The organism is Rhizobium sp. 862_C5_N1_2, from assembly GCF_051811205.1.
GTDB lineage: Bacteria > Pseudomonadota > Alphaproteobacteria > Rhizobiales > Rhizobiaceae > Rhizobium > Rhizobium leguminosarum.
In genome coordinates, this window is record NZ_JBPWPT010000004.1 from 171,113 (window position 1) to 227,037 (window position 55,925).

Annotated in this window: 58 protein-coding genes and 1 pseudogene (2 of these 59 running past the window's edge); 34 read left to right on the forward strand and 25 right to left on the reverse strand. The window is 61.3% G+C overall.

What is annotated here, in order from left to right; genetic code table 11:
* From ACD590_RS33570 to ACD590_RS33590, 5 genes are all read left to right on the forward strand, one after another.
* Window positions 1–949, forward strand: the 3' portion of a protein-coding gene (locus tag ACD590_RS33570) for an ABC transporter substrate-binding protein (RefSeq protein ID WP_026231084.1). It extends 125 nt beyond the left edge of the window; 949 of the gene's 1,074 nt are visible here — the last part of the coding sequence; the start codon falls outside the window, past its left edge; the stop codon is at window positions 947–949.
* Window positions 950–1,016: 67 nt separating this feature from the next.
* The gene (locus tag ACD590_RS33575) at window positions 1,017–1,838 is read left to right on the forward strand and encodes an ATP-binding cassette domain-containing protein (protein WP_026188811.1); all 822 of its coding nucleotides are present in this window, start codon (window positions 1,017–1,019) and stop codon (window positions 1,836–1,838) included.
* Window positions 1,835–3,094 carry a sugar ABC transporter permease gene (locus ACD590_RS33580; RefSeq protein WP_047620556.1) on the forward strand — a complete coding sequence of 420 codons (1,260 nt, stop codon included), beginning with the start codon at window positions 1,835–1,837 and terminating at the stop codon, window positions 3,092–3,094. Before ACD590_RS33575 ends, ACD590_RS33580 begins: the two co-directional genes overlap by 4 nt.
* 126 nt (window positions 3,095–3,220) lie before the next feature.
* The gene (locus ACD590_RS33585) at window positions 3,221–3,949 is read left to right on the forward strand and encodes an SDR family oxidoreductase (protein ID WP_168279109.1); all 729 of its coding nucleotides are present in this window, start codon (window positions 3,221–3,223) and stop codon (window positions 3,947–3,949) included.
* 43 nt (window positions 3,950–3,992) lie between these two features.
* Window positions 3,993–4,757, forward strand: coding sequence for an SDR family NAD(P)-dependent oxidoreductase (locus tag ACD590_RS33590; protein ID WP_131647205.1), 765 nt, complete (start codon window positions 3,993–3,995; stop codon window positions 4,755–4,757).
* 177 nt (window positions 4,758–4,934) lie between these two features.
* On the opposite strand, the gene ACD590_RS33595 is transcribed toward ACD590_RS33590, so the two are convergent.
* On the reverse strand, window positions 4,935–5,330 hold the full coding sequence (locus ACD590_RS33595; protein ID WP_113543016.1) for a VOC family protein: 396 nt from the start codon (window positions 5,328–5,330) through the stop codon (window positions 4,935–4,937).
* 92 nt (window positions 5,331–5,422) lie between these two features.
* Entirely contained in the window at window positions 5,423–5,851 is a 429-nt protein-coding gene (locus ACD590_RS33600; protein WP_047620554.1) for a hypothetical protein, read from the reverse strand.
* Between the two features lie 119 nt (window positions 5,852–5,970).
* Here ACD590_RS33600 and ACD590_RS33605 point away from each other — a divergent pair, with 119 nt between their 5' ends.
* Window positions 5,971–6,570 (forward strand): TetR/AcrR family transcriptional regulator, encoded by a 600-nt coding sequence (locus ACD590_RS33605; RefSeq protein WP_018449034.1) that lies wholly within the window; start codon window positions 5,971–5,973, stop codon window positions 6,568–6,570.
* 73 nt (window positions 6,571–6,643) lie between these two features.
* On the opposite strand, the gene ACD590_RS33610 is transcribed toward ACD590_RS33605, so the two are convergent.
* From ACD590_RS33610 to rapA2, 6 genes are all read right to left on the reverse strand, one after another.
* Window positions 6,644–7,672: a sensor histidine kinase gene (locus ACD590_RS33610; RefSeq protein ID WP_168279111.1), complete on the reverse strand. Its 1,029-nt coding sequence runs from the start codon at window positions 7,670–7,672 to the stop codon at window positions 6,644–6,646.
* Window positions 7,672–8,376 (reverse strand): response regulator, encoded by a 705-nt coding sequence (locus ACD590_RS33615; RefSeq protein ID WP_439004287.1) that lies wholly within the window; start codon window positions 8,374–8,376, stop codon window positions 7,672–7,674. The genes ACD590_RS33610 and ACD590_RS33615 overlap by 1 nt, the downstream gene beginning before the upstream one ends.
* 47 nt (window positions 8,377–8,423) lie before the next feature.
* The gene (locus tag ACD590_RS33620) at window positions 8,424–9,920 is read right to left on the reverse strand and encodes a DUF4153 domain-containing protein (RefSeq protein ID WP_439004288.1); all 1,497 of its coding nucleotides are present in this window, start codon (window positions 9,918–9,920) and stop codon (window positions 8,424–8,426) included.
* Window positions 9,921–10,217: 297 nt separating this feature from the next.
* Window positions 10,218–11,495 carry a helix-turn-helix transcriptional regulator gene (locus ACD590_RS33625; RefSeq protein ID WP_439004400.1) on the reverse strand — a complete coding sequence of 426 codons (1,278 nt, stop codon included), beginning with the start codon at window positions 11,493–11,495 and terminating at the stop codon, window positions 10,218–10,220.
* Between the two features lie 144 nt (window positions 11,496–11,639).
* A complete protein-coding gene (locus ACD590_RS33630) occupies window positions 11,640–11,828 on the reverse strand; it encodes a hypothetical protein (protein WP_018246909.1) in 189 nt (62 codons plus the stop codon).
* Between the two features lie 198 nt (window positions 11,829–12,026).
* Window positions 12,027–12,740: a calcium-binding lectin RapA2 gene (gene rapA2 / locus ACD590_RS33635; protein ID WP_018246908.1), complete on the reverse strand. Its 714-nt coding sequence runs from the start codon at window positions 12,738–12,740 to the stop codon at window positions 12,027–12,029.
* A gap of 453 nt (window positions 12,741–13,193) precedes the next feature.
* Here rapA2 and ACD590_RS33640 point away from each other — a divergent pair, with 453 nt between their 5' ends.
* The 4 genes and pseudogenes from ACD590_RS33640 to ACD590_RS33655 form a co-directional block, all read left to right on the forward strand.
* Window positions 13,194–13,346, forward strand: a complete 153-nt coding sequence (locus ACD590_RS33640; protein ID WP_165505709.1) for a hypothetical protein — start codon at window positions 13,194–13,196, stop codon at window positions 13,344–13,346.
* Window positions 13,347–13,386: 40 nt separating this feature from the next.
* Complete coding sequence (gene rpsU, locus ACD590_RS33645; RefSeq protein ID WP_018246906.1) at window positions 13,387–13,623, forward strand: 30S ribosomal protein S21; 237 nt, start codon at window positions 13,387–13,389, stop codon at window positions 13,621–13,623.
* 57 nt (window positions 13,624–13,680) lie between these two features.
* A complete protein-coding gene (locus ACD590_RS33650; protein ID WP_003538349.1) occupies window positions 13,681–13,875 on the forward strand; it encodes a hypothetical protein in 195 nt (64 codons plus the stop codon).
* Window positions 13,876–13,888: 13 nt separating this feature from the next.
* Window positions 13,889–13,983 (forward strand): annotated as a pseudogene (locus ACD590_RS33655) (pyridoxamine 5'-phosphate oxidase family protein); the annotation flags it as partial.
* 52 nt (window positions 13,984–14,035) lie between these two features.
* On the opposite strand, the gene ACD590_RS33660 reads toward ACD590_RS33655, so the two are convergent.
* Entirely contained in the window at window positions 14,036–14,947 is a 912-nt protein-coding gene (locus tag ACD590_RS33660; RefSeq protein ID WP_018246904.1) for a LysR family transcriptional regulator, read from the reverse strand.
* Between the two features lie 96 nt (window positions 14,948–15,043).
* On the opposite strand from ACD590_RS33660, the gene ACD590_RS33665 reads away from it, so the two are divergent.
* The gene (locus ACD590_RS33665; protein WP_113542802.1) at window positions 15,044–15,919 is read left to right on the forward strand and encodes an aldo/keto reductase family oxidoreductase; all 876 of its coding nucleotides are present in this window, start codon (window positions 15,044–15,046) and stop codon (window positions 15,917–15,919) included.
* A 116-nt stretch (window positions 15,920–16,035) separates the two neighbouring features.
* Here the strand turns inward: ACD590_RS33665 and ppk2 are convergent, their stop codons facing one another.
* From ppk2 to ACD590_RS33700, 7 genes are all read right to left on the reverse strand, one after another.
* A complete protein-coding gene (gene ppk2, locus ACD590_RS33670) occupies window positions 16,036–16,950 on the reverse strand; it encodes a polyphosphate kinase 2 (RefSeq protein ID WP_018246902.1) in 915 nt (304 codons plus the stop codon).
* 148 nt (window positions 16,951–17,098) lie between these two features.
* Entirely contained in the window at window positions 17,099–18,751 is a 1,653-nt protein-coding gene (locus ACD590_RS33675) for a GMC oxidoreductase (protein WP_247264903.1), read from the reverse strand.
* 83 nt (window positions 18,752–18,834) lie between these two features.
* Window positions 18,835–19,917, reverse strand: a complete 1,083-nt coding sequence (locus tag ACD590_RS33680) for an ABC transporter ATP-binding protein (RefSeq protein WP_247264904.1) — start codon at window positions 19,915–19,917, stop codon at window positions 18,835–18,837.
* A gap of 7 nt (window positions 19,918–19,924) precedes the next feature.
* On the reverse strand, window positions 19,925–20,809 hold the full coding sequence (locus ACD590_RS33685; RefSeq protein WP_439004289.1) for a carbohydrate ABC transporter permease: 885 nt from the start codon (window positions 20,807–20,809) through the stop codon (window positions 19,925–19,927).
* Window positions 20,809–21,696, reverse strand: a complete 888-nt coding sequence (locus ACD590_RS33690; RefSeq protein WP_017958256.1) for a carbohydrate ABC transporter permease — start codon at window positions 21,694–21,696, stop codon at window positions 20,809–20,811. The genes ACD590_RS33685 and ACD590_RS33690 overlap by 1 nt, the downstream gene beginning before the upstream one ends.
* Before the next feature lie 102 nt (window positions 21,697–21,798).
* Window positions 21,799–23,031, reverse strand: coding sequence for an ABC transporter substrate-binding protein (locus ACD590_RS33695; RefSeq protein WP_439004290.1), 1,233 nt, complete (start codon window positions 23,029–23,031; stop codon window positions 21,799–21,801).
* A gap of 58 nt (window positions 23,032–23,089) precedes the next feature.
* A complete protein-coding gene (locus ACD590_RS33700) occupies window positions 23,090–24,043 on the reverse strand; it encodes a sugar phosphate isomerase/epimerase family protein (protein ID WP_018449047.1) in 954 nt (317 codons plus the stop codon).
* Window positions 24,044–24,264: 221 nt separating this feature from the next.
* Between ACD590_RS33700 and ACD590_RS33705 the strand changes: the two genes are divergently transcribed.
* The 12 genes from ACD590_RS33705 (at window position 24,265) to ACD590_RS33760 (ending at window position 36,416) form a co-directional block, all read left to right on the forward strand.
* Window positions 24,265–25,335, forward strand: a complete 1,071-nt coding sequence (locus ACD590_RS33705) for a LacI family DNA-binding transcriptional regulator (RefSeq protein WP_283187720.1) — start codon at window positions 24,265–24,267, stop codon at window positions 25,333–25,335.
* A 236-nt stretch (window positions 25,336–25,571) separates the two neighbouring features.
* Window positions 25,572–27,446 carry a TPR end-of-group domain-containing protein gene (locus tag ACD590_RS33710; RefSeq protein WP_439004291.1) on the forward strand — a complete coding sequence of 625 codons (1,875 nt, stop codon included), beginning with the start codon at window positions 25,572–25,574 and terminating at the stop codon, window positions 27,444–27,446.
* A gap of 115 nt (window positions 27,447–27,561) precedes the next feature.
* Entirely contained in the window at window positions 27,562–28,893 is a 1,332-nt protein-coding gene (locus ACD590_RS33715) for a hypothetical protein (RefSeq protein WP_439004292.1), read from the forward strand.
* Between the two features lie 8 nt (window positions 28,894–28,901).
* A complete protein-coding gene (locus ACD590_RS33720; protein WP_027683000.1) occupies window positions 28,902–29,492 on the forward strand; it encodes a hypothetical protein in 591 nt (196 codons plus the stop codon).
* Window positions 29,493–29,524: 32 nt separating this feature from the next.
* Entirely contained in the window at window positions 29,525–29,857 is a 333-nt protein-coding gene (locus ACD590_RS33725; RefSeq protein ID WP_027683001.1) for a hypothetical protein, read from the forward strand.
* A 534-nt stretch (window positions 29,858–30,391) separates the two neighbouring features.
* Window positions 30,392–30,835 carry an acetyl-CoA carboxylase biotin carboxyl carrier protein gene (locus tag ACD590_RS33730; protein ID WP_439004293.1) on the forward strand — a complete coding sequence of 148 codons (444 nt, stop codon included), beginning with the start codon at window positions 30,392–30,394 and terminating at the stop codon, window positions 30,833–30,835.
* Complete coding sequence (gene accC / locus ACD590_RS33735) at window positions 30,835–32,220, forward strand: acetyl-CoA carboxylase biotin carboxylase subunit (RefSeq protein ID WP_439004294.1); 1,386 nt, start codon at window positions 30,835–30,837, stop codon at window positions 32,218–32,220. Before ACD590_RS33730 ends, accC begins: the two co-directional genes overlap by 1 nt.
* A complete protein-coding gene (locus ACD590_RS33740; RefSeq protein WP_047620538.1) occupies window positions 32,217–32,651 on the forward strand; it encodes an acetyl-CoA carboxylase biotin carboxyl carrier protein in 435 nt (144 codons plus the stop codon). Before accC ends, ACD590_RS33740 begins: the two co-directional genes overlap by 4 nt.
* The gene (gene pxpB, locus ACD590_RS33745; RefSeq protein ID WP_113542815.1) at window positions 32,648–33,355 is read left to right on the forward strand and encodes a 5-oxoprolinase subunit PxpB; all 708 of its coding nucleotides are present in this window, start codon (window positions 32,648–32,650) and stop codon (window positions 33,353–33,355) included. Before ACD590_RS33740 ends, pxpB begins: the two co-directional genes overlap by 4 nt.
* Window positions 33,352–34,347 carry a biotin-dependent carboxyltransferase family protein gene (locus ACD590_RS33750; RefSeq protein ID WP_018449052.1) on the forward strand — a complete coding sequence of 332 codons (996 nt, stop codon included), beginning with the start codon at window positions 33,352–33,354 and terminating at the stop codon, window positions 34,345–34,347. The genes pxpB and ACD590_RS33750 overlap by 4 nt, the downstream gene beginning before the upstream one ends.
* 37 nt (window positions 34,348–34,384) lie before the next feature.
* Window positions 34,385–35,152 (forward strand): 5-oxoprolinase subunit PxpA, encoded by a 768-nt coding sequence (locus ACD590_RS33755; protein WP_439004295.1) that lies wholly within the window; start codon window positions 34,385–34,387, stop codon window positions 35,150–35,152.
* Window positions 35,153–35,213: 61 nt separating this feature from the next.
* Window positions 35,214–36,416 carry a pyridoxal phosphate-dependent aminotransferase gene (locus ACD590_RS33760; RefSeq protein WP_131647225.1) on the forward strand — a complete coding sequence of 401 codons (1,203 nt, stop codon included), beginning with the start codon at window positions 35,214–35,216 and terminating at the stop codon, window positions 36,414–36,416.
* Between the two features lie 19 nt (window positions 36,417–36,435).
* Here the strand turns inward: ACD590_RS33760 and nac are convergent, their stop codons facing one another.
* On the reverse strand, window positions 36,436–37,395 hold the full coding sequence (nac, locus tag ACD590_RS33765; RefSeq protein WP_018449055.1) for a nitrogen assimilation transcriptional regulator NAC: 960 nt from the start codon (window positions 37,393–37,395) through the stop codon (window positions 36,436–36,438).
* A 193-nt stretch (window positions 37,396–37,588) separates the two neighbouring features.
* Here nac and ACD590_RS33770 point away from each other — a divergent pair, with 193 nt between their 5' ends.
* From ACD590_RS33770 to ACD590_RS33800, 7 genes are all read left to right on the forward strand, one after another.
* Complete coding sequence (locus ACD590_RS33770; RefSeq protein ID WP_115157889.1) at window positions 37,589–38,392, forward strand: SDR family oxidoreductase; 804 nt, start codon at window positions 37,589–37,591, stop codon at window positions 38,390–38,392.
* Entirely contained in the window at window positions 38,389–39,096 is a 708-nt protein-coding gene (locus ACD590_RS33775) for an amino acid ABC transporter permease (RefSeq protein WP_047620533.1), read from the forward strand. Before ACD590_RS33770 ends, ACD590_RS33775 begins: the two co-directional genes overlap by 4 nt.
* The gene (locus ACD590_RS33780; protein WP_077980868.1) at window positions 39,093–39,851 is read left to right on the forward strand and encodes an amino acid ABC transporter permease; all 759 of its coding nucleotides are present in this window, start codon (window positions 39,093–39,095) and stop codon (window positions 39,849–39,851) included. Before ACD590_RS33775 ends, ACD590_RS33780 begins: the two co-directional genes overlap by 4 nt.
* Window positions 39,848–40,612 carry an amino acid ABC transporter ATP-binding protein gene (locus ACD590_RS33785; RefSeq protein WP_018246881.1) on the forward strand — a complete coding sequence of 255 codons (765 nt, stop codon included), beginning with the start codon at window positions 39,848–39,850 and terminating at the stop codon, window positions 40,610–40,612. The genes ACD590_RS33780 and ACD590_RS33785 overlap by 4 nt, the downstream gene beginning before the upstream one ends.
* Before the next feature lie 31 nt (window positions 40,613–40,643).
* Window positions 40,644–41,480, forward strand: a complete 837-nt coding sequence (locus tag ACD590_RS33790; protein WP_018246880.1) for an ABC transporter substrate-binding protein — start codon at window positions 40,644–40,646, stop codon at window positions 41,478–41,480.
* Between the two features lie 84 nt (window positions 41,481–41,564).
* Window positions 41,565–42,239, forward strand: coding sequence for a 4-carboxy-4-hydroxy-2-oxoadipate aldolase/oxaloacetate decarboxylase (locus ACD590_RS33795; protein WP_439004296.1), 675 nt, complete (start codon window positions 41,565–41,567; stop codon window positions 42,237–42,239).
* Window positions 42,240–42,407: 168 nt separating this feature from the next.
* Window positions 42,408–43,592 carry a hypothetical protein gene (locus tag ACD590_RS33800; protein ID WP_439004297.1) on the forward strand — a complete coding sequence of 395 codons (1,185 nt, stop codon included), beginning with the start codon at window positions 42,408–42,410 and terminating at the stop codon, window positions 43,590–43,592.
* Between the two features lie 15 nt (window positions 43,593–43,607).
* On the opposite strand, the gene ACD590_RS33805 is transcribed toward ACD590_RS33800, so the two are convergent.
* The 8 genes from ACD590_RS33805 to ACD590_RS33840 all read right to left on the reverse strand — a co-directional run bounded on the left by ACD590_RS33805 (window position 43,608) and on the right by ACD590_RS33840 (window position 51,901).
* On the reverse strand, window positions 43,608–44,621 hold the full coding sequence (locus ACD590_RS33805) for a succinylglutamate desuccinylase/aspartoacylase family protein (RefSeq protein WP_168320122.1): 1,014 nt from the start codon (window positions 44,619–44,621) through the stop codon (window positions 43,608–43,610).
* A gap of 135 nt (window positions 44,622–44,756) precedes the next feature.
* The gene (locus ACD590_RS33810; RefSeq protein ID WP_018246876.1) at window positions 44,757–45,101 is read right to left on the reverse strand and encodes a RidA family protein; all 345 of its coding nucleotides are present in this window, start codon (window positions 45,099–45,101) and stop codon (window positions 44,757–44,759) included.
* 36 nt (window positions 45,102–45,137) lie between these two features.
* Window positions 45,138–46,448 carry an alanine racemase gene (locus tag ACD590_RS33815; RefSeq protein WP_439004298.1) on the reverse strand — a complete coding sequence of 437 codons (1,311 nt, stop codon included), beginning with the start codon at window positions 46,446–46,448 and terminating at the stop codon, window positions 45,138–45,140.
* Window positions 46,441–47,397 carry an amidohydrolase family protein gene (locus ACD590_RS33820; RefSeq protein ID WP_439004299.1) on the reverse strand — a complete coding sequence of 319 codons (957 nt, stop codon included), beginning with the start codon at window positions 47,395–47,397 and terminating at the stop codon, window positions 46,441–46,443. Before ACD590_RS33820 ends, ACD590_RS33815 begins: the two co-directional genes overlap by 8 nt.
* Window positions 47,394–48,335, reverse strand: coding sequence for an ABC transporter permease (locus tag ACD590_RS33825; protein WP_128402946.1), 942 nt, complete (start codon window positions 48,333–48,335; stop codon window positions 47,394–47,396). Before ACD590_RS33825 ends, ACD590_RS33820 begins: the two co-directional genes overlap by 4 nt.
* Window positions 48,332–49,294 carry an ABC transporter permease gene (locus ACD590_RS33830; protein WP_131647240.1) on the reverse strand — a complete coding sequence of 321 codons (963 nt, stop codon included), beginning with the start codon at window positions 49,292–49,294 and terminating at the stop codon, window positions 48,332–48,334. Before ACD590_RS33830 ends, ACD590_RS33825 begins: the two co-directional genes overlap by 4 nt.
* Window positions 49,291–50,805 (reverse strand): sugar ABC transporter ATP-binding protein, encoded by a 1,515-nt coding sequence (locus tag ACD590_RS33835; protein WP_439004300.1) that lies wholly within the window; start codon window positions 50,803–50,805, stop codon window positions 49,291–49,293. Before ACD590_RS33835 ends, ACD590_RS33830 begins: the two co-directional genes overlap by 4 nt.
* A 22-nt stretch (window positions 50,806–50,827) precedes the next feature.
* Window positions 50,828–51,901 carry an ABC transporter substrate-binding protein gene (locus ACD590_RS33840; protein ID WP_026188806.1) on the reverse strand — a complete coding sequence of 358 codons (1,074 nt, stop codon included), beginning with the start codon at window positions 51,899–51,901 and terminating at the stop codon, window positions 50,828–50,830.
* Window positions 51,902–52,118: 217 nt separating this feature from the next.
* Here ACD590_RS33840 and ACD590_RS33845 point away from each other — a divergent pair, with 217 nt between their 5' ends.
* The 4 genes from ACD590_RS33845 to ACD590_RS33860 all read left to right on the forward strand — a co-directional run.
* A complete protein-coding gene (locus ACD590_RS33845; RefSeq protein ID WP_028732419.1) occupies window positions 52,119–52,898 on the forward strand; it encodes an IclR family transcriptional regulator in 780 nt (259 codons plus the stop codon).
* Window positions 52,899–53,311: 413 nt separating this feature from the next.
* The gene (locus ACD590_RS33850) at window positions 53,312–54,664 is read left to right on the forward strand and encodes an LLM class flavin-dependent oxidoreductase (RefSeq protein ID WP_439004301.1); all 1,353 of its coding nucleotides are present in this window, start codon (window positions 53,312–53,314) and stop codon (window positions 54,662–54,664) included.
* Window positions 54,665–54,674: 10 nt separating this feature from the next.
* Window positions 54,675–55,526 carry an ABC transporter permease gene (locus ACD590_RS33855; RefSeq protein ID WP_439004302.1) on the forward strand — a complete coding sequence of 284 codons (852 nt, stop codon included), beginning with the start codon at window positions 54,675–54,677 and terminating at the stop codon, window positions 55,524–55,526.
* Between the two features lie 41 nt (window positions 55,527–55,567).
* Window positions 55,568–55,925 carry the start of an ABC transporter substrate-binding protein gene (locus ACD590_RS33860; protein ID WP_439004303.1) on the forward strand. It continues 626 nt past the right edge of the window, so 358 of the gene's 984 nt are visible here — the first part of the coding sequence; its start codon is at window positions 55,568–55,570; its stop codon lies beyond the right edge, outside the window.

Consider the following 55,925-nt stretch of genomic DNA (forward strand, 5'->3'; position numbering starts at 1 on the left):
CGATCAGGGCTCTACCCGCTACGAAGAGCACGATCACCCGGGCTTCGTCGCGGAAATGAAGAAGCTTTGCGCGTCGTGCAAGGTTCTCTATCAGAACGCCGATGCCGATATCGCAAAACAGCAGCAGCAGTTTAATTCGGCGATCACCCAGGGCGCCAAAGTCATCGTGCTGGACCCGGTGGATTCGGCGGCGGCGGCATCGCTCGTCCAGCTCGCACAGAGCCAGGGTGTGAAGGTCATTGCCTATGACCGTCCGATTCCGAAAGGCAAGGCCGATTTCTACGTCTCCTTCGATAACAAGGCGATCGGCAAGGCAATTGCGGAATCGCTCGTCCAGCATCTGAAGGCTGAGAATGTGCCGACCGATGGAGGCGGCATCCTGCAGATCAACGGTTCGCCGACCGATGCGGCTGCCGGGCTGATCAAGGACGGCATTCATGAGGGTCTGGCGAGTGGCGGATACAAGACGCTTGCTGAATTCGACACACCCAATTGGCAGCCCTCGAATGCCCAGCAATGGGCCGGCGGCCAAATCACCCGCTTCGGCAAACAGATCGTCGGTGTGGTCGCTGCCAATGACGGCACTGGTGGCGGCGCCATCGCAGCCTTCAAGGCGGCGGGTGTCGACCCCGTGCCGCCGGTGACCGGCAATGATGCGACGATCGCGGCACTCCAGCTGATCATCGCGGGGGATCAGTACAATACGATCTCCAAGCCGAGCGAAATCGTCGCCGCCGCCGCTGCCGATGTCGCCGTAAAGCTCTTGGCCGGAGAAACGCCGAAGGCCGAAATGACGCTCTACGACACGCCGGCGCAGCTTTTCGTCCCTGCCGTCGTCACTGCCGAAAACCTCAAGGCCGAGATCATCGACAAGAAGATCAACACCGCCGAGGAGCTGTGCACCGGCCGCTATGCCGACGGCTGCAAGAAGCTTGGCATCACGAAGTAATCCGCAAGGAAAGCGCGACCGGCCGCCGGTCGCGCTTTCCGTTTTGCTTTTTCCGAAAGGCCAGGCGATGTCTGAAACCTCTCACAATCTTGACCCTTCCCGTCAGCCTGTCCTCAGTCTGCGCGGAATATCGAAGAACTTCGGGGCGGTGTCGGCGCTCAGCGATATCGAATTGGATGTGTATGCCGGCGAGGTCGTGGCGCTGGTGGGCGACAACGGCGCCGGCAAATCGACGCTGGTCAAGATCCTTGCCGGCGTGCATCAGCCAAGCTCGGGCACGATCCTGTTCGAAGGCAAGCCGGTAAACCTGCCGAGCCCAAGTGCTGCTCTCGGCCTCGGCATTGCAACAGTCTTCCAGGATTTGGCACTTTGCGAAAATCTCGACGTCGTCGCCAACATCTTCCTCGGCAAGGAGCTCAGCCCCTATCAGCTCGATGAGGTCGCCATGGAGATCCGCGCCTGGCAACTCTTGAATGAGCTTTCGGCCCGCATTCCAAGTGTGCGCGAGCCCGTCGCCTCACTTTCCGGCGGACAGCGCCAGACGGTAGCGATTGCCCGATCGCTGCTGCTCGAGCCGAAACTGATCATGCTCGATGAACCCACAGCAGCGCTCGGCGTTGCCCAGACCGCTGAAGTGCTTGACCTCATCGAGCGCGTGCGGGAACGCGGCCTCGCTGTCATCATGATCAGCCACAACATGGAGGATGTGCGCGCCGTCGCCGATCGCATCGTCGTCCTTCGCCTCGGTCGCAACAACGGCACCATGCTGCCCGACGCGTCCAACGAGCAGCTCGTCAGCGCCATCACCGGTGCATCCAACAATTCCGTCTCCCGCCGCGCGTCGCGCCGCCAGGCGCAAAGCCAACCGAACGAGGAGGGCAGGCCATGATGAAGACCATCGACAATGATCCGGTAGCACCGGCGTTGCTCGACCGGCGTGATGAGAGAGTGCGCCATGACGACAGTTTCGGCGGCTCGATCCAGGCCTTTTGGGATCGCATCCGCTCCGGCGATCTCGGCTCACTGCCGGTCATTGTCGGCCTGGCGATCATCTGGACGGTGTTTCAGGCGCTCAATCCGGTGTTTCTCTCCAGCAGCAACCTCGTCAACATGCTGTTCGACTGCTCGACGGTCGGCGTCATCTCGCTGGGTATCGTCTGTATCCTGATGGTGGGTGAGATCGACCTTTCCGTCGGGTCAGTCAGCGGCTTCGCCTCGGCGCTGGTCGGCGTCTTCTGGGTCAACCAGGGTTGGCCGGTGGTCCTTGCAGTCCTCGCCGCGATGATCGTCGGCGCCCTGATCGGCTCGCTCTACGCGTTTGTCTTCAACCGCTTCGGCATGCCGAGTTTCGTGTCCACCCTGTCCGGACTGCTCGCGGTTCTCGGCCTGCAGCTCTATATCCTCGGAGCGACGGGTTCGATCAATCTTCCCTATGGCTCCTGGCTCGTGAGTTTCGGCCAGATCATGGTCATGCCGGACCCGATCGCCTATCTGCTGGTAGCACTTGCCGGCATTGCGTTCTTCTTCTCCAGCTACCGCACGTCGGCGCGCCGGCGGGCGGCCGGCTTGTCGGCAAAATCGGCCCGCGGACTGCTTATCCGCGCTGTCATCATCACACTCGCCCTGGAAGCAGTCGCGTTCTATCTCAACCAGTCGCGCGGCATTCCGTGGATGTTCGGTCTTTTCGTCGGGCTCGCCGTCGCCATGAACTATGCACTGACGCGCACCAAATGGGGACGCTCCATGCACGCCGTCGGCGGCAACAGGGAAGCGGCCCGTCGTTCCGGCATCAACGTCTCGCGGATCTACACGAGCGCCTTCGTCATGTGCGCCCTGCTTGCGGCAACCGGCGGCGTTCTCTCTGCCGCCCGGCTGGCGACGGCAAGTCAGCAGGCCGGCACCGGCGACGTCAATCTCAACGCCATCGCTGCGGCGGTCATCGGCGGCACGAGCCTGTTCGGCGGGCGTGGCAGTGCCTATTCAGCCCTTCTCGGCATCATCGTCATTCAGTCGATCGCCAGCGGGCTGACGCTTCTCGATCTGTCATCGTCGCTTCGATACATGATCACGGGCGCCGTCCTTGCCGTCGCCGTCATCGTCGACTCGCTGGCACGCCGATCGCGGATCTCGCACGGCCGGGCTTAGAGCAATTTCAGCAAAAGTGCGCAGCGGTTTTGCGTCCGGAATTGCGTGAAAACAAAGAGATAGAGCACTTCCGTGATTCGAAGAAAACGGAGATGCTCTAAGCAACCAGGAAACCAGAGGAAGAAAATGGGTCAGGATCTGTCTGGAAAAGTCGCGGCCGTCACCGGAGCGGCGTCGGGTATCGGCCTTGAATGCGCCAAGGCTTTGCTTGCCGCGGGCGCTCGGGTCGTGCTGGTTGACCGCAATGAAGAAGCCTTGAAGGAAATCTGCTCGAAACTCGACGCAAACGCCATTCCGTTGGTCATCGATCTCACCGATCCGAAAAGCGTTGAAGGGATGATGCCGCAGATCCTGGAAAGAGCGGGCCAGCTGGATATCTTCCACGCCAATGCCGGCTCTTACATCGGCGGTGAGGTATTGGGTGGCGACCCTGATGCCTGGGACCGCATGCTCAATCTGAACATCAACGCCGCATTCCGCTCGGTGCATGCCGTTCTGCCGCATATGGTCGAGCGCAAGACCGGCGATATCATCCTGACGAGTTCCGTTGCCGGCATGATCCCGGTCGTCTGGGAACCGATCTACACCGCCTCGAAACATGCAGTCCAGGCATTCGTCCATACGCTGAGGCGGCAGGTGGCCAAGCATGGCTTGCGCGTCGGCGCCATCGCTCCCGGTCCGGTCGTCACCGCCCTTCTCAGCGATTGGCCGCAGGAGAAGCTGGATGAGGCGCTCGCCGCGGGCGGCCTGATGGAGGCGAACGAAGTGGCCGAGGCCGTGCTTTTCATGCTGACTCGCCCACGCAACATTACGATTCGCGATCTCGTTATCCTGCCGCAGAGCGCCGACATCTGACGAAAGCGCGATCGCCTTCAACAATCGCCGAGAGGAAACGGACATGATCTTCGACAGATTTCGCCTGAACGGACAGGTGGCGCTGGTGACCGGCGGCACGCGCGGCATCGGGCTTGCGATCGCCGAGGCGCTCGGCGAGGCGGGCGCCAAAGTCATCATCACGGGCCGAAGCCGCAATGCAGCGGCAGAAGACCGGCTCTCCAAGGCCGGCGTCGATTGCGATTTCATTGTTGCCGACCTGATGAAGGAAAGCGCTGCCGACGAACTCGTCGCTGAGACCCTTTCACGAACAGGACGGCTCGACATCCTTGTCAACAATGCCGGCATCGCCATTCATGGCGACAGCGGCGAGTTCTCCGATGCCATCTGGCGCGAGATCATGACCGTCAATGTCGACACCGTCTTCCGTGCCTGCCGGGCGGCACTCGCACCCATGCGGCGTCAGGGCGGCGGCGCCATCCTCAATATCGGCTCGATTTCGGGCATCGTTTCCAACATTCCGCAGAACCAGGTCGCCTATAACGCCTCCAAGGCGGCGGTCCACATGATGACGAAGAGCCTCGCCAGCGAGGTTGCCGCCGAGAATATCCGCGTCAACGCCATCGCCCCCGGCTATATTGAGACCGATCTGTCGCGTGGCGGCATCGACAATCCCGACTGGTTCCCGACCTGGCGCAGCATGACCCCGATGGGACGCGTCGGGCAGCCGGAGGAGGTGGCGGGTGCCGCATTGTTCCTCTGCTCCGCGGCGGCAAGTTATGTCACCGGCGAAGTGCTGGTTATCGACGGCGGCTATACGACGCGGTAAGACGCGGGCACCGGGTAGGGTAGGGCGTTCGCAGCCGCTTGATCGGGGGCGAGTGTCTCCCCTGCGATCCTGCCGATTGTCCTCTGCGCGCGATATTCTGAATGATTACGACACAGACGCCGACACTTAGCGGGTATCGGGGTGTTATCGGCTCACACTCGCGCATAGAGCACATGCTCACGCCAGGCAATCGAGCATCCACTGGACACCGAAGCGATCCGTGAACTTGCCATAGTAGCTTCCCCATGGCTGGACGGCGAGTGGTGTCGTGATCTCTCCGCCCTCGGCCAGCCGTGCGAATAGGCTGTCGGTACTGTCGCGGTCGTCCATGATCAGCATGTGGGCGGAGCCTCGCATCGGCTCCGCATCATGATTGTCCGAGGCGAAGAACAGAACATCAGGTCCTTCGAAACGAGCGTGCATCACCTTGCCCCGCATGGCTTTGCTGGCAACGGGCATCCCGTCCATGCCGTGGCGCTTCAATTGCGTGATCCGGCCAAGCCCGCATTCGGCATAGAAGGCGAGCGCCTCTTCGCAACCTGTGGAAAAGAACAGATAGTTAGCAAGCTGCATGGCTTGGCTCCGTCAAGGCGCCGGACCGCGACGCCTTGGTGTCGCCGGCCCGGCATTGCAAGTCTGAGATTTCCGAGCGTACGCCGCGATCGTTACGAGGCGGCAACCGCACCCTGGATGGCACCGACGAGATCGGCATTGTTGTAGCTGCGGCCGGCGATACCCCAGGCCCCTTCAGGCGCGTAGACGATGTTCGACCATATATGTTCGCGCTTCAGCCGGCCTTCGGCGGCCTGTTCGATGACATCGGCCGCCTTTTCGAAGAAAGCCTGTTTTGCTTCAGCGCTCACCAGCGCGATCTCGGGCAGCTTGAGCTCGACGAAGGCTGCAGCGATCGGCTCTCCCGCCGCAAGCACATGCTCCTGCGGCAGCACATTGATCGTGCCGATGATATTGGCTGTCATGAAGTCATTGCCGGTCAAGCCGGCGGCATCGAGCACCGCGTCCGTCAATCCGGCAAAGGCTTGCGCCTGTGCCTGCTGCGAAAGTAGGCCTTCGGGCACGGTGAGTGTGATAGGCATCGTATATCTCCCTGTTTGAACCGTGACCGCTTCTGATATATACCGATCACTCTTTATGAATACACATCGATCACTCTCTTAGCAAGACATAAAGAGTGATCACTCCGAAAGGGACATAGATGCGATATAGTGCCGAACATAAGCAGGAGACCCGAACGCGCGTCATCGCGGCGGCTGGACAGGTTTTCAGAAAGGAAGGCTATGGCGGTGCTGGCATCGATGCATTGACCAAGGCCGCAGGGGTGACCAACGGTGCCTTCTACGGACACTTCAAGTCCAAGGGTGAAGCCTTTCGCACCGCCGTGCTGACGGGCCTGGAAGAGCTGCGGCAAGGAATTGCGGCGCTGAAGGCCAGGCAACCGAAAGACTGGCTGACGACATTCGTCGGCTACTATCTCGGCTTTAAAAGAACTTGCGATCTGGGCGAGAGCTGCGCTCTGCCGAGCCTCTCCCCCGACGTCATGCGCGCAGACGATGAAACACGAAGCGCCTATACGGCAGAACTCAAACGTCTCATCGAGGAAGTTGCGGTCGGCTTGCCGGAGGGTGAGATACCAGGTCAATCCGAAACACGCCGGGAAGATCAGGCGATCTTGCTACTCGCCATGCTCAGTGGCGGTGTAACCCTCGCCCGCGCTGCTTCCGACCCGGCGCTGTCCAAACGCATTGCAGATGTCATCGCGCAGGCGGCATTGACGGCGATAGAACCTGGAAACTGATCCACTCGCTTGATGACATTGCCTTGCTCAGGACGGGGCAGTGCCGGGATCGCCCTTCCGCGCAATGCCCCTATCAGTCTCTGGAGCGCCAGTTCGGTCCCGGGATGGTGATTTCGAACTCGGTGCCGGCGCCGGTCGTCTGCAGCAGGCGGATCGTCCCGCCATGCGAGCTCAGCATGGCGCGGACGATACCGAGGCCCATGCCGGTGCCGCCCTGTTCGCGGCGGGTGGAGAAGAACGGCTGAAAGATGCGTTGGCGATTTGCCTCGGAAATACCGCTGCCGTCGTCACGAACAAGAATGACGGCTGTTCGGGCGTCGGCCGATACTCTGAGTTCCAACAGCGTGGCGCCGTGCTGAAGAGCGTTTTCGGCAAGGTTGGCAAAGACGATGCCGGCTGCTTCCTGAGGAAGAGCAACCGATATTTCCGTATCGCCTAAGCCGGAAATATCCAGGGCGGGAAATCGCCCGCGCAGTGAGGATATGATGTCGGTGACGCTGCTTCTGCCCTCGGCGACAAGGGTTTCCGCCTGCGCAAGTTCCCTCAGCCGCTGCAGCAACGCATCGAGCCGGACTGCGTCGGCGACGATGTTATCGAGAAAGTGCAAACGCTGCGCCTTCGTCATCGGCCTTTCCGCATCATCGTCGCGTAAAAGTTCGGCGGCACCGCGGATGGCCGTCAGCGGCGATTTCAGTTCGTGGGAGACATGGGCGGCAAAGGAGCTGATATATTCGGTGCGATCGACCAGTTTTCCGGCGAGATCGAGGAAGCTTTGCGACAGCAAAGCGATCTCGCATGTTCCGTAGCTTTCAAGCGGTCGGATCGCCGCCTTGCCGCCACGGGCGATCTCGTCCGCGCGGGCAATCAAGGCGTCGATAGGGCCGGTGATGGTGCGCGTCAGCACATAGGCAACGCCGAGCGTCAGCATGAATACGACGGCGAGGGCGCCGATTTCCGCAGGTGCCATCCGGTTCGAACTCATCTCCACGGTGCGAAACCAGATGACGATGAGGATCGGCAGCGCCATGACCGCAAGAAGCACGACATAGACGATCAGCGCCAGCGTCGGCCGCCATTTTGTCTTGACCTTGGGCGCCAGCATCAGGCCTTCCTCCCGATTTCACTGCCGAGTTTGAAGCCGATGCCGTGAACCGTTGCAATGACCCCCTGGCCGCCGGCCGCCAGGAACTTGGCCCGGATGTTGCGGATATGGCTGTCGATCGTCCGGTCAGCGACATAGGTACCGGCGCCATAGGCCGCTTCCATCAATTGTTCGCGACTGAAAACCATATCGGGGCGTGACAGCAAAGCATCCAGAATTGCGAATTCGAGCGCCGTCATTGCGATCTCACCATCGCAGAAGGTGACTGTCCTGCCGCGACGATCCAGGCTGAGCGCGCCAGCAACAAGTGTGGCGTGGCGTCTCTCAGGTCCTGCCCCATTGCTGCTGCGCTTCAAAATTGCCTTGATCCTAGCCACGAGTTCTCGCGGGCTGAAAGGTTTGGTGACATAATCGTCTCCGCCAATTTCGAGACCCAGTACCCTGTCGATCTCCTCGTCACGCGCCGAAAGAAACAGGATCGGCAATCCCGACGTCTTGCGGATCTGGCGGCAGACCTCCAGGCCATCCATATCTGGCATGCCGATATCGAGAATGATGAGATCGATGTTGCCTCGGCGGAAGGCCGCCATCGCTTCGGTGCCGTTGCGGGCGGCCATCGATGCCAGGCCGGCGCGCTCAAGCGCAAAGCAAATCACGTCGCGGATGTGAGGTTCGTCATCGACGACGAGAATTCGGGGCGCCATCCACCAGTCCTGCGTTGTTTTTCGTACCTGTTGTCATCGTTCTCTTTCTATCTTGCAATGGCAGCAGGAGATAGAAGATGGGTCTCCAGCCGCGCCGCCCGGAAGGTCCAGTTCCGCCAGTCACGCGGGCGCCGTTCGAAATCCCTGACGAGGTAGTACCGAAATGCCAGCGCTTGATTCCGCTTGTCGACCAGGTAGCCCGGCAACATCTGGAGATAGAGATCGAGCGCCGGAATGACGGAAGGACCGAGCGAGGAGAGATAATCGAGGTCGAGCGGTGGGCCTTCCTGGCTGATTTCCTGGCTATGGACGACATTGAAACGGGCGATCACAGCCGGGAAATCGATGAAGGCGCTGATATAGAGCATCGCAATCAGGGAGGCGAGGTTGGCGGCGATCAGCCACTCGTTGGATCGGTTGAGCAGAATGCGCAGCAGGATCAAGACAAGGCCGATAGCGACGAGTCCCATCCAGAGACCGGCAGCGACACGCAATTCCGTCAACGAATAGACCTCGACGTAAAGCCCGAGCCGCAGCATGGACGACAGGCAGAGAAGGATGTTCTGGCCGATCCAGGCGTGAACGAGGCCGCGGATGAGCGAACTATGATCACCGGGGCCACCGCGCCGCATGGCAACGAGGACGAAACCGGCGGCCAGAAGTGCCGTCGCAATCAGCGGATAGGCGCCGCGATGAGCATATTCAGCATGGCTCATGTGATCGGGCAGATCTGCGCCGCCCCAGAGATAGACGAGATCGAGAAGCGTCTGCACGGCAAACAGCGCGTTGAACAGGAGCAGCGACCGCAACAGCGAGGCATGGCCGAGCGGCGCATTTCTGGTGGGCACGATCATGAGGGCCCTGCCGGCTTGCGACCTCACAGCGCGACGCTTCAGGCGTGGCCGCAACAGCGCCCAGACCATGATGGCGATCATCATCCAGAAACCGATCCGCCAAAGATCGAGAAACTGCAGCAGAACGGCAAAATCAATACTGCGTAGCGCGATCTCGATAAGCGGGTTCGCAGCCGCAAAGAGGAACACGAAGACTGCGGCGAGAACGAGCGGCATGATCCAGAGGCCGACGCCCTGCCGAACGACGGTGAAGGAGAAACGTTTGGCCGGCGTCTTAAGATATTTCCTAATATCGTCGGCAAGCCGCAAGGGGATGACGAGAGCAAAACGGAGAAACACTAGCGGCAGACCGGTGAGACTGCGAGGCATAAGCCTGGCGCCGACGAGAGCAACCGCTATCAGCGCGCTGAAGCAAAGGCTGGTGCCGGCTAATGAGGGCGCTTCCAGCAGAGGCGCCGACGCCAGAACCGAAAAACCAAACAGGAGAGCAGCCATTGACGGCGCCCGGATCTTCCCGGCCGAAAGTAGAATGCCGGCGCAGACGGCGAGCGCAAACAGGAAAAGATTTATCCCGGGCTGCTGGCCGAAGATTAGAAAATCCGCCAGAGCCACGAGCCCAAGCAGCGCGGCAATTCGGCCGCTGCCGCGCCTGAGAGGGATTGGTGGCGTCAATGTCTCGGTTGCGTCCATAGTTGCTCCTCTAAATGGCGCTTTTCGATCACGACGAGCATGATCACGGAAACCTTCTCGGCAGCCTGAGGCCCGTCTGTCTCCGTCAGCCACCATCCGTCATTGCGGAGGCGATCCGGCAAAGCGGGCGGAGTGAAGCGGAGCGGGATGTCATTCTTGCTCATGGCCGAAGGATGCCGCGCCGGATTGCAGATTCTGTGCAGAGAGTGAGCAGCAATTCAGGAAAATCGCCCTGACCTATGAAGGTCACGCAGCGGCCTCTTCAAAGCATACTGAATGTGAAGATGGCTTGGGAATTTACGATTGCCGCGGAAGGCTCTTCCCCTTCGCACGGGACGGCGCCGCCGTCCTGTTTCCCGCGATCGGGATCGACGCAATCAACCTGGCGAGAGCCGCCTGGGATCGAGTTCCCGTTTTGCCAAAGCATCGGCTAGTGTGTGTTTTTGCCGTGTTGGACGAAATTCCAAGAACCTCGGCAATCTCGGGCAAATTCATTCCGCTGCCGATCAGGGCAGCGACCCGGGTTTCGGCTTCGGTCAGGCCAAAGATGTGTTGCAGTTGTTGCGCTTGCCGTCGCGTCTTTGCTTCCGGATCGACGATATGAATGAGGACGCGCGCTCCGCTGTCAACCGCATCCCATATGGAAACCGCTGTCGGTGCAAGCGGCGTGATCATCACCAAATAAGGTGGCAAACCCGATGGCCGAGAGATCGCCAAAGCTCCTCCGAACGGCGTGTCCTCGCCATCGGCTATCAGCAACGCCTGGCGAATGGCGTTCAATAGCCGGGTGGATGTCTCTGGAATATGGGCAGCAAGCGAGGGCCTCTCGGATCTGCTGAGGAAAATGCCGTCGGCCTGCTTGAGCAGTGCTTCGGCCGCCGCATTCAACAGAAGGACTGCACCGCGACTATCGATCAGCACGGCCGCATCAGCCATTGCATCGATCAGCCGTTGCGGCAATTCGGGTGCACGGGCGATCTGGTTTACCTGAAAGGAAAGATCGATTGCCCGCGCCATATGCGGGCTCAGCAGCTTCAGCCTTTCAGCCGCTTCGACGGCGTGTTCGTCTTGCTGACGAGACAGGAAAAGAGCGACACCGCCGATACCTCCACGCTCGTGCAGGCTGGCATGCGGCAGGAAGAGCTGATTGAAGATGTGCTGAGGCGCGCAGATATCGGCATAAAACGCCGAATGCCGGACGGCCTCTGCATCGATCAACGTATTGCCGACTGCAATCTCACCCGGCTTTACCTTCTCGAATGCGCGGGCATAGGGGTTTCCCGTATAATGCTGAAGATAGAGCGCATTCAAATCTTCACGCATGCGGCCGGGGATCAAAAAGCTGCCGCGACCATCGGGCGCCTGGTAGACAATATTTCCGGCGATGGCGCCGACGTAGTCAACGATCGAGCATAGGGTATCCGGCCATAATTCTGAACGGACCGCAGCCTGATAGACAGCATCAATGATATCGACATGATCCATACTAGCGCCGCTCGTTTTCACGATGATGGTTCCGCCAATTGCAACGATCGCACCATTTCGATTACTGCATAAATGTCTATGGAGAGGCAAGAACAGCGAGCGTCGCCCGATCGGGTGATATCTTGCGCAGTCTCGTTCACTGAAGGACCTGCCGGGCATTATGGCAAGATCGTTGAAGAGCGAGAGAGGGGGCCTCATCGGCACATCCGTCCAGGCAACGAGGTGAAGGACCTTTTATCTGAACCTTGGCGCGCGCTTGGCATTGTGAAGCAATTCGGAGGCGGTCGCGAACGGCCCGAAAAGCTTGAGCAGCAGCGCTTGTTCCTCGGTATCTATGCGGTGACGCGCGCAGAACTCCGTCACGGACCAGACTTTCGTCAGATCGTCTGTTTCGATTTGCCTGGGTTCGATGTGTTCGGTCAACGGCGTGTCCTCCGAACATGAAGACTACGCCACCCCGGCATTTATAAGAACTAGCTAAAAAGTATTATACCCGCTTTTCAGACCTTCAACCGCACATGATTGAACCCCGCCGGCACCGCGCGTCAAAACAAGCGGACATATGAAGACGCCCGCCGATTGCGCGGCGGGCGTTGTGTCTCAATGATTTATTGCTGCTGATCAAGCAAGATGAGCGTCGGTGCCCGTGATGTTGAGCGTCAGAACGCCAGCATCCGTGTGGCCTTCGCCATCGGAGATCTTGTAGTACTGGACGGTTTCCGTGACGTTCTGGCCGGCAGCCAGGTCTTCCGTCAGCGTGTAGGTGAATTCGCCATTCGGCTTGACGTGGAAGACGCCATGGTCGCCGACGATGTCGGTAACAGCGTCGAGGCCGCTCTTGGCGCTGACGTTCGTGCCGTCGAACTGACGCAGGAAGAGCTTGCCGTTGTCGCCGGCAATGTCGTTGTCCAGAACGTTGCCGCCGATGGCGTCGCCTTCGTTGAAGCTGTAGTGGTCGTCGACCGCGATCGGCTTGACCTGGGTTACGCCCTGGATGTTCAGGGTGAACAGGCCGACATCGGTATGACCGCTGCCGTCGGAGATCTTGTAGGAAACCTTCTCCTGGTACGATTCACCGTTGGCGAAGCCGATCTTGGCAGCGTCGCTCAGGACATAGGTGTAGCTGCCATCGGGCTTGACGAAGAAGGTGCCGTAGTCGCCCTGGATCTCGGTGACCTGGCTGTTGCCGGCCTTGGCGCCAACGCTCGCGCCATCGAAGGCGCGCAGGAACAGGTGGCCGTTGTCGGATGAATCGTTGGAAAGCAGATTTCCAGAAATAACGTCGGTTTCTTTAAATGTTGCACTATCATCAGTTGCATGTATCGGCGAAGCCATAGCTCTCTCCTAAAATTGTTTATTGGCGGGTCAATTTCGACCTCAGCGAGCGGCTCCTTTAACAACCTATTAATACTACAAGTCAATGGTCTATTTAACAGAAGGTTAATTTCGATGCCAACCTCCGCGTTGCTTCCATTCCGGCGGAATAATGTCACTTTCAAGCCAAATTGAAGAAAATTCGGCGGAAACTATACCCGGATAACTTGAATAAAATGGCGCTGAGTATATCTGAAGGCGATTGGCGATGCCCGTGCCATGCCATCCGGGCCATCCGTTGCAATTGTGCCCGCCGATACCTATGTTGCGGGAATACCCGATCAAGCGGAAATCTAAGCTGTTGCTGGCTCATGATTGAAGCGCTTGTACATCCGAGCGCGCCGTTATGGCTGCGTGACGGGCAACCCCACAAACAATCGATGACGCCGGCCGAGATCGGCAAAGGATTTCTTTTTGAACCACATTAATACAGCCACCGCGGTTGCGGTGGCGAAACCGCGTGAGGATGACGAGACTGTCCGCCGCATTGCTGGGAGCTGGAAGCCGTTCCCCTGCCTTCTCACCCGCCGCGAATTGCGGGCTCTGATCGCCGAGCAGCTTGGCTGAGCCTGCGATCGTCGCACCACCCAAACAAGGAGAACTTGAAATGCAGGTACTCGTCAGAGACAATAATGTCGATCAAGCGCTCAGGGTCTTGAAAAAGAAAATGCAGCGCGAAGGACTGTTCCGTGAAATGAAGGAACGGCGCGCCTATGAAAAGCCGTCCGAACGGCGCGTCAGAGAAAAGGCGCAGGCGATCAGTCGGCATCGCAAGGCCGCACGCAAGAAGATGCAGCGTGAAGGCCTGCTCGCCGGATCCAAGCGGGTGGCGACCACCCGTTAGCAGCCATTCCCAACTAGCCCCGAGCTTCGGCTGCTACATTCCGTGAAAGGACAGACAATGGACGAACTCAATAGCCTCACCGTTTCCGAAGAACGCCTCGAGGATTGCCGCGATGTCGTGGAGCCGGATCTGCAGGATCTGATCCAACGCGCTCTGACATCGGGTTTTTCCCGGGAGGAAGTTCTCATCGCCGTCAGTGAACTGGTTGCCGAAGACTTCGCAATGGTCATGAAAACCCCAAGCGTTCATTGATCGACTGCGTGGTTGGGACAGCCCAGGCACGATCATCAGTTATATCAAGATGGCCGCCGCCGCGAACAGAAACCTGATATGGGCGACAGTGCCGAGGTCGAGCTCTAACGCATGGAAGCACTCAACGAAGATCGGGAGGCACGTCTCTGGCCGACAAACATCAAGCCTGATTGGCTGATGCCTTGACGAAATCGATGAACGCCCGGAGCGGCGCAGGCACCAGACGCCGTCCGGGATAATAGAGGAATGGCCCGGAGAAGCGCTGCCACCACGGTTCGAGGATGGGCTCGAGCGCACCGCTGTCGAAATGCGGGCGCAGCCAGTCCTCGAAGAGGCAGACGATCCCTGTTCCTGATATCGCTGCATCGACGGCCAGGTCGGTCGCTCCGCCGACCCGCACGATCAGCGGCCCCGTTGGATCGACCCGCACGATCTCGCCATCACGCTCGAATTCCCACGGCGCCGTCATCGCACCGCTATCGAAGCGGCCCAATATGCAGGCATGGCCGAGCAGCTGGCTCGGGTGTTGCAGCCGGCCGCGGCGATCCAGGTAGTCGGGGGAGGCGGCGATGGCAAAGCGCTGGACGCGTGGCCCGATCGGTATTGCGATCATATCCTGCTCCAACCGCTCGTCATAGCGGATGCCGGCGTCGCAGCCGGCCGCGAGCACGTCGACAAAACTCTCATCGGTTACCACTTCCAGCCGAATATCGGGATAGGCGGCGAGGAACGCTGGGACGATGGCGGGCAGCACCAGCCGCGCCGCGCTGACCGGCACATTGAGGCGCAATGCACCCGCCGGCCTGTCGCGAAAACCGTTGACGACGTCGAGGGCAGACTCTACCTCGCTCAAAGCAGGACCGAGCCGCTCCAGCAAGCCCTTGCCCGCTTCGGTCGGGACGACGCTGCGTGTCGTGCGGTTGAGCAGCCTGACGCCGAGTTGGGCCTCCAGGCGACGCACCGCTTCGCTGAGGAAAGAGGCGCTGCTGCCGTTTACGCGAGCCCCTTCACGAAAACCCCCGGCGCGCGCCACGGCAACAAAGGCATTGAGATCACCCAGATCTGCTTTCACTGTTCGCTACCCCGCACAGCCCGTGCGGATTATAGCCAATTTTCACACGTGCCGCCAACGCCTATCTTGGTGTCATCTCTTGAAAGGAGTTAGACCATGTCCACTATCGATCAATCCGGCACGTTCAACCTCGGCGGCCGCAGCGTGAAGCGGCTTGGCTATGGTGCCATGCAGCTCGCTGGTCCTGGCGTGTTTGGCCCGCCCAAAGATCATGGCGCGGCCCTGGCAGTACTGCGCGAGGCGGTCGCGAGCGGCGTAAACCACATCGACACCAGCGACTTCTATGGCCCCCACGTCACCAACCAGATCATTCGTGAAGCGCTGCATCCCTATCGCGACGATCTCACCATCGTCACCAAGATCGGCGCCCGGCGCGGCACGGACGGATCGTGGATGCCGGCCTTCTCGCGTGAAGAACTGACCGCGGCAGTGCACGACAATCTCCGCAATCTCGGCCTTGATGTGCTTGACGTCGTCAATCTCAGGATCATGTTCGACGTGCGCGGCCCGGCCGAAGGGTCGATCGAAGCGCCGCTGACGGTCCTCGCCGATCTCCAACGGCAAGGCCTGGTGCGTCACGTCGGGCTGAGCAACGTCACATCCAAACAGATCACTGAGGGGCGTGGGATCACCGAGATCGTCTGCGTGCAGAACCAGTACAATCTGGCGCATCGGGCCGACGACAGGCTGATTGACGATCTCGCGCACGAAGGCACCGCCTATGTGCCGTTCTTTCCGCTCGGCGGGTTCACCCCACTGCAGTCTTCCACCCTCTCTGAGGTCGCCGCACGCCTTGATGCCACGCCTATGCAGGTGGCGCTCGCCTGGCTGCTGCGTCGTGCGGAAAACATCCTGCTGATCCCCGGCACCTCGTCCGTCAGCCATCTCAGGGAAAATCTCGCCGCCGCCGCGCTCTTGCTGCCGGATGACGCCGTCTCGAAATTGAACCGCATGGCTGATATCGCCGCCTGACGGTCGCCGGCGATCCGACGCTACGCCACGTCTTGCACGGCGTAGCGGAGCAATCCCTCAAACGATTCCGAATTGAAGAATTATGCGGTAGCCCGCCGCCCAACGCGGCGATGCTTTCAATAGCGCTCCGGCACAAGCATTTCAGGCGGAACCGGCGCCCTGTTGTAATCGGCGTGACGGATGCGGTCTGGCAACTGGATCTCCGGTTTCGGAACATCCTCGTAAGGGATCTGCTCGAGAAGATGGGCAATGCAGTTCAACCGCGCCCTTTTCTTGTCCACGGCCTGAACCACCCACCAAGGCGCATCGGGGCTGTGCGTACGCGCCAGCATCTCTTCCTTGGCTTTGGTGTATTCCTCCCAATGCACACGGCTTTCCATATCCATCGGTGAGAGCTTCCATTGCTTCAGCGGATCGTGGATACGCATCTTGAAGCGGAATTCCTGCTCCTCGTCGGTGATCGAGAACCAGTATTTGATCAACACGATGCCGGAACGGACCAGCATCCGCTCGAATTCAGGCACCGAGCGGAAGAACTCCTCGAGTTCTTCATCGGTGCAGAACCCCATGACGCGCTCGACACCGGCGCGATTGTACCAGCTTCGGTCGAAGAGCACCATTTCGCCGGCGGTCGGAAGATGCGGGACATAACGCTGGAAATACCATTGATGACGTTCCCGCTCGGTGGGCGCGGGCAGCGCGACCGTCCGGCAGACGCGCGGATTGAGCCGCTGGGTTACGCGCTTGATCGCGCCCCCCTTGCCGGCTGAATCCCGGCCTTCGAACAGCACCACCACCTTCAGCTTCTTATGCTGAACCCAATCCTGCAACCGCACCAGTTCGTGCTGCAGCCGGAAGAGCTCGCGGAAATAGGTCTTTCGCTCGAGCGTCTGCTCCGCCGGCTCCGACATTCCTTCGGCGACGAGATCGTCCAGCCGGTCTTCCTCCATCTGCATTTCCAGCTCTTCATCAAAGCTGTCGGCGATCTCGGCCTTAATACGGCTGAGCTGGTCCTGATGTGTTTGAGACATGGGCTTTTCCTTCCTGCGTTTTCTGACAGGAGCATGTCACTGCGAAGTTTGTGTGACGGTTCGGCTAAGCCAAAGCCGGAACAGCAACGTCCCGATCTCTTAAGCCGATGATTGCGGCGTCGAATGCGCTTCAGCCGCCGAGGCGCGCCTATAGCTGTCCCGTCCGGTACTGGTCGACAAGATTCCGGCAGGCGCGGATCGTCAATGCCATGACGGTGAGCGTCGTGCCGGCGATGCCGCTGCCGGGGAAGGCGCTGGCGTCGGTGACGATGAGGTTCGGGACATCCCAGACCTGGTTGTAGGGGTTGAGCACCGAAGCCTCCGGGGTTTCGCCCATGCGCGCGCCGCCCGTCTCATGGATTGCCGCGCCCATGCACATGGTCTTGCGGAACCATTTGCGGAACATGAAGCGGCTGAAGGCATCGGCTTCGGGAAAGGCGCCCTTGCTCATCTCCTTGAGGCCGGTGGGCGAGCCGATGAATTCGAGGTCGCCGCCGACCTCCTTGATCATCGCGATCAGCGTTTCCTCCTGCCTTCTGAGCAGCGCCTGTTCCTCCTGTCGCATGACGCAGCGGATATGCGGCACAGGAATGTTCCAGGCATCCCTACGCCTGGCGTCGAGCGTGATGCGATTGTCTGCATAGGGCAGCATGCGGCCGAAACCGAAGAAGGCGAGACGTGCATCTGCGTCTGCGGAGATCGGCGCACGGCCGACACTTCCCTGGTAGTCGAAATCGCCGCGGGCGGCATCGCCCTCGCCGAAGCGGGGAATGAAGATCCCGCCCGACGGATTGTAGAACGGGTCGGTCGGCGCGGACTCGTCGACCGCCCAACCCTTCGCCTTCGAAAAGGACCCAAAGGCGAGGCACGGAAGCTGGTCCATGAAATAGCGGCCGAGAGCGCCCGAGCTGTTGCCGAGCCCATCAGGATGATTCGCCGACGCCGAATTCAACAGCAGCCGTACGCTCTCTATCGGCGAGGCCGAAAGCACCACCGTCGCGGCGCGCGCGGTCGATACTTCGCCCGTATTGCGATCGATGAACTCCGCCCCGGTGGCGCGGCCGGTCTTCTCGTCCGTGGTGATGCGGCGAACGACGGCGTCGTAGCGGACGGTCAGTTGACCGGTGGCCTGAGCGTCTCGCAGCGGTCGCGGCATGCGGTCGGCGTCCGGCGCAATGTAACGCCAGGAGACGACGTGCCTGTCCGGCCAGCGGTTTTCGACCGCCTGCTTGAAGATCTGTTCGGCGGGCGTCAGGCTTGCCGGCTTCGCATAGATGCCGTCCGGCAAGCTCGGCACGTTATCCCTATTGCCGTAGAGGCCGAGATAAGCCTCGACCTCGTCGTAGAAAGGCACCAGTTCTTCATAGGAGACCGGCCAGTCCACACCCTTTCCGGCGCGAGAGCGGATCTTGAAATCATCGTCAGTCCAGCGCAGCAGCACCCGGCCGAAACTGTGGAGACGCCCGCCGCCCTGGCGGCCGCGGATCCAGAGGAAGGGCTCGCCCTTCGGCGTCGTATAAGGATTCTTGCGGTCGTTGACGAAGAAGTGGCTGAAACGCTCGGTAAAGAAGGCCGCGCGGGCCTGGATCGGCTGGCCCTTCAAGGTGGCCCGCGCGCGCTCCCAGATATTGATGCTGCTTGCCGGCGCCTTCTTGCGCACGGGATCGAAATCCTTCGGCCCGACGGCGGGACCGGCCTCGAGCAACAGCACCGACAGCCCCTGTGCCGTCAGTTCTTTTACCGCAAATGAACCCGCCGCGCCGGAGCCGATCACCAGCGCATCATAGACGATCTCAGACATGTCGTTTCAAATCCTGTCCTGGAGCAATCCTCAAAACGGCGCGAAACGCGCCCGGAATTGCGGGAAAACAAAGGGATGGTGCGTCACAGCCGCGATCCGTCAGCGCCGAAGAGGGAGGCCTTGGCGATATCGAGCCCGGGAGCCATGGCGTCACCGGGCTCAAGGGTGACGTCGCCCATCAGCCGGAGCGAGAGGCTTTGGTCCGCCCAGTCGAACCAGACAACGGCGTCCGAACCCATCGGCTCGACGACGGCAACGCGGCCGGGAATGGTGGGCAGGCCGCTCGCCGCCCCATCGAGCACAAGGTGTTCCGGGCGAAAGCCGAGTGTAGCAGGTCCTTCCGCCGCGGCCGCACCAAAGGAATAGCCGGAGAGATCGATGGTCAGCCCGTTGCCCAGAAAGATGGGCGCCCCGTCGCCGCGCTCGATCCGGCCCTCGATGAAATTCATGGCCGGAGCGCCAATGAAACCGGCAACGAAGAGATTGGCCGGGCGGCGGTAGATCTCGGCCGGCGAGGCGAGCTGCTGGATCACACCGTCGCGCATGATGGCGATGCGGTCGGCAAGCGTCAGGGCCTCGACTTGGTCGTGGGTCACGTAGATCATCGTATTGCCGAGGCGCTGGTGCAGCTTCTTGATCTCGACGCGCAATTCGTTGCGCAGTTTGGCATCGAGGTTCGACAGCGGTTCGTCGAACAGGAAGACATCGACTTCGCGCACCAGCGCCCGGCCGATGGCGACGCGCTGGCGCTGGCCGCCCGATAGCTCGGCAGGGCGCCGGTCGAGCAGCTTGTCGAGCTGGAGAAGGGCGGCGGTGCGAGCGACACGGGCCTCGATCTCGGCCTCCGGCAGACGGGCGACGCGAAGTCCAAAGGAGAGGTTCTTGCGGACCGACATGCGGGGATAGAGCGCGTAGGACTGGAAGACCATGCCGATGCCGCGGTCCTTCGGCTCCTCCCAGCTGACATTCTTGCCCGAGATCCAGACCTCGCCTGATGTAATGTCCTGGAGACCGGCAATGGCGTTCAAAAGCGTAGACTTGCCGCAGCCGGAAGGGCCGAGCAGCACCAGGAACTCTCGCGGCGCGATATCGATCGACATCTTCTCGATCACCGTATGGTCGCCATAGGCGATCTTCAGGTCCTTCACGGAGACGGCAGATTGCATGGAAGCGTTACCCCTTGACTGCGCCGGCCGCGATGCCGCGCACGAACCAGCGGCCGGACAGGAAATAAATGGCGAGCGGAACGATGGCGGTGAGGATCGTCGCCGCCATGTTCACGTTGTAGGTTCGCTCGCCCATCGTGGTGTTGACGATATTGTTGAGCTGCACGGTCATTGGCAGGTTGTCGCGCCCGGCAAAGACGAGCCCGAGCAGGAAGTCGTTCCAGATGCCGGTGAATTGCAGCATGGAGACCACGACGACCATCGGCACGGCAATCGGCAGCATGATCTCGAAAAAGACGCGCCAGAAGCCCGCGCCGTCGACGCGTGCCGCCTTGCAGAGCTCCTCCGGCACGCTGACGAAATAGTTGCGGAAGAGCAGCGTCACCAGCGGCAGGCCGAAGATGACATGCACGAGAATGATGCCGGCCAGCGAATTGTAGAGATCGATATTCGCCATCGCCCGGACCATCGGATAGAGGAAGATCTGGTAGGGGATCAGGCCACCGGCCATCAGCAGGCCGAAGAGCAGGTTTGCCCCGCGCGGCCGCCAAAGCGACAGCGCATAGCCATTGACGGCGCCGATGAAGACCGAGAGCGCGACCGAGGGAAGGGTGATCGCCACCGAATTCCAGAAGCCGCTGCGAATGCCGACGCAGACGGTTCCCATGCAGGCGCCCGACCAGGCGGTAGCCCAGGCAGAGAAATCGAGCGTGGCCGGCAGGGCAAAGATCTGCCCGAGCCGGATTTCGTCCATGGACTTCAGCGAGGTGACGACCATGGTGTAGAGCGGCAAAAGGAAGAAAAGCGCGGCGACGACAAGGAAGGCATAGAGGCCGATGCGCCCGGCGGTGATCTGTGCCGGCTTCGGGCCGTTTGGATGAGGACGGGCCATCACGCAGCCCCCTTTGCTTTGTCGCGCATGTGCATGATGTAGCGAAACGGAGCGACTGCGATGATCACGCCGAGGACAAGCACTGTCGCGCCTGCTGTGGCGAGGCCGAGATTCTGGCGCCCAAACAGATTGTCCATGATAAATTTCGCCGGCACCTCCGTCGCATTGCCGGGGCCGCCATTGGTCATGGCGACGACGATGTCATAGGTCTTGATCACGCCCATGGCGAGCAGCATGCCGGCCGCGGCCAGCGCCGGCCCGAGCTGCGGCAGGATGATCGAGACATAGATCCGCCAGACGGGAATGCCGTCGATCCGCGCCGCCTTCCATTGCTCGGCCTCGATGCCGCGCATGCCGGCGAGCGCAATGACCATGACGAGCCCCGCGCCCTGCCATACGCCGGCAAGCACCAGCGCATAGATCGCCATGTCGCGATTGACCACCCAGTCGAGGACGAAGCTTTCCCAGCCGAGCGAACGCACGCTCGCCTGGATGCCGAGCGTCGGATTGAGCATCCATTGCCAGATAAGCCCGGTCACCACGAAGGACATGGCGTAGGGATAGAGGAATATGGTCCTGAAGGCGCTTTCGAAGCGGATCTTACGATCCAGCGCCGCAGCCAGCAGGAAGCCCAGCAGCAAACAGCCTGCGACGTATAGGACGCCGAAGATCAACACGTTTTGCAGCGAGGCCAGCCATTTGGCGGAAGAGAAGAGCTTCGAATACTGCGCCAAGCCGACATAGGTCGAGGACGGAAAAAGCGTCGAATTGGTGAAGGACAGGCGGATCGACCAAGCCATGGTGCCGATGAAGACCACGACCGCGACGAACCATGTCGGCAGCAGGGCGATGGTCGCGGAAAGATTGGGCTTGCGTTTGATGGACATCGGCCAGCTCGTTGACGGAGTGGAAAGCAGGGCTCGGGCCGCCGCGTGAGGGGGCAGCCGGCAGCCGTGGCGTCGGATCAGGCCGACGCCACGGGTACTATCCTACTCGAAGATGGCGAAGAAATTCTCGGCCGCGGCATCTGCTTCGTTCGAGCCGCCGCTCCAGTATTCGTCGACGAGGTCGTCGAGCGCGCCGACCTGCTGGGGCGTGAGCACGATCGCCTGGTCCGGCACGATTGCGCCGGCGCTCATCAGCTCGACACCCTTCTGCGCGCAGGCGTCCAGCTTCGACTTGTCGACGTCGGCGCGCATCGGCACCGAGCCCTTCTTCAGGGCAAATTCGACCTGAACGGCCGGATCCATGACGACTTCGGCGAGAAGTTTCTGCGCCTTGTCAGTCTCGGCCTTGCCGGTCTTGGGGAACCAGAGGGAGTCGGCGATGTAGACCATGCCCTTCGACTCCGGCACGATCATGCAGCCATAATCCTTGCCCGGCTCCTTGCCGGCAACGGTGAATTCGCCCTTGGCCCAGTCGCCCATGAACTGCACGCCGGCCTTGGCGGTGATCAGCATGGCTGTCGCGTCGTTCCAGTTACGGCCGGCTGCACCGGCATCGACATAGCCGCGCAGCTTACCGAGGATTTCAAGGGACTTCTTCACGCCTTCGACGGATGCCGGGCTCTTGTCCTTATCGACATAGATCTTCAGGAAGCCGTCGATCCCGACCTGCGAGAGCAGGATCATGTTGAAGACCTTGGTTTGCTGCCAGGGCTGGCCACCCCAGGCGACCGGAACCCGGCCGGCAGCCTTCAGCTTGTCGAGATCGGCAAAGAGCTCGTCCCAGGTCTTGGGCTCCTGCGCGATGCCGGCCTTCTCAAAGGCTTCCTTCGAATAGAAGATCCAGCTTTCACCATGGGCGCCGGTCGGCGCAAGATAGACCTTGCCGTCATAGGAGATGAGATCGTGGATCGATTTCGGCAGGGCGTCAGCCCATTTGCCGGCGGTGGCGACGTCGTCGATCGGATTGAACAGGCCCTGGTTGATGAAATCAGCGGCAGCGAGGCCGATGACGCCCTGCTTGGCCCCGGGCGCGTCACCCGCGACGATACGGTTCTGGAAGGCGGCATCGGCCGCACCGAAGCCGGCGATCGAGGAATCCTTCCAGACGCCGCCGCGCTTTTCGAACTCGGTCTTGATGACGTTGAGCGCGGCTGCTTCGCCGCCCGACGTCCAGGACGACATGATCTCGATCGTCGGCTTGTCCTCGGCATGGGCCGAGGCAGACAGGCCGGCGAATACCACGCCGGCAAGAAAAAGCTTCATCATGGTCTTCATTGTTCCACCTCTTGAAAATGCCCTCTTTGCGGGGCGTTCGTTGTTTTAGGGATGACTGTCAGCGATAGATCGGCAGGAGCCCCTGCCGGACGAGGGTGAGCCCGTTGGCGATGTCGCGGACGGGATCCGGCGCGGCATCGAGTTCGAGGATCGCCCAGCCTTCATAGGCCCGGTCGCGCAGCAGCCGGATCCAGGCCGGCCAGTCGACCCGTCCGAGGCCGAAGCTGCAGAAATAGGGCTGGTGGCGTTCATGGATGTGCTTGTCGATCGGCGTGTCGGCGGGCATCGGGCCGCGCGCATCCTTCCAGTGGGCGATGATCATGCGCTCGTGATGGCGATCGACGAGTTGGACGGGATCGGAGCCGGCCACGATGATGTGGGCGGTATCCGGGCACATGTGCACATAGGCCGGGTCGGTGAGAAGCATCATCAGATCGACGTCGCGCGCGGCGGCAAAGATCGAGTGCGCCTCGGTGTGCAGCGCCAGCCGTACGCCCCTGGCATAGAGGGTCGCGCCGAGCCGGTTCAGAAAATCGGCAATCACCTTGGCGCGATCGAAATCATGGAACTGCACCGGCTGGGCGCCGAGCGTCTGGCGTAAGGGCGCGCCGATCACCATGATGTCGCTGCCGCAGGCTTTCAGGAAGTCGGCATATCGTTCCGCCTTGTCGATCAGCGCGCGCTGGGCCTCGGGCTCGGCGAAGTCGCCGGCCGCCTCAAGTTCCGCGAAGAAGCCGCTGCACAGCGTCAGGCCGCGTCTTGCCAGTTCGGCCGCGAAGGCGTCGACGGAACCGTAGGTCTTGATGGCGTCCTGCCAGTTGAAGGGAGAGAAGGTCAATTCGACGCCGGTAACGCCGGAGGCCTGGACGCCGTCGAGGATCTTGTCCCAGAAGGCGCGCGGCGCGGCGCGTGCATAGTCGACGATCGCGTCATGGCTGTCGACGTCCCAAAAGCCGGGATGGAAGAATGTCACGAGATCGACGCCAAAGCGCAGCCTGTCGTCAGCAGCCATAATCACTCCCTTTTCAAGGCATGACCTATCCGTTTGCGGAAGGGCCGTTCCGCATTCATAAGTCGTAGAATTTTCAATGCATTAGCGAATGGCAATCGTTTGCCATGATTAGATAATAGCGAAGCTGTTTTTTTACGCAAGCGGTTTTTGGCAAACGTTTGCTATAAGCTGCCACTTGTCTTAGAGTTGCAATCAAAAGCATCCCGGAGAAAGAAAGAACCGTGAACAAAAACAAGGATGTAGTCGGGGAGGATCAATCAGGCGCGTTGATGGCCGATGTCGCGCGGCTCGCCGGCGTTGCGATATCGACAGTGAGCCGGGCGCTCGCCAATCCCGGACGGGTCAACGAAAAGACGCGCGCCAAGATCAATGCCGCAGCCAGGCAACTGGGCTACACCCCGAACGCGATGGCGCGCGGTCTCAGGGTCGGCAAATCCAATATCATCATGATCATTCTGCCGGGATCGCTCTACTATGGCGCTTCCCAGGTCATTCCGCAGGTGCTGCAGAGTATCAATAAATCGCTGATCCAGGGCGGCTACAACCTGATGATCGCCAACCTCGACCGCGACGAGATTTCCGAACGGCACATTCTCGACCTCGCCTTCGGCGGCAGCGTGCGCGGAGCCATCATCCTGTCGTCGAAGCTTCCGGAGGTTGACGGACGCTCGCTGGCCAACTCCGGCCTGCCGATCGTGTCGATGCTGCTCGACATGAGCGATGCCGGCCTGCAGAGCGTCGTTACGAACGACCGCGAAGCCGTGCGCGACGTCACGGCCGAACTGATCCGACTGGGTCATCGACGGTTCTTCTATCTTGCAGGGCCTGAAGGCAATTATCACGATGTCGAGCGTTACGGCGGCGTGCTCGAGGCGCTCGAGGCGGCAGGATTGTCCGAGGATTCGGTGCATCGCTCGGGTGGTCATCTCGATTATCAGCACGGCTTCGACATTGGTGTCCAGGCGGCGGATGATTTCGCCGAGTTGACCGAGAAACCAACAGCCGTCATCGCGACCAGCGATGACATGGCCATTTCTTTTGTCAGCCGTATCCAGGGCGCGGGCTTGCGCATTCCCGGTGATGTGTCCGTCGTCTCCTTCGACGGCTCCCCCGTCTGCGAATTTTGCTCTCCGCCACTCTCGACGATCAAGCAGCCGGTCGAAGAGATGGGGCGCGCCGCGGTGGATCTCCTCTTCGACGCCATTGGCCAGAGGCAGAATACGGCGACGGTTCGTACCGTCATCCGCAGCAGCCTGATCTTGCGGGAGAGCATCGCTGCTCCGAAGAACTGACGGAGCCGGCCGCGGCGAGGGGATTACCCTCGACATCAATCAAAACCCGCCGCTTGATCCTCGGTACTTCGATCTCTTGTCGGTCGACGCCATTACAGCCCTACAGTGTTCAGCGTAAACCGTTGGTTTGGCGACAGAGGGATATTTTAGTTGTCAGTAATACAATCATCCGGCAACATGATCGGCTAACTTCTAGAATTGAGTAATATTGCCACCAGCACGTTGGGGAGACGGGCATGTGTGCAGAGCTTGTCGAGCGCCGATTGGCGGCTATCCTGGCCGCCGATGTGGTAGGCTACAGCCGTCTCCTGGAAGCCAACGAAGAGGAGACGCTTAACGCTCTTCGTCAGCATCGCCGCGAGCTCTTCGATCCCGCTGTCGCGACCCACGGCGGGCGTATAATCAAGGTGATGGGCGACGGTTTCCTGGTCGAGTTCGGCAGCGTGCTCAGTGCTGCACGATGCGCAGTCGAAATCCAGCGCGGCATGCTGGAGCGCAACATGGGGATTCCAGCGGACAGGCACTTTGCGTTTCGAATAGGCTTGAATCTGGGCGACATCGTCTTCGATGCGGATGACTTTCATGGGGACGGCATTAATGTGGCGGTCCGGCTACAAGCCCTTGCAGATCCTGGCGGCATTGCCTGTTCGGCGGCTGTGCGCCACGAAGTCGGAAACAAGCTCGGCCTCGATTTCGCGGACCAGGGCGCCAAGACCGTCAAAAACATTTCCCGCCCGGTCCATGTCTATTTTGCCGATTGGGGCAATGTCGCCTCCGGTGAGGAGGTGCCGCTTGCCGCAAGCGGGCACACGCGCGCACCCGTCAACAAGCCATCGGTTGCAATCCTGCCATTTGCCAACATCAGCGACGATCCCGCCCAGGAGTTTTTCAGCGACGGCATCACAGAGGACATCATCACTGACCTATCGAATGTTTCAGGCCTATTCGTACTGAGCCGCAACACTGTCTTCACATGCAAAGGCCGGAGCGAGAACCTGCAGCGCATCGCCGGGGAACTCGGGGTTGCCTATGTCGTAGAGGGCAGCGTCCGCAAGGCCGGCAACCAAGTGAGGATCAATGCTGAATTGATCGACGCAGCCAGCGATGGCCACGTGTGGGCGGCGCGTTACGACCGCGACCTCACCGACATCTTCGAAGTGCAGGACGAGATCACGAAGGCGATCGTCGAGCAACTGAAGGTCAAGCTACTCCCGGAGGAAAAGAAGGCAATCGAGCTGGCGCCGACAGCGAGCGTTGAAGCTTATACGCACTTCCTCAGGGGCCGCGAATACTATCACATTGCCTCGCGCTCAAACCATCTCATGGCCAGACAGAGCTTCGCGAGAGCTATCGAATTGGATCCGGACTATGCCCGCGCTTATGCGGGCGTCGCAGTTTGCGATGCGCGTCTGCGGTCCCAGTTCGGTGTGCAGATCCCGGTGGAGGACATTCTTGCGAACACCGCGAGGGCGCTCGCTATCGATCCCAATCTGGCGGAGGCACACGCGGCCAAGGGGTTTGCGTTGGCGGTGGCCGGCAATCGCGCTGAGGCCGTTTCCGCATTCGAGCAGGCTTTATCGCTCGACGGCGATTGCCACGAGGCGAACCGGTATTATGCCGAATTTTGCGTCACCGACGGTCAGTTCGAGCTGGCGGCCACCTACTTTCAGCGTGCAATGGAAATCAAGCCTGCCGATTATGGTGCGCCGACCATGCTTGTGCACGTCTTTCGTTCACTCGGGCAAACAGACCAGGCCAATAGTTATGCTTGGATCGCGTTGAAAAAGGCGGAGGAAGAATTGCGGCTACATCCGGAGAATGCCAATGTTGCCTGTCTTGGAGCAACCGTGCTCGCCTTTCTCGGTGTCCGCGATCGGGCACTGGAGTGGCTGGCCCGCTCACTGGCGACTGATCCCAACGACATAAACATTCAGTACAACGCCGCCTGCACTTATGCGCTGCTTGGCGAGATTGACCGAGCGATCGAGGTGCTGGAAGCCTGGATGCCTCAGGTCGGCGCCGAGATGCGGCTGTGGTTCAAGAACGATTCCGACCTCGATTCCATTCGCAGTCACCCGCGCTATTCGAGATTGGTTGAACTTTCTGAATAACGCCTCGTACATTTGGCAGGCTGGCGCTAATACTATTTCATTACTTGCTAAAATTCTCGCGAGCGCCGAAGGTCAACTTAAACTTGCACCATAAAAGTCTTTTGAGGGGAAGCGGATGAGCACCCGGTTCAGACTTTTTGTACAGCCTCCATTTGAAGATGCTCGGTCCAGTCCCGAGATTGTCGAAGTGTCGTCTCCGCTGGGTAGCCTGACGGCTGGTCCGGCCGACGATCGCATGTTCGTTGTGGAGCCGGTAGGCAAGACGAGTCCTTACGGTGTGAACCGCGGGCCGCTCGGAACACCGTACATGTATCTGCCGCCCTGGACCGGGAAAATCCTTCAGCCGGCCACCCCCGACGAGTGCGGCAATTTCGACTATCTCCGATCTTCGATGGCTGGCTTCGAAGCCGCGCATGTTTTTGGTTGCGTGCGATTCACACTGGATGTGTGGGAGCGCTATCTCGGCCAGCCGCTCACCTGGCATTTTCGCGATCATTATGACCGTCTGGAAATCTCGATCCTGCCGCGATGGGACAACGCTCAATACGGCTATGGTTTCCTCGAAATTGGGAGCCAGTTCGAAAACGACGGGCGCGTCCTTCCCTTCAGCCTGGATTTCGACGTCATCGCTCATGAGGTGGGGCACGCGATCATCTTCAGCGTACTGGGTGTGCCGCGCCCGGGAACCGAGTACCCCGAATATCTTGGCTTCCAGGAGGCCTTCTCCGACTGCGTGTCGCTGATCGCGGCCATGCATTTTCCGTCCGTGATCGACAATGTTCTCGCGGAGACGCGCGGTAACCTTTACCGGGCAAATCGCCTGGCGCGCTTCTCGGAATTTTCGCCGCATCGCCAGATACGGTCGGCAAACAACAAACGGACGATGGCCGACTTCGCACATGGGTGGAAGGACGAGCATGAGCTCTCGCAACCGCTCACCGGCGCGATATTCGACATCCTCGTCGATATCTTCCATGAGAGCCTGGTGGTGCGCGGGTTAATCTCGCGTGCCGTCGAAGACCTCGCAGATATTGCCGAGTTCGATCCGGCTGCCGAGGCACCCGTGCAGCATGCTTTCGACCGCGCTTTCGCGCGAAACTCGGATGGATTTGTCGAAGCACTGCTCGATGCACGCGATATCGTCGGGACGTATCTGGCGGAAACCTTGTGGGCTCTCGCTCCCGACTTTCTGGACTACGGCGACGTTGCGAGGACGATGCTTGCGATTGATCGGGATGAAAGTGGCGGCCAATTCGCACGGATCATCAGCAGAAACTTCAGGCGACGGGCGATCGGCGAGCTGCACGCCGGCGCGCACATTAAAGGCGGCGAGGATCACAGTCATGTCCTCTCTGCGCGCACGTTGTTGCCGATAGATTATCTGGAGTTTCCGAAGATGAACTATCGCGAGAAAATTTTGCTGTCGAGATCAAGCATCGGTCAATAATCAGGTAGATGGAGGCAGACGTGGCAGACGATGAAACCTTACTCGGCGTATCAGCGGTATATCTGTTCGGTCGTGAGCTTAGTGATCTGATTCTTAGGGGCAGCGTTTATGGGTCTCTGAACATAGCTAAAACAGGAAAGAACAATTTTCTGAGGCGCCAGCTTGGCGCGGGCGATGCGACTCTGGCGCGAATCTATGCCTTCTCTTTCGAGGGTGCTTTCATTGAACTCAGCCGGCCAGCAATCTTCGTTGTCCACGGCTCCGGCGCGGATCCCGCCGATCCTCCTCCGAATGCTCTCGCGTACGACAGATTGTCTCGGTCTCCTGGTTCGAGTGCCCGAACGGGTCTCGGTTCCCAAATTGGCGCTCTCGCTAATGAGATGAGGGTTTGGATCTATGATAAGGGCGATCTCTCGATGAGACTCGATGCCGAAACGGGAACCCTTGAGCAAATCCTGCTCTCGGCCGAGGTCTCAGCTGATCCCAGAGGAATGGCGAGTGGCGGAATGTCCAGATCGGGCGGCGCCCTGTCCCGCTCCGGCGGCGTGATGTCAAGATCAGGCGGATTCATACCTCGCAGATCGGGCGATAACGATTGATCTACAGACAGAGACGGACCAGGGAGGCTAGCATGTCCGACGACAAACCTGAAGTTGAGGTCAAAATTGACTATTTGGACCCGGATCCCGTGGAGGCATCGTTATTTGTTAACAAGAATTTTAAACTCATAGGCCGTGGATTCAGCAAAAAAGAGATCGATGTATATATATCCAATGATGAGGACGGCCGTGATGAAGTTTCAAAAATTAAAGTATCTATTGATGGACATTCGACAGGTATAGATGAGTTTTTAAAGGTAACTGCCAAGGCCGAGCTTGGTGCTCCAATGAAGAAATTATTGTGGGTTGCCATAAAACTGAACGGTACGTTTCAAGACGCCAAAAAAGGATTCAAAGTCGTCTGATTTTCGAACGATCACGTCGATAGCGGGCTGACGGTCTACGACTTCGCCAGCCACCCTCCTGAGGCGGTATCTCGATGCGTACCCAGTCCGCTGCCCTTGGTCGCGTCGGACGGCGCGACCAACCGACAGATCTTCGACGGAGCCGCGCTGCGGTAAAGTGTAGATCATCCCGGACGGACGCGGCGCTTTCAAAAGCGCTCTGCTGTTCCTTGGATTCTATTTCGTCTCGCCGGTAAAAATTATGAGTGATGCGGAAGCGTCCGCGTGAGAAACGAGTGTGGTCTCGGGTTCGAATCCCATCAAGAGCGGATCTCGCCAAACGATCTGTTCTCGCCGAGGATTCCAGCAGCCGCCGGCCGCCGTCGACGGACTTTGCAAACGTTCGGCGAAATGTCCCCCGCCAGGCGCGTATTGCGCTCCATCAAAACTTCGTCTGACCCCATCAGTCGGCGCGTCGTGCTACGAAAATCACAACGCCGGGCGATCTGAAACTTCAGGTCCGCGCGGTGGAATTCTGAAATTCCGAGCACGCATATGGACCTCTCGAAGATCAAGACGCTGATCGACTTTGTCGGACGATCGAACATTACCGAGCTGACCGTGACCGATAAGGACGTGACGGTTCGGATTTTCCGTACGTCGCAGGGTCAGGAGGCTGCTGCCCAGCCCACGCAAAAGGCAGGATCGACGACGAACTTTGCCCATGATGCCGTCTCCCATGCGTCTTCGAGCGTCGAGAAAACCTCCTATGCGGTGAAGGCGCCCGTCTTCGGCGTTCTGCACCGGACCCCGGCGCCCGGGGAGCCGCCATTCGTCGCGATCGGGGACGAGGTGGAGGAGGGGCAGACCCTTTTCATCGTCGAGGCAATGAAGGTCTTCAACACAATCGCCGCGCCGCGGTCGGGGCGCATCACGCACCTCACCGAAATCGACGACGGCGAGGTCGAGACCGGCGACCTGCTGGCGGAGATTGCCTGATGCCGGAAACGCCTGAACAATCCGCGGCCGGCCGCTTCGATACCGTTCTGATCGCCAATCGTGGCGAGATCGCAGTCCGGATCCAGCGCGCCTGCCGCGAGCTCGGCCTGAAGACGATCGCCATCTGCTCCGAGGCCGACAGGGAAGCGCCTTACGGCAGCACCGCCGACAGCTTTCTCTGCATCGGCCCGTCGAGTGCCGCCAAGAGCTATCTCAATCAGGATGCCATCCTTCTGGCAGCACGTCTCGCCGGTGCGGGCGCCATTCATCCGGGTTACGGTTTTCTGTCGGAGAATGCCGCCTTCGCCGACGCCGTCGAAAAGGCGGGGCTGACCTTCATTGGTCCGACCTCGTCCTCGATTGCGACCATGGGCGACAAGATCTCGGCAAAGCGCGCGATGATGGCGGCCGGCGTGCCCTGCGTTCCCGGTCCGGACACCGCGCTGCACGACGATCCCGCCACGATCGAGCGCATAGCGCTGGAAATCGGATATCCTGTCATCATCAAGGCGGCCGGCGGTGGCGGCGGACGCGGCATGCGCGTCGTGCCAAAGGCTGATGTGTTGCATGAAGCAATCGCTCTTACGCGGGAAGAGGCTCGCAAGGCCTTCGGTTCTCCCTCGCTGTACATGGAGAAATTCCTCCAGCATCCGCGCCACATCGAGATCCAGGTTCTTTGCGACGATCACGGCAATGCCGTGTGGCTAGGACACCGGGATTGCTCGATGCAGCGCCGCCATCAGAAAGTGGTGGAGGAGGCGCCGGCGCCGGGGATCGCGTCCGACATCATCCAGCCGGTCGGCCTGGCTTGCGTGCAAGCCTGCCTTCAGATCGGCTACCGGGGCGTCGGAACCTTCGAGTTCCTTTATGAGGACGGCGCTTTCTATTTCATCGAGATGAACACGCGACTTCAGGTCGAACATCCCGTCACCGAAATGACGAGCGGCGTCGATATCGTCCAGGCGCAGATAAGGGCAGCCCAGGGTCACGTTCTGGATCTCAACCAAAGCGATGTAACATGCGAAGGCCATTCCTTCGAATGCCGCATCAACGCCGAGGATCCGGAAACCTTCCTGCCATCGGCGGGTGTCGTCACCCATCTGGCTTTGCCCGTCGGGCCGGGCATCCGCGTCGATACGCATATTCATGCCGGCTACAAGATCTCGCCCTATTACGATTCGCTGATCGCCAAGCTGATCGTGCATGCGCCGACGCGGACGGAAGCAATGGCAAGAATGCGCGAAGCGCTTGCCGGTACTGAGGTCGAGGGGATTTCCACCAATATCCCCTTCCTGCGCGCCCTGTTCGAGGACGGCGCATTCGCGCGCGGCGAGACGGACATTCACTATCTCGAACAATGGCTGAAGCTGCGGAGGGCGGCATGAGCGCGATCGATTTCAGCGATCCGGCGACCATCGCATTGCTCACCGAGGCGCTGATGGCCGCCGGCGTGGACGGTCTTGAAATCTCCCGGCCGGACGGACAGCTTCGCATCGTCGTCGCTGGAAAAGACGGTGCCCGGATCAGCCCGCCCGAAGCGACGCCCCATGCTCCCGGTTTGGCTCCCGGCTCCGCATCGGTCGTTGTGAAGGCGCCGATGGCCGGCCGCTTCCATGTCGAGCATCCCGCCTCCGCCGCGCCGCAAAATCTGCCGCGCTCCGTATCCGAAGCGGATATCGTCGGCTTTGTCGGGGTAGGGCACATCCTGCTTCCCCTTCGCGCCAGCCGTTCCGGTGTTTTGACCAGGCTGCTCGCAGAACGCGGCGCACCGGTCGGCTTCGGTGATCCTCTGTTCGAAATCGAGCTCCAGTCATGATCGTCACGACGAACAGACATGCATCGCAACGCGAGATCGTTCCGGCCACCAAAAACCTGGCGCGGGTTTCCTCGATCGGCGCCAGATCCTTCCTGCTCGAGGCGCCAGGCGACTTCGACCTTATCGCGCAGCGGCGGATCTGGGCTCTGTCCCAGACTGTGAAAGGTTGGACGGACCTTGCGGAAAACATCCCGGGCATGACCAATCTGCTGGTGATCTTCAAGGAGACCCCCGAAGATCCCGATGCGGTGGTCGCCCGGCTGCTGGAGGCATGGGAGAATGCCCGTAGCATCGATCTCAAGGGCAAGACCATCGAGATCCCCGTCCAATATGGCGGCGAACATGCGACGGATCTTCCAGCCCTTTGCGATCTCTCAGGCTTGAGCGACCGCGAGGTCGTCCGCATCCATCATGAAGCGACCTACCGTGTGTTCGCCTTGGGCAGCGCTCCCGGTTTCGGTTATCTGCATGGTCTCGATCCGCGCATCTACATGCCGCGAAAGACCGTGCCCTCGCTGAAAATGCCGAAGGGCTGCGTGACCATCGGCGGCATGCAGACCGGCGTCGCCATGCTCACAGGTCCGAATGGCTGGAACTCCATTGGCTTCGCGACGCTTGAGATGTTCGACCCCACGTCACCGACCCCCGCGATGATGGCGCCGGGAGATACGGTGCGGTTCCTGCCAGCAGGGATTGAGCTATGATCGAGATCTTGGAAAGCGGCCCGTTCAATACAGTGCAGGATCTTGGCCGCCCCGGCTATCGCGACATCGGCGTATCGGCGAGCGGCGCGATGGATCCGCTTGCGGTCCGGATCGGCAACATTCTCGTCGGCAATGACGAAGATGCCGCCGCGATAGAGGTGCAGACGTTCCCGTTCAGCCTGCGTTTCGAGCGGCGCGTCGTCTTTGCCGTTACCGGTGCCGACGGCAATCCCGATTTGGATGGATCGGAACTGCTTCCCTGGTGCGCCTATCTCGCGGAGCCCGGACAGGTTCTCGGACTGAAACAGCCCCCGCGGCTTGCACGCTCCTATGTTGCGCTCGGAGGCGGGCTGGATATCCCAGTTGTCATGGGCTCGCAAAGCACATCGCTCCGCGGTGGCTTTGGTGGCAATGCCGGCCGGCCCCTGGCGAAGGGCGATCGGATCGCGGTCGGCGAGGACGCAGAGATGGTCATGTTGCCGGCCTCTGGTCTCGCCGTCGTCGAACCGGCCGTGGCGCTGCGCGATGTCTTCCCGGCCACTGTCGACGGCGCTTTGCCGATCCGCGCCCTGCCGGCCGGCGAGCATGATCTTTTCGCCGGAGATGGCGAAGCCTTCTGGAGCCAGACCTGGAGGATTTCCTCCCGAAGCGACCGGACGGGCTACCGCTTATCAGGCGAGCCGATCACGCCGACAGCATCCATCGAGATGCGCTCCCACGGCGTCGTGCCCGGCGTGATCCAGGTTCCGCCCGGCGGCGAACCTATCGTGCAGATGAGCGATGCCAACACCGCCGGCGGATATCCGAAGATCGCCGGAGTGATCGAATGCGATCTCTGGCGGCTCGGGCAAGCCCGCATCGGCGCCCGCCTGAATTTCGTTCGCTCGACGCATGCGGAGGCGCGCACGGTGGAACAGGCTGTCGCCCGCTATGTCGAAGACGTCAGGCAGACATCCCGAATGGTCAAGCGCGCCTTGAAGGCGATGGCCTGATGCGTGTCGCCCAAAAGGCCGTAAAAAGGAGGAACTGATGAAGATCGATCTGAATTCCGACATGGGCGAAGGATTTGGTCCCTACCGGCTGTGCGATGACGAAGCGATGATGAAACTCGTCTCGTCGGCCAACATCGCCTGCGGTTTCCATGGCGGCGACCCGGATACGATGGGGCGAATGGTCCGGCTTGCGAAGCTGAACGGCGTCGGCATCGGCGCGCATCCCGGTTTGCCTGATCGGCTCGGCTTCGGCCGGCGCGAAATACCATTCCAGGCAGACGAGCTTCGCCAGCAGATGCTCTATCAGCTCGGCGCACTGATAGCGATCGCCAAAGCCGAGGGTGTCACTGTCTCCCATATCAGCTTCCACGCGGCGATGGGCAATATGGTCAATCGCGATACCCTGCTCGCCGATCTGATGATGGATGCGATCGCCACGGTCGATGCCGGTCTCGTCGTCTTCGTCACCCATGGCAGCGAGATTCAGCAGGCGGCCAAACGCGCGCGTTTGAAGACGTTGGCGCTTTTCCTTGCCGACCGGGCCTATGACGCCGGCGGGAAACTCGTCGTGCGCGGGCTGCCGGGCGCCGTTATCAAGGACGAACCCGCAGTGCGTGCACGTGTGCGGCAATTCCTCCTCGAAGGCACGGTCGAGACGATCGATGGAGCCGTGATCGCGATGCCGGCCCGCTCCATTCTCGTCCACAGCGACACACCCGGCGCCCTCGAGCTTGCCGGCATCGTGCGCGGCGAGATCGAAGCCACGGGTGCCGCGCTCGCGCCTGCCGCTGAACTCGCCGACTGACGCAATGCCGATCGCCCGCGGGCGGTCTCCCGTTCCCATCTCTCATCGAAGGACCAAGTCGATGTCCGTCATCGCTGACCGCCTGAAAAACGTCTCCATATCCGCATCCGCCGCCATGACCCAGCGCGCCAGGGAACTCGCCGCCAAGGGAATCAAGGTTGTCAGCCTCTCGTCCGGCGAGCCGGATTTCCCCACTCCGGCCCACGCGATTGAGGCGGCTCATGCGGCAGCTCTTGCCGGCGATACGAAATATCCGCCGATGGACGGGACGCCGGCGCTGAAGGCCGCCATCATCAGGAAGTTCAAACGGGACAATAATCTCGACTACGATGCCAGCCAGATCGTCGTCTCGGGCGGCGGCAAGCAGGTGATCTTCAACGCCATGCTGGCAACCTGCAATCCGGGCGACGAGGTCGTCATCCCCACACCCTCCTGGGTCAGCTATGCCGATATCGTCAAATTCGCCGGCGGCGTCCCGGTCGCTGTTTCCTGTCACGAGCAGGGCGGCTTCAAGCTGCGTCCGGAGGATCTGGAGGCAGCGATCACGCCGCGCACCAAATGGCTCTTCCTGAATTTCCCGAACAATCCGACCGGAGCCGCCTGCTCCAGGGCGGAGATGGCCGCCATCGCCGAGGTCATGCTGCGACATCCCAATGTCTGGATCATGACCGACGATATCTACGAACACCTGGTCTATGACGACTTCCAGTTCTGCACGATCGCCGAAGTCGAGCCCAGGCTCTATGATCGCGTCCTGACGATGAACGGCGTCTCCAAGGCTTACGCAATGACAGGCTGGCGGCTCGGCTTTTGCGCCGGGCCGAAAGACCTGATCTCCGCCGTCAGCAACGTCAACGGCCAGAATGGCGGCGGCATTGCGACGCTGACCCAGGCTGCGGCGACCGCCGCCTTGGACGGGCCGCAGGATCTCTTGAAGGAGCGTGCCGCGATCTACAAGGAAAGACGCGACTTCGTCCTCGACAGATTGTCGGAGGTGGAAGGGCTGCGCTGCCATAGGCCCGAAGGCGCCTTCTACATCTACCCCAATATCTCTGGGCTGATCGGCAAGACCAGCAAGGGCGGGCGAAAGATCGAGACCGACGTCGATTTCGTCATGGCGCTCGTCGACGAGCATCATGTCGCGACCGTGCAAGGGGCGGCTTACGGAATGAGCCCCTTTTTCCGGATTTCCTACGCCACGAGTATGGAGAAGCTCGGCGAAGGATGCGCCCGCATAGCTCAATTCTGCAAGGATATGCGCTGATCGGCGTCGCGCCTCTGGTTTAGCTTTTCAGCCGCGCCGTCAACTCGAGAAGGATGTCTCTGACGGCGAGGGCCGGTTCCGACAAGGGATTCTGGTCGGAAACGCACAGCGACAGTGTTTCTTCGATCCGCGGCGAGACGAGCCGGCAGATCAGCGGCTCACTCGATTCCGATACGATACGGTCGGCGATGGCTTTCGGCATGATCGTCGCGCCGAGACCGCTGCCCACCGCGCGGGCCAGAGTGCGGACGATTTCGACTTCCGCCACGACCTTCAAATTGGTTCGGGTGCGCGTGAATGCGGTATCGACCGCGCGGCGGACGAAATTGTAGGCCGGCGGCAACAGCAGTGGTATTCCGTCGAGAGCATTGAGCGGAACGGGTTTCGCATCCGCTTCGATCGCAAAGTCCCGATGCGCGACAAGGAAAAACTCTTCGCTTAGGATCGGCTCGAACCGGACGCCCTTGATCGGTCCGGTTCCATGGAGAAGCGCCATCTCCAACCGGCCGTTCATGATCATCTGGCTATAGGTCTGGCCGACGCTTTCGGTCAGGTGCAGCAGAATACCGGGATGTCGTTTGCGGGTCTCCGCCAGGAGGTCGACCGACAGCGTGGCCGCACTGCTAAACGGCACCAGACCGACGGACACACGGCCGGCAAGCGAATTGCCGGCTGCCGATGCATCCGCTTGCGCCTGCTCCATCTGCCGAAGGATAATCTGCGCATGGCGATACACCGCGTGTCCCGCATCGGTCATGCTGACACCCTGCTGGCTGCGGATCAGCAGCTTGTGGCCGAAATGCTCCTCCAGTGCCGCAAGCTGCTGACTGAGAGCCGGCTGGGCGATGTGCAGAAGGTCCGCCGCTCGCGTGATGCTGCCGCTGTCGACGATCACGATGAAAGATTTGAGGCGTCTGATGTCCATGAGGATCGGGGTACCGTTCTGATCTGCGCTGCTTACATGTTTGCAGACGCGCATTGCTTTTGCAACGCGACGCGGTCGCTGGCAGCCCGAGGCAGAGATACTGCGAGGTGATGCTGAGACCACCTCTTTCTCTGCTTCCAGCAGCCCTCCCGGCTCCATAACCGTTGCTTATTGCTCCAGAGATAATCGGTCTTAGGCAAGGGGTTAAAGCTTCGCTACTGTCTCAATCAACAACAAGGGAACGACAATGCCATTCTCCGACTACAAGACCGCACTGGTGACCGGCGCATCCTCCGGTATCGGCGCAGCCGTCGTTGAGCGGCTCGGCCGCGAGAACATCGAGGTCCATGCCGTTGCCCGCAGTGCCGAAGCGCTGCAGCAGCTGGCTGCGCGGACGGGCTGCGTCGCCCACGTCATCGACGTGACCGACCGTCAGGCCATGGCCGAGCTCACCCGTCGGGTGGAGTTCGATATTCTCGTCAACAATGCCGGTGTCGACCGGCCGAAGAAGTTCCTGGAAGCCGACGAGGGCGATATCGATCTCATCGTCGACGTCAATCTCCGGGCGGTCCTGCACATCTGCCGGCTGGTCGTGCCCGGTATGGTGGCGCGCGACCGCGGGCATGTCATCAACATCTCGTCGATCGCCGGCGCTTACAATTTCGGCGGCAACTCATCCTATCACGCCACCAAGGCAGGGGTGAGCATGCTGTCCAACCAGCTACGCATCGACGCTTTCGGCAAGCGGGTACGGGTCACAGAAATCTGCCCCGGTCGGGTTGCCACTGATATCTTCAATCACGTCCACGGTGATGACCCCAGCATCCGCGAACGGTTCATCGACGGCTTCGAACTGCCGCAGGCGGCCGATATTGCCGACGCGATTGCCTTCGCCATAGCAGCCCCCGTCGCCGTCAACATAGGGCACATGGAGATCACGCCGACGCTGCAGGTCATGGGCGGCCTGCAGACGGCAAAGCCCCAGCCTTCGGCGAAGCCAGATCAATCCGCTGCGGCGAAGACGGATCAACCCGGGGAGCCAAACCCGTGAGCGGTTTCGACCTTTCGGCAATCCTTGGAAATCCGGAATACACCGCCATGCTGCTGCATGGCATCGAGATGACCTTCATCATCTATGCCGGCTCCTGGTCGATGGCGATGGCGCTGGCGCTTCTGCTGCTGGCTTTGCGTTTGTCGCCCTTTCGCTTCGGCGATCCGTTAGTCGCCGCTTACGTCTCCTACCACCGGAACGTCCCCACCCTGGTTCAGCTCATGCTATGGTACTTCGGGATTTTCACCCTGATGCCGAGCGGGGTAGCCGAATGGCTGGCAGTCCATAATGCGGAAGCCATCTTCGCGGTGATCGGGCTCGGGCTCTGCCAGGCGGCTTATTTCAGCGAAGATCTTCGGTCAGGCGTGCGCTCAGTCAGTCCCGGCCAAATGCAGGCAGCGCGTGCGCTTGGCCACGGCTATGTCTCCGCGATGCGTTTCGTCATCATGCCGCAAGGCGTGCGCAACGCGCTGCCGCCGCTCATCAATCACAGCGTTTCCCTGTTCAAGAACAGCAGTCTCGCGGTTGTCATCGGAGCCTCGGAGCTGACCCATGCCGTGAAGGAAATCGAGAACCTCAGCTTCCGGACCTTCGAGATCTACCTGGTGGGCACGGTTCTCTATCTTTTCTTCTCGCTCGTGATCATGAGCATCGGCGCCTATCTGTCGATGCGCACCGATCCTGCCAGGAGCGCGCGCGCATGATCCACGACATGATCGCCATCGTCCAAGACTACTGGCTGCTGCTGCTGATCGGCCAATATCCGAACGGGCCGCTTGGCGGGCTCGCCAACACGCTGATCCTTTCGGCGCTCAGCATCGCTCTCGCCTTTCCGGTCAGCATCCTGTTCGCACTGGCGCGGCTCTCCAAGTCGCCGCTGCTGCGCTGGCCGGTCACCGCGCTGGTCTATTTCACCAGGGGCGTGCCGCTGCTGATGCTCATCCTGTGGAGCTATTTCCTCGTTCCGCTGCTGACCGGCGCCGATGTGCCGAGCTTCGTGACGATGCTGACGACACTCGTGGTCTATCAGAGCGCATTCCTGAGCGAAGTCGTCCGTGCCGGCATCGTCGCGCTCGGACCGGGCCAGATGGATGCGGGGCGTGCGCTTGGCCATGGCTATCTCGGTGCGATGCGCTTCATCATCCTGCCGCAGGCGCTCTACAACATGATCCCCAGCATCATCTCCACCTTCGTCTCGACGATCAAGGACACGACGCTCGGCTACGTGATCAACGTGCCGGACCTGACCTTTGCCGCAAGCCAGGTCAACAACCAGCTCCTGACCCAGCCTTTCCAGGTCTTCCTCATTCTGGCGATCGTCTACTTCGCCATCTGCTGGACGCTCACCTACTTCGCAAATCGCCTCGAGCGGAGCATCACGCGGCGGCGTGCGGGACTTTCCAACCTTCCCTCTGCCGCCTTGGTCGCGCCATCGAAAATCATATCGGAGCAGCTATGACCATGTCAGTTTCAGCACAGGAATTGCAGACGATCCGGCTTTCGCAGGTCTGCAAGAGCTACGGCGACTACCCGGTCCTGAAGGACATCGATGCGCAGGTGACACGCGGCGAAGTCGTGGTCATCTGCGGGCCGTCCGGTTCGGGAAAATCGACGCTGATCCGCACGATCAATCGCCTCGAGGAGATCAACAGCGGATCGATTACGCTCGACGGGCAAAACATTCACGCCGCCATGCGGGCGAAGGAACTCAATGCACTGCGCAGCCGGATCGGCTTCGTATTTCAGAACTTCAACCTGTTTCCGCACCTTTCGGTGGTCGAAAACGTGTCGATGTCGCCGATCCGCGTGAAAGGCGTGGCGCCGGATGTTGCAAAGGACAAGGCCCTCAAGCTTCTCGATCGGGTCGGCCTTGCCGACAAGGCCCGGGCCTATCCCGGTCAACTCTCAGGCGGCCAGCAGCAGCGGGTGGCAATCGCCCGCGCCCTTGCCATGGAACCGCCGGTGATGCTGTTCGACGAGCCGACCAGCGCGCTCGATCCTGAAATGGTCGGCGAAGTGCTGGCTGTCATGAAGAGCCTGGCGTCGGAAGGCATGACCATGCTCTGCGTCACTCATGAAATGGGCTTCGCGCGCGACGTCGCGGATCGGGTCTGGTTCATCGATGCGGGCCAGATCCTCGAAATGGCGACCCCCGAGGACTTCTTCAACAATCCAAGCCATCCCCGTGCGCAGCGATTCCTCGCTGATCTCAGGCATTGATACCAACCACCAAAAACAAAGGAGAACAGCAATGAACTGGAAATGCCTAACCCTCACCGTCGCATTTGCCGGCATGGCTGCGGCCGTGCCCGCAAAAGCCGATCAGCTCGATAACATCATCTCGGCGAAAACCCTGCGCTGCGCGACGTTCGCCGACGTTCCTCCCTTCGCCTCACCCGATCCGAAGACCCGCGAAATGGCCGGTTTCGACGTCGATCTCTGCGGCGCCATCGCCAAGGAATTGGGCGTCAAGGCCGAAATAAAGCCGGTTTCGGTCGAAGCGCGTGTGCCCGAGGTCAAGCTCGGCCGCGTCGACATCACAGTCGCCAACCTTGCCTATACTCTGAGCCGCGCCGAGCAGATCCAGTTCAGCGACCCCTATTATCTCGCCAAGGAAATGCTGATCGTGCCGGCGGACGATGCCGGCAAGACGAAGGCCGATTTCGCAGGCCAGCGCATTGCTTCGACCAAGGGTTCGACGTCTGAGATGTCGATCAAGCTCAACAAATCCGATCCGCTGACCTTCCAGGATACCGCCTCGGCCTATCTCGCCGTCCAACAGGGCAAGGCCCGCGGCATGGTGGCCAACACCATGACGACGACCAAGTTCGTCAATGAATCGAAGAGCAAGGGCAAGCCAATGCGGATGATCGAGGAGCCGATGCTGTATCAGCCGATCGGCATCGGCATGGCCAAGGATCAGCCGGCGCTGACCGCCAAGATCAACGAGATCCTTCGCAAGCTCGACACATCAGGCGAGATCAACAAGATCTGGGACAAGTGGCTCGGCCCGGATACCGAATACAAGATGACGCGCACCGACAAGGTCGTATCTCTCTCGGAGCTGAAGTTCGACCCGATCCCCTAGGACCTCGGTGTCATCCGATAATAATGTCCAAACGAAATCAGACGGCGGGGCATGCCCGCCGTCGGCCAACGATGGGAGGCATCCGTGATCCATATTAAAGATATTGCCGAACGGCCAAGCAAAGCCGATATCGACGCCGTTTCCAAATTTTCACCCGCGACGATCCACGAAGCCCAAGGGCGCCGCGGAGCCCTTTCCTCCCGCCTCAAGCCCGTCGACTACCGCATGAAACTATGCGGCCCGGCCTTTACGGTGAAATGCGCGCCACGTGACAACATCATGCTGCAGCTTGCCATCAACTACGCAAAGCCGGGCGATATCATCGTCGTATCGGCCGGCGAATACGAAGAGGCCGGATCCTTCGGCGATGTCCTCGCCAACGCCTGCCTGGCAAAGGGCATCGGCGGTCTCGTGACCGACACCGGCGTGCGCGACACCCTTCAGCTCAGGGAACTTGGCTTTCCCGTCTTCTCGCTCAGCGTCTGCATCAAGGGGACGGTGAAAGAAACTATTGCGGCGGTGAACGACACGATCATCGTCGGCGGCGAAATCATCCATCCCGGCGACATCATCGCCGGTGATGCCGACGGCTTGGTGGTCGTGCGTCGCCAGGAAGCGCAGGAAGTCGCCAGGCTGTCACAGGCCCGCGAAGATGCCGAGGCCGGCTATATCGCGGCATATAAGCAGGGCAAATCGGTCATCGAGGTCAGCAATCTCGAAACGGTGCTGAAAGCCAAGGGCCTCGTCGTCGACATCTGACGCGACAGCGCAATAGCGATCAGCCCTGCCACTTTATAGGGCGGCTGGCCTTTTCGGCCAGCCGCCCTATGCATAAACGCTACTAGCAGGCGCCCGCCTCAAAGATCAGTCTGGACACTATTATGGACACATGTTCTATAAAATGGACAGATTCGACGGGAGCACGCCATGCATCTTTCCATGTGGACTTATCCCTGGGACATCCAGGACCAGGGGCTTGCAGCACTCGCCGCCGACCTTCGCGGCCGCGCGGGCCTGAACACGGTCAGCCTGGCGACCTCCTATCATGCCGGCCGGTTCCTGCAGCCGCGCAGCCCGCAGCAGAAGGCCTATTTCCCCGAAGACGGGACGGTCTACTTCCGGCCGGATGAGAGCCTATGGCGGGATAAGCTGATCCGGCCGCTGATGGCTGGGCATGTCACCGAGCGCGGCGACATGCTGGAAGCCCTCGTCCAAGGACGCGAGACGACGTGTCTCAAGGTCTCCTGCTGGACGGTCTGCCTCCACAATACCCGTCTCGGCATGCTGCATCCCGATCACGTGACGCGGAATGCCTTCGGCAATCCCAACTATTACAATCTTTGCCCCTCCAGCCCGGCGGCGCGGGCCTATGCCGTCACTCTTGTTCGCGACATTACGACCAACTACCAGCCCGATATGGTGGAACTCGAGAGCCCGAACTTCATGGGATTCGCGCATGAATATCATCACGAGAAAGACGGCGTCGGCCTGAACGCCGAAGACGATTTCCTGCTGTCGCTCTGCTTCTGCGACCATTGCACGGTGCGCGCCGAAAAGGCCGGCGTGCCGGTGGAAGGTGCGCGCCGGTCGGTCGGGCGCTTCATCGCCGAACTCTGCGAACGAGCTGTCCCGGAACGGCAGTTCCCTGACTTCCCGGCGGCCGGCATCGACGCCTTTCGCGACCATCCTGATCTGCATGCCTATCTCACTTGGCGCAGCGAACCGGTGACCAGCCTGATCGGCGAGATCAAGGCGGCAGCCGATCCGGCGACACGCATCGTGCTCATCGACCTGAAGGACGGCTGGCTCGGCGGCGTCGATCTCGCAGCCGCCGGCAAGCTCTGCGACGGGGCCATCCTCTGCTGCTACGACATGGAGCCGGATGCCGTCGGCGATGTCATCCGGACCGGCAGGGCGGCAATCGGACCGGGCAAGTTCCTTGGGGTGGGCCTGCGCGTCTTCTATCCTGAGGTCAGCGGGCCGGCGGTGCTCGCCGCACGCGCCAAGGCCGCCGTCGATGCCGGCGCTGACGGCGTGAACTTCTACAATTACGGCCTGATACCGGCTAAGCGCCTCGACTGGGTCAAGACGTCGGTCGGCGCAATCACGTAAGCAGATCAGCGCTCCTCAGGATGCGATGGGTTCGGCGACCTGGATCAGGCAGTCGCCGGCCTGGCTGTCGCAGTGCAGCCTGTGGGAAATGACAATGCCGCTCTCGGCAAAGCGCAGCTCTTCCTCCGGCTGATCCAGGCGTTCGAGGTCATGGTACCATCCGGCAAGGTCGCCGGCGGAAACGGTGGCCCCGAGTGCCACGGCCGGCTCGAACCAGCCTCTGTGGTTCGCATAGATGCCCTGGCTATGGCGGGATAGCGAAAGCAGCTGCAACGGCCCGGGCTCGGTGAGCGGCGCGCGCGACAGCACCGGACGCTCGACGATGCCGAGTGTCACCAGCAGCCGGTCGATTGCCGCCGCCGTGAAGGCCATTGTCTCAGGCGTCACGGTGCCGCCGCCGCCGAACTCGCCGGAAAGCCCTACGGTCCCGGCCCTTGCCGCAGCCCCCATCGATGTCGGCGCGGTCGGCCCGTTGTCGGCGATGAAGGCATGCGCCGCACCCATGGCGCGCATCAGCGAAACGGACCGTTCGAAGCGGGCGGCATCGGCCTGCCGCTCAATCAGCGTGCAGGGCAGGTGCGCCATGGACGTGCCGCCCGAATGCAGGTCGAGCACGACGTCATGGCGCGGAAAAAGTTCGTGTTCGAGGAAATGCGCCATCCGCGCTGTCGGCGAGCCGGTGGGATCGCCGGGAAACGCTCGATTGAGGTTGCCCCCGTCGAAGGGCGAGCAGCGCTTGGCCGCCATCACCGCCGGGAGGTTCGCCATCGGCAGGATGGTGACGGCGCCGCGGATTTCAGCGACATCAAGCAGCCGCATCAACCGGCCGAGCTGGAGTTCGCCCTCATATTCGTCGCCATGGTTGCCGGCCATCAGCAGCAAAGACGGCCCCTCGCCATTTTTCAGGCGAAGGATCGGAATGCGGATCTGATAATAGGGCGACCGATCGATCGAATAGGGAATGGCGAGGTGGCCGGCCTGCCGGCCCTCGCGCAAAAAGTCGATCGGATTGACGAGACCGCTGTGCATGATGTCTCCAGTGCGGGCGGTTGCGATGCCGTTACAGCGCCGCGCGTCTTTTTGAGCCGCGCAAAGGACGCTGTAACACTTTCAACTTACGCATCGTGCTTTCCGAAAATCGATTCCGATTTTCGGGCCGATGCGCTAGAGCGCGGCGATCGCGGTCATTTCGACGCGCAGATCGGGATCGGCGAGACGAGCTTCGGTGCAGGCGCGGGCCGGCGGGTTTTCGATGTCGATCCAGTCATCATAGACGCTGTTCATCGCCTCGAAATCGACGATCGCCGGCAGGAAGACATTGACGGCGATGAGGCGCGAGCGGTCGATGCCAGCTTCTTTCAAAAGGGCGTCGATCTTGCCGAGCACGTCGCGGGTCTGGTCCTTGATATCAGCCTTGCGATTTTCCGCGACCTGGCCGGCAATATAGACGAGACCGCCGTAGCTGACGGCTTGGCTCATACGCGAACCTTTCTGATAACGCTGGATCATTGCGGGTTTTCCTTTTCTTGCTTTTGGAGGGAGAGTTCAGCCGAAGCTGGTCAGATAGGCTGTCGTCACCGAATGGTCGGGGTCGAGGCCGTAGAGGATGGCATGCCGGTCAAGGCAGGTGCAGGGATGAGAGATGCCGTACTCGATGACGTCGCCGACCGCGACGTCGCTGCCGTTGGCAAGGGCCACGAAGGCGTGCTGATCGTTGAGGCGAAACACGTCGGCGCCTACGAGATCGGCGAGATACGCCCCATTGCGATAGAGCGCCAGCGGCCGCGGCAGACCCTGATCCATCGCCACGTCGCGCATGCCCATGCCGCAGATCGCCAGCAGCGGTTCCGGCCGGGAGAGGACCTCGGCCCAGACCCGCAGCGCCGGACGGAAAGCTGCAGCCGCCGAAACCGTCTCGCCGCCGATGCGGAAACCGCCGCGTGCATCGAGGCCGGCAAGGCCGCGCTCGTAGATGCCGTGGTCGTGGAAGAAGATCGCGCCGCTGCGCAGCACCAGCCGGCAGCCGGGATCGGCCGCAACAGCGGCTGAAAGCCTGGCAATCACAAGGTCGAAAAACACCGAGCCGCCGGCCGTGACCAGGAGCGGCCGCTCGTTGCCTATGCGGGCGCGCAGCTTCGGCAGGAAATCCGATGTCACCGCCATCAGCGCGTCGATGCGAAGCATCGTCTCTTCCGCATCGGCGGTCGCCGCCGCGCCCTCATAGGCGGCGATGCCGGTCAACCTAAAGGCCGGCGTCTCCAAGGCAAGGATCGCCTGGAAAATTGCCTCGGCGGCGTCGACGCTGCGAGCACCGGCGCGGCCCGCACCGAATTCCACCAGCAGGCCGAGGGGCGGTAGATCGGCGCGCTCCTGCCATGCGGAGCGAAGAGCCTCGACCAGCGCTGCGGAATCCACGAAGATATGGAGTTCCGCATCGGGATAGTGGCCAAGCAGGGCCGCAAGCCGGCGGGCGGCGGCGGCCCCGCCGATCTCGTTGGCGAGGATCAGCCGGCGCTGTCCCGCCTTGAGCAGGACGGCGGCCTGGCGGATGTCGGCGACCGTCGTGCCCCAGGCGCCTGCCGCCAGAAGTGCCTCCGACAGCGCCGTCGACATCGGTGTCTTGGCGTGCGGGGCGATTTCGGCGCCGAGGCTCTTCACATAGGCCATCATCAGTTCGACATTGCGGGAGAAGGCCTGCCGGTCGAGCGAGATCAGCGGCAGGGCCATCCTGCCGTCATAGGGCTTCCATCCCTGCTTGCCGATTGTATCCAGCGGGAGCGGCGGATTGCCCGGCGGAAAGCCGCGCACCCGCTCGTCGATCAGCACGTTTTCCGTCGCGATATGAAGGTCAGACATGGTAGCCCCTCCTGATCTCCGCGGGATCGGCGATGCCGAGCCGATAGGTGTCATTGGCGGTGGCAAAGAACAGGGCCCGCTGTTCGTCGTAAGAGAGCTTTGAGGCGACCGCTCGGAAAACCTGGTAAACCTCGTCGAAAGAAGCGTGCAAGCCCGCGACCGGAAAGTCGCTCGCGAACATGGCGCGCGCCGGACCGAAACAATCGAGGCAATGCTCGATCACCGGCCGCAGGCTTTCGAGCGTCCACTTATTGTCGTAGGCGACGAGGTCGGAAATCTTCAGGCGCAGATTCGGCTCGCTGCCGAGCGCCCGCAGACCACGGCGCCAGAGCGCCATGCCGTCCTCCGTCCGGTCAGCCGGGCTGCCGCCGTGGTTGAGTACGAAAAGCGTTTGCGGAAAAGCGCGCACCAGTTCGAGCGCCTCATTCATCTGCCAGGGATAGAGCATCAGATCGAAGACCAGCCCGAGCCGCGTGGCGTGCGCTAACCCCACCCGCCAGGCGGGATCGCCCATGCGGTTCGCGCGCGAAGCAAAACTCTTCGTCACATCGGGATGCCAGCTCAGAATATCGCGGATACCGACGACGTTGGGATTTGCCGCTTCCGCCTCGAGCAGGCGCAAGGCGTCCGGCCCGTCGAGGGGCACGCGCGCGATATAGCGGCGCGCCACGCCGGAGCTGCGGTCGAGGCCATCCAGCCAGCGGCTCTCTTCTAGCGGGTATGCAACGGACCAGCCGGCCTCCACATGCACGGTTGCAATCACGTTCTGACAAGCAGCATCGGCGCGATAATCGTCGATGCCATAGTCGCGCAGGATCGGAGTTAAACTGCCGAAAACCATCTCCTCGCCTGATGCGCGCGCCTGCTGAAGCCAGGGATGGCGTTGCAGGCCGAGGTCCCAGAGGTGGTGATGCGGGTCGATCACCGGCCCGTCGTAGAGATCAGTCATCTGCGCGCCTCACGGCCGGAAACGAGCAGAAGGGCAAGGATCAAGGTGCCGAACATAATCGATCGCCAGCCGGGCGAGGCATTGACGACAGTGATCAGCGCCGTCGTCGTGACGAGCAGGATCGCCCCCGGAATGGTCCCTGCATAGGTGCCGCGGCCGCCCAGGATGGAGGTGCCACCGAGCACGACGGCGGCGATCGAGGTCAACAGGTAGGGGTCGCCGATGCCGACATAACCTTGCCGGTTCATGCCGAGTACGAGAATGCCGGCAAGCCCTGCGAAAAAGCCCGACAGAGTGTGGACGATCAGCGTGTTGCGGGTGACGCTGACGCCGGAAAGCCGGGCCGCCAGCGGGTTCGCCCCAAGCGCAAGGAAACGCGCGCCGATCGGCATGCGGTGGACGAGCAGCAGGACGACGATCGAGACGACGAGCCACAGAATGATGCCTGAGGGAATGCCGAGCGGCCGCGCCTGCCCGAGCAGAATGACCGCCGGATTGCTGACGGTGACCGCGCTGCCGCCGGCGACGATGACGAGCAAGCCCTGCAGGAAGGTCGCCATCGCAAGCGTCATGATGATCGGCGGCACGCGAAGATAAGCAGCACCGGCGCCGTTCATCAGGCCGATGCCGGTGGCGATGGCAAGGGCCGCCGCGATGCCGGCGAGGCCGGTTGGATCCCACGCCGGCGAGATCAGCGGCAGCAGGATCGCCGTAACGGTGATGACCGCGCCGACGGAGAGATCGATGCCGCCCATCAGGATGACGAGCGTCTGACCGGCGGCGGCAATGCCGATCACAGCAGCGAGTTCGAGCAGGTAGCGCAGGTGGCCATAGGCGCCGAAACCGCGCAGCGAGACACTTGCGACGATCCAGACGAGCGCGACCAGAAGGAAGGTCAGCAGCGGCGGATTGCGGAACGCGGACCTGATGATGTTCATCGTCTTGCCCTCCATTGCCCGAGAAGTTCCGGCACGGCGACCGCGCCGACGATGATCAGGCCTTGAGCGACATATTGCGCGACCGGCGGGAAGCCCAGGAAGAACATGACGTTGATCATCACCGAGAGCAGCAGGCTGCCGCAGATCGCGCCGCGCATCGTGCCCTTGCCGCCGAGGAAACCCACGCCGCCGAGCACGGCGGCGGCGATCGAGTTCAGCGTGAAGGGCGTGCCGATAACTGGATCACCCGACCCGGTCTGCGCAGCGACGAAGAGACCGGTCAGGGCTGCCAGAAGACCGGACAGTGCGAAGGCTGCGACCTTCACCCGTTCGACCGGGACGCCGGAGCGGAACGCGCCGACCGGATTGTCGCCGGCCGCGTAGATGCCGAGGCCGAGCGGCGTTGCCAGAAAGGCCTTCCAGAGCGCCAGGATCACGACGAGCAACAGGAAGGCGACGGGCGTGTGGCCGGCCAGCACCGTCGACAGCCAATCGGGAATGAACCCACCCGGCCGCGGCAGCAGGATGAGTGCGACCCCGCCGATGATGAATGAGCCGGCCAGCGTGACGATGATTGCAGGAAGCCTGAGATAGGTAACGATGGCGCCGATGACTGCGCCGATCGAAAGGCCGGCGAGGGAGACCGCAAGAATGCCGCCCGGCACGCCGAGCGCGCCTTCCATCGTCGTCGCGGCGATCACCGCTCCAAGACTGACGAGCGGGCCGATCGCCAGCGTAATGCCGCCGTTCAGCATGAGCAGCGCCTGCGCCATGGTGACGAGCGCGAGCGGGAACCAGTTCTGCGTGAACTTGGAGAAGCCACCGATCGAAAGGATGCCGGGAAATAGCAGCGCGTAGATGACGAGAAAGGCTGCGACAACCAGATAGAGTCCGGCAAGGCCGCGGTTGCGGCGGAGCTGGATCGAGCCGTAGAGCCGGGATGACGAACTTGTGCTCATGCCGCCTCTCCCTGCGTCGCGGCCGTAATACCCATGGCTGCGCCAACAATCGCTCCTTCGCTGATTTCATCTTGCGACAGCGCCGCTGCGACGCGCCCCTCGCGCAGAACCACGACACGGTCGCAGAGATGCACGAGCTCAGGCGTATCGGAGCTAGCCAGAATGACGAGCCGCCCCTCGGCGGCGAAGGCACGGAGTATGAGGTAGATTTCCCGCTTGGTCTCGATGTCGACGCCGCGCGTCGGATCGTTGAGGAGCAGAATGGAGGGATCGAGCGGCAGCCATTTGGCGAGCGCCACCTTCTGCTGGTTGCCGCCGGAAAGCGCCTGCACCGGGCGGGCCGTGTCGCCCTTGATCGTCAGCCGCCGCGCGAGATCGGCGACCAGGCCGTTTTCCGCCGGCCGGTCCCGCAGGCCCTTGCTGGCGAGCCGTCCAAGCGAGGGCAAGAAGAGATTGGATGCGATGGAGTGGGGCAGCACCAGCCCCTCATGCTTGCGGTCGGCCGGGACATAGACGATGCCGGCGGCATTCGCCTCGCCGACATGGGTGGGCAGGGCGGGTTTGCCGGAAACCTCCGCTCTGGAAGCCGCTGCCGGAATCGCGCCGTAGAGGCCAAGTAGCAGGTCTTCCTGCCCTTGCCCCACGAGCCCGCCGATGCCGACGATCTCGCCGGCACGGGCGGAGAAGCCGATGTCTCGCACCATGCCGGCGGAAAAACCTTCGACGTTGATGCGCATCGCGCCGGGTGCTGTGACGGAGCGCGGTGGGAACAAGTCGCCGGTCTCGCGGCCGACCATGAGGCGCACCAGGCCTTCACCGTCGATGCCGGACAGCGACTGGTCGGCGGTGACCAGGCCATCCTTCAGCACTGTGACATGCGAGCAGAGCGCCTGCACTTCATTGAGGCGGTGGGAAATATAGAGAAGTGCCGTGCCACGGTCCTTGAGCGTCTCGATAAGGCGGGCAAGGATGCCGGCTTCGTGTGCGGAAAGCGACGACGTCGGCTCGTCCAGGATCAGCACACGCGGCTTGCGGAATAGCGCCTTGGCGATTTCCACCATCTGGCGGCGGCCAAGCGCCAGATCGGCGACCGGCATGTCGAGCGGCTCGGTGAGCCCCACCATGTCGCAGACATCTGACACGCCGCGATGAAGCGCTCTGTAGTCGATGAAACCGAACCGCCGCGGAAAGGCGCCGAGCCCGATGTTTTCGGCAATCGACAGACTGGCCGTGAGGCTCAGCTCCTGCTGAACGACAGCAATACCGGCCGCGCGCGCAACCGCCGGGCTGAAGCGCCCGACGGGCTTGCCGTCGACGAGGATGGAACCACCGTCCGGCTGGAGGGCACCGGACAGGAGGTTGATCAGCGTGGATTTGCCGGCGCCGTTTTCGCCGAGCAGGGCGTGAACCCTGCCCGGCAGAAGGGCGATATCGACGCCCTTCAAAACGGGATTGCCGAAAAATCCCCTGAACACCTGCCGGGCTTCCAGCAGGGGTCTTTCTTCCGTCATGACGGCTTTCCTCAACTCGGGATTACTTGGTGGCAAGCAGCTTGTCGAAGAGCGCCTTGTCGTAGTCCGAGTAGATATAGCCGTCAGCCGGGAACTTGTCGGCCCGTGCGAGGTAGCTGCCGATCGTGCTGTCGTCGATGACAGGCAGCGGCACCTTGACGAAGGCTGGAACGTCCTTGCCTTCCAGCGCCTGCACGGCGGTGTAAACGGAAAGCGCGCCGAGCCAGTTGGGCTGCATGGTCGCCCACCCCTTCAGTCCCTTCTCCTTCCAGAGTTCCAGGAACTGCCTTGCGTTTTCGCCTGTCGTCGGCACCTGGTCGCGGCCCTGGCGCTCGAAGGCGAGCACCGAGCCGGCCGACAGGGCGCCGCCGAGCGACAGCACGCCGTCGATTTCTGGATTGGCGAAAAGCAGGCTGGTCATCGCTTCCTGTGCCGGGGCGACGTTATATTCCGTGTTCGTCTCGGTGATCACCTGGAGACCGGGATTGGCATCGAGGACCGGCTGGGCGCCCTTGCGGCGGTCGTCGCTCACCGAAATGCCGGCCGGGCCGTTCATGATGATGATCTTGCCCTTGCCGCCGAGCTGGCCGACCATCCACTTGGCGGCGGTCGCGCCCCATTCGTTGGAATCGGTATTGATCTTCGCCGTCACCTTGTCGGTGTTAACAAGGCTGTCGAAATTCACGACGGCGATGCCCTTGTCGCAGGCGTCTGATATGACACGGTCGAGCGCGTTGGAGGAACCGGCGATCACGACGATGGCATCGACATTGGCGTCGATCATCGACTGGATATGCTGGATCTGCGTCTGGGCGTTGCCCTGCGCGTCCGTGATCATCAGGTCCTTCACAAGGCCCGCCTTCTTCAGCTCCTCCACTTCAGCCGTGATGGTGCCTTCGGTCTGCTTCATCCAGGTCGGCACCGAATAGATGTTCGCCCAGCCGATCGTATAGGGCGCCTTCCTGTCACCCTTGATGCAATTGGCGGCGGCTGAGGCCGTGCCGGCCGAAAAGACGAGGAGTGCCGCAGCGGCGGCGGCACCCGCAAGAAGGCGGCGGCGCAGCGAAGCGGAAATGCCGTTTTCAAGATTCTTCATGTTGATCCCCTTTTTTGTGTGCGGCAGCGTTGACGGCTTGCCATCCATGTCCAATATAATGTACATGTGATCTATATACCGGACGAGGCGATCTTATGCCGATTTTTTTACCTCGCAAGAGGGGTGCAAAAATTTCATTCGCGATGAATGACGGATCGATTGACAGATGCGGCAGACGGCTTGAAAAGCTTGGCCGGACAAAAAAGGATCGACAGCAATGGATGCAGTTCAGGACGAAGCAGCCGGCAAGCGCGCCCGAGGGCTCGACCGCGCCTTCGAGATCCTCGATTTCCTGCGCCAGAAGCGGCAGGCCTTGAAGCCGAACGAAATCGCCGCACAGATCGGCGCACCGCGCTCGTCGGTTTACGAGCTCGTCAACCTGCTACTGCAGAACGGCATTCTGGAATTCACCGGCGGCGAGGGGCGTGTCTATCTCGGCCGCAAGCTGTATTTCCTCGGCGCAGCCTATGAGAACCATTTCGACTTCACCCGCGAATGCGAGGCGGCGCTGGAACAGCTTGCCGACGAGACGCGGGAGACGGCGCAGTTCTGCATGCTGGATGGAAACAGATACACGGTCGTTCGCATGCGCGAAGGCGCACGCCCCTTCCGCATTTCGACGGATGTCGGGCAGTCGGTGCCGATCCCGTGGACGGCCTCGGGCCGCCTGCTCGTCGCGCATCTGTCGGATCAGGAGATCCTGACCTTCATTCCGCCGCAGGATTTTCGCCTGCCGAACGGCGAATGGCTCGAGCCGCAAACCTTCATCGCCGAGGTGCGCCAAGCCGAGCGTGAAGGTCTCTTCACCTTCAACAGCATCGTCGACAGTTTCACCCACTGTTTTGCCGTACCGGTGCGCGGCGAGGAAGGTCATGCCGCCGCAACGCTCTGCCTCGTCACGCCGCGCGACGATGGCATTGCCAACCGCGACCGCTACCTCGACTGCCTGAAGAAGGCCGCCGCCGGCCTCGACCATGCCCCGACCCGGCCGAAATGAGGCTGATGCCTGAGTATATCAAGGCATCGATGTCAGGTGGCACGGATGCTCGTGCTTAAGCCGGCATACAATTCCATGCTCGTCAAATCGGATCATGTTCGCTCCGGCGGCGCTGCAGCGGGCACAGGACGCTAAGAAGAACTATCCCTATTGTTGTCGTCTCAGCCGGGCTCTTCGCCACGCCGGCAGATCCCGCCTGCCGGCCCGCGCTCGCATACCCCGGAGTAGCCGCCCCGATCGTTGATTTCCGATTTCCCGCCAATCCGGGAAATCTATTCACTCTTCCTCCGAAACTATGAAATTAAGTTTCTCTATAAAATTAATAGAGAACGTATTTTAGCAGTCCAACAGCCAGTTTTATACTTGGCCTTGGGGAAGGCCGAGCTGTTGACGGCAAACGGAGAGGACACGAAATGACACGGAAAATCAGGCTTGGGGCATTTCTTCCCGGTGGCGGACAGCATGTTGCTTCATGGCGGCATCCCGACCAGCCGGCCGACGGCGCGACCAGTTTCGAGTTTCACAAACGTCTCGCTTTGACAGCTGAGCGCGGGCTCTTCGATGCCTATTTCCTGGCCGACGGGCTGGCTGTCGGTTTTGGCGGTGCGCGCGAAGGCGGCAACGCCCGCGTCGCCGGCTTCGAACCTGTGACGCTATTCTCCGCCCTTGCGCCTTTCACCACCCATCTCGGCTTCATCGCCACGTCCTCGACCACCTACGAGGAGCCTTACACGACCGCCCGCAAGTTCGCCTCGCTGGATCTGATCTCGGAGGGCCGCGCCGGCTGGAACGTCGTGACCACCACGGGCGACCTGACGGCGCAGAACTTCAACCGCGACACCCAGCTTCCGCATGCCGACCGATATCGCCGCGCTGCCGAGCATGTCGACGTTGTCCGCAAACTCTGGGAAAGCTTCGAAGACGACGCATTCATCCGCGACAAGGACTCCGGCGTGTTCTTCGACCCGTCGAAGCTGCACGACACTGACCATCGCGGCGAGCACTTCAGCGTGCGCGGTCCGCTCAACGTCTCGCGATCGCCGCAGGGTCATCCCGTCATCGTCCAGGCCGGTCAATCCGAAGACGGACGCGGGCTCGCCGCAGCGACGGCCGAGGTCATCTTCACCGCCCATCAGCATATCGAAACCGCCCAGGAGTTTTACCGGGACATCAAGGCACGCGCCCGTGGTCTCGGCCGAAACCCCGATCACATCCTCGTCATGCCCGGTGTATCCGCTTTCGTCGGCAGGACCGAGGCGGAGGCGCGCGAGAAATACGACCGTCTGACCTCGCTCATCGTCGAAGAAGACGGGATCGGCCTCCTCAATGGGCTGACCGGCGGCACGCTCGACCTGCACGGTTATGACCTCGACGGGCCTCTGCCGCCCGCGCCGCCGACGGAAGGCATGAAGAGCCGCCAGGCCCTCATCCGCCAGATCGCCGATGAAAACAACTTTACCATTCGCCAGCTCTATCAGTGGATCGCCTCCGCTCGCGGTCACTACACCATCGTCGGAACGCCCGAACAGATCGCCGATACGCTGCAGAAATGGTTCGAGAACGAAGCTGCCGACGGCTTCAACATTCTTCCGCCCTGGCTGCCGACAGCGCTCGACGATTTCGTCGATCTGGTCATCCCGGAACTGCAGCGCCGCGGCCTGTTCCGGACCGCTTATGAGCGCAAGACGCTTCGCGAAAACCTCGGCCTGCCTTTCCCGACCAATCGATGGGCTGCAGGACGTGCCGCTCTCCAGGCAGCAGAGTGAGGAGCGGTCCATGTCTTATGAGATCAACCAGACTCTTCCGAGAAGCTTCGGCCGCCTGAAGAGCAACGAAAGTAATATTTCCCCTCTCGCCTCGCATGTGCGCGGAATGCTCGCATCGCTTTTGCCGCGTTATGGCCTTCTCATCGGCTTCCTCGTGCTCTGGCAGGTGTCGAGCACCAGGGGCTGGGTCAATCCCGCGGTCTTCCCGCCCTTGAACGTGATCCTGTCCGCTCTTTGGACCAACCTTGCCAACGGCGCACTGCTGGATGACATCGCCATCAGTCTGCAGCGATCCGGAACCGCCTTCGTCTTTGCCGTCGTGATCGGCATTCCGCTCGGCCTGTTCATGGGCCAGGTTCGTGCTGTCGAACAGGCGCTCGATCCGATCCTGCAGCTCTTCCGCCAGACCTCGGCGCTGGCGCTCTATCCGGTCTTCATCCTGCTGCTCGGCCTCGGCGAGACATCCAAGATCTTCGTGATCTTCTGGGCGACGCTGTTTCCGGTCCTGCTCGCCACGATCAGCGGCGTCAAGGAGGTGGACAAGAAGCTCATCGAGATGGCGCGGACCTATGGCGCCGGATCGCTGACCATCTTCCACCGCGTCATCCTGCCGGCGTCGGTCCCTGCGATCTTCGTCGGCCTGCGTCTTTCGGCGACAACTGCGCTTCTCCTGCTGATTGCCGCCGAGATGATCGGCGCCAACAAGGGCATTGGCTTCCAGGTGATGAACGCCCAGTACAATTTCCAGATCCCGCTGATGTTTGCGGCGATCCTTCTGCTCGCCTTCCTCGGGCTTGCCGCCAATGCCTTGCTCGTTTTGCTGCAGCGCCGCCTCTGCCGCTGGTCTCAGCCGAGCCGCTGACCTGCTTTCACCGATTTTCCTCCTCCGAAAAGGACCACCACATGACATTCCATCCCCGCAACCTCCTTCTGCCGGCTGTGATCGCTCTCGGTCTTGCCACGCCGGCCGCAGCCACCGATACGGTGAAGCTGCGCTACCTCGCCAGCCAGGGCGGTCTTGCCGCCCATGAACTCGCCGCCGAACTCGGTTATTTCGACGGAACGGGCATCACGCTGGAAAATGTCGGCTATGCCCAGGGTGGTCCGGCTTCTCTCATCGCTCTCGCATCCGGTGATGTCGAGATCGGCAGCGCAGCAACCTCCGCCGTCCTGAATTCGATCATCGGCGGCAATGATTTCGTCGCCGCCTATCCCTCGAACGGCATCAATGATGAGGTGCAGTCGACCTTCTACGTGCTGG

Bases quoted from the DNA above. Each gene is read 5' to 3' on its own strand.
- ACD590_RS33710 (WP_439004291.1), top strand. From the start codon at position 25,572: ATGTGTGCAGAGCTTGTCGAGCGCCGATTGGCGGCTATCCTGGCCGCC.
- ACD590_RS33715 (WP_439004292.1), top strand. From the start codon at position 27,562: ATGAGCACCCGGTTCAGACTTTTTGTACAGCCTCCATTTGAAGATGCT.
- ACD590_RS33595 (WP_113543016.1), bottom strand. From the start codon at position 5,330: ATGCAGCTTGCTAACTATCTGTTCTTTTCCACAGGTTGCGAAGAGGCG.
- ACD590_RS33690 (WP_017958256.1), bottom strand. From the start codon at position 21,696: ATGTCCATCAAACGCAAGCCCAATCTTTCCGCGACCATCGCCCTGCTG.
- ACD590_RS33675 (WP_247264903.1), bottom strand. From the start codon at position 18,751: ATGTCTGAGATCGTCTATGATGCGCTGGTGATCGGCTCCGGCGCGGCG.
- ACD590_RS33665 (WP_113542802.1), top strand. From the start codon at position 15,044: ATGTCCACTATCGATCAATCCGGCACGTTCAACCTCGGCGGCCGCAGC.
- ACD590_RS33740 (WP_047620538.1), top strand. From the start codon at position 32,217: ATGAGCGCGATCGATTTCAGCGATCCGGCGACCATCGCATTGCTCACC.
- accC (WP_439004294.1), top strand. From the start codon at position 30,835: ATGCCGGAAACGCCTGAACAATCCGCGGCCGGCCGCTTCGATACCGTT.
- ACD590_RS33620 (WP_439004288.1), bottom strand. From the start codon at position 9,920: ATGGACGCAACCGAGACATTGACGCCACCAATCCCTCTCAGGCGCGGC.
- ACD590_RS33610 (WP_168279111.1), bottom strand. From the start codon at position 7,672: ATGCTGGCGCCCAAGGTCAAGACAAAATGGCGGCCGACGCTGGCGCTG.
- ACD590_RS33575 (WP_026188811.1), top strand. From the start codon at position 1,017: ATGTCTGAAACCTCTCACAATCTTGACCCTTCCCGTCAGCCTGTCCTC.
- ACD590_RS33755 (WP_439004295.1), top strand. From the start codon at position 34,385: ATGAAGATCGATCTGAATTCCGACATGGGCGAAGGATTTGGTCCCTAC.
- ACD590_RS33830 (WP_131647240.1), bottom strand. From the start codon at position 49,294: ATGAGCACAAGTTCGTCATCCCGGCTCTACGGCTCGATCCAGCTCCGC.
- ACD590_RS33700 (WP_018449047.1), bottom strand. From the start codon at position 24,043: ATGGCTGCTGACGACAGGCTGCGCTTTGGCGTCGATCTCGTGACATTC.
- ACD590_RS33750 (WP_018449052.1), top strand. From the start codon at position 33,352: ATGATCGAGATCTTGGAAAGCGGCCCGTTCAATACAGTGCAGGATCTT.
- rpsU (WP_018246906.1), top strand. From the start codon at position 13,387: ATGCAGGTACTCGTCAGAGACAATAATGTCGATCAAGCGCTCAGGGTC.
- ACD590_RS33780 (WP_077980868.1), top strand. From the start codon at position 39,093: ATGATCCACGACATGATCGCCATCGTCCAAGACTACTGGCTGCTGCTG.
- ACD590_RS33855 (WP_439004302.1), top strand. From the start codon at position 54,675: ATGTCTTATGAGATCAACCAGACTCTTCCGAGAAGCTTCGGCCGCCTG.
- ACD590_RS33770 (WP_115157889.1), top strand. From the start codon at position 37,589: ATGCCATTCTCCGACTACAAGACCGCACTGGTGACCGGCGCATCCTCC.
- ACD590_RS33800 (WP_439004297.1), top strand. From the start codon at position 42,408: ATGCATCTTTCCATGTGGACTTATCCCTGGGACATCCAGGACCAGGGG.
- ACD590_RS33695 (WP_439004290.1), bottom strand. From the start codon at position 23,031: ATGAAGACCATGATGAAGCTTTTTCTTGCCGGCGTGGTATTCGCCGGC.
- ACD590_RS33810 (WP_018246876.1), bottom strand. From the start codon at position 45,101: ATGATCCAGCGTTATCAGAAAGGTTCGCGTATGAGCCAAGCCGTCAGC.
- ACD590_RS33650 (WP_003538349.1), top strand. From the start codon at position 13,681: ATGGACGAACTCAATAGCCTCACCGTTTCCGAAGAACGCCTCGAGGAT.
- ACD590_RS33615 (WP_439004287.1), bottom strand. From the start codon at position 8,376: ATGGCGCCCCGAATTCTCGTCGTCGATGACGAACCTCACATCCGCGAC.
- rapA2 (WP_018246908.1), bottom strand. From the start codon at position 12,740: ATGGCTTCGCCGATACATGCAACTGATGATAGTGCAACATTTAAAGAA.
- ACD590_RS33580 (WP_047620556.1), top strand. From the start codon at position 1,835: ATGATGAAGACCATCGACAATGATCCGGTAGCACCGGCGTTGCTCGAC.
- ACD590_RS33825 (WP_128402946.1), bottom strand. From the start codon at position 48,335: ATGAACATCATCAGGTCCGCGTTCCGCAATCCGCCGCTGCTGACCTTC.
- ACD590_RS33730 (WP_439004293.1), top strand. From the start codon at position 30,392: ATGGACCTCTCGAAGATCAAGACGCTGATCGACTTTGTCGGACGATCG.
- ACD590_RS33605 (WP_018449034.1), top strand. From the start codon at position 5,971: ATGCGATATAGTGCCGAACATAAGCAGGAGACCCGAACGCGCGTCATC.
- ACD590_RS33725 (WP_027683001.1), top strand. From the start codon at position 29,525: ATGTCCGACGACAAACCTGAAGTTGAGGTCAAAATTGACTATTTGGAC.
- ACD590_RS33840 (WP_026188806.1), bottom strand. From the start codon at position 51,901: ATGAAGAATCTTGAAAACGGCATTTCCGCTTCGCTGCGCCGCCGCCTT.
- ACD590_RS33850 (WP_439004301.1), top strand. From the start codon at position 53,312: ATGACACGGAAAATCAGGCTTGGGGCATTTCTTCCCGGTGGCGGACAG.
- ACD590_RS33585 (WP_168279109.1), top strand. From the start codon at position 3,221: ATGGGTCAGGATCTGTCTGGAAAAGTCGCGGCCGTCACCGGAGCGGCG.
- ACD590_RS33790 (WP_018246880.1), top strand. From the start codon at position 40,644: ATGAACTGGAAATGCCTAACCCTCACCGTCGCATTTGCCGGCATGGCT.
- ACD590_RS33785 (WP_018246881.1), top strand. From the start codon at position 39,848: ATGACCATGTCAGTTTCAGCACAGGAATTGCAGACGATCCGGCTTTCG.
- ACD590_RS33760 (WP_131647225.1), top strand. From the start codon at position 35,214: ATGTCCGTCATCGCTGACCGCCTGAAAAACGTCTCCATATCCGCATCC.
- ACD590_RS33680 (WP_247264904.1), bottom strand. From the start codon at position 19,917: ATGCAATCTGCCGTCTCCGTGAAGGACCTGAAGATCGCCTATGGCGAC.
- ACD590_RS33835 (WP_439004300.1), bottom strand. From the start codon at position 50,805: ATGACGGAAGAAAGACCCCTGCTGGAAGCCCGGCAGGTGTTCAGGGGA.
- ACD590_RS33845 (WP_028732419.1), top strand. From the start codon at position 52,119: ATGGATGCAGTTCAGGACGAAGCAGCCGGCAAGCGCGCCCGAGGGCTC.
- ACD590_RS33590 (WP_131647205.1), top strand. From the start codon at position 3,993: ATGATCTTCGACAGATTTCGCCTGAACGGACAGGTGGCGCTGGTGACC.
- ACD590_RS33685 (WP_439004289.1), bottom strand. From the start codon at position 20,809: ATGGCCCGTCCTCATCCAAACGGCCCGAAGCCGGCACAGATCACCGCC.
- ACD590_RS33720 (WP_027683000.1), top strand. From the start codon at position 28,902: ATGGAGGCAGACGTGGCAGACGATGAAACCTTACTCGGCGTATCAGCG.
- ACD590_RS33820 (WP_439004299.1), bottom strand. From the start codon at position 47,397: ATGACTGATCTCTACGACGGGCCGGTGATCGACCCGCATCACCACCTC.
- ACD590_RS33815 (WP_439004298.1), bottom strand. From the start codon at position 46,448: ATGTCTGACCTTCATATCGCGACGGAAAACGTGCTGATCGACGAGCGG.
- ACD590_RS33600 (WP_047620554.1), bottom strand. From the start codon at position 5,851: ATGCCTATCACACTCACCGTGCCCGAAGGCCTACTTTCGCAGCAGGCA.
- pxpB (WP_113542815.1), top strand. From the start codon at position 32,648: ATGATCGTCACGACGAACAGACATGCATCGCAACGCGAGATCGTTCCG.
- nac (WP_018449055.1), bottom strand. From the start codon at position 37,395: ATGCGCGTCTGCAAACATGTAAGCAGCGCAGATCAGAACGGTACCCCG.
- ACD590_RS33805 (WP_168320122.1), bottom strand. From the start codon at position 44,621: ATGCACAGCGGTCTCGTCAATCCGATCGACTTTTTGCGCGAGGGCCGG.
- ppk2 (WP_018246902.1), bottom strand. From the start codon at position 16,950: ATGTCTCAAACACATCAGGACCAGCTCAGCCGTATTAAGGCCGAGATC.